The organism is Acrocarpospora macrocephala, assembly GCF_009687865.1.
GTDB lineage: Bacteria > Actinomycetota > Actinomycetes > Streptosporangiales > Streptosporangiaceae > Acrocarpospora > Acrocarpospora macrocephala.
This window is the reverse complement of sequence record NZ_BLAE01000037.1, coordinates 1-55,115: the sequence shown is the minus strand read 5'-3', so window position 1 is coordinate 55,115 and position 55,115 is coordinate 1. Positions and strand designations below refer to the sequence as shown.

Here is a 55,115-nt window from a genome sequence, read left to right as displayed (position 1 = left end):
GGCGAGGCTGCGCGGGTCGTCGAGTTCGTCTTCGGTGAGCTTGTATTCGTGCTGCCAGCCGACCACGCGGGAGGGGTTGCGGTCGATGATGCCGTCCCGCACTGCTTGCTCCATGATGCGGACCAGGATCGCCAGGCTGTTCTTCACCGTCGAGCGGCTGCACCCATCGGAGATCCAGCCGTAGACGGCCCGGTCGGTGGCGCGGGCGACACCGTCAGCCGCGCGTCGGGCTCGCCGAGCACCTGCGCGTTCGTCCAGCCGGTGGCCGGTGGGAAGGGGATCGTCTGATCGGGCGCTGGCCCCGCATGAGGTCGGCGGCGACGATCGGGCCGTCCTGCGAGGCCTCCCAGGAAGCATCGGTCGCGACGGTGTGGTCCAGCCGTCGATCTCGAGCTGCGCGAGCAGCTCCAGCGAGTCGCCGTAGCAGCGGTCGCGTTGCTGGCTTCCGGTCGCTTGCACGTGCAAGCTAGACTTCCCGCCTAGCTGCAAGGTTGGTCTTGAGGAGTGGGTCCGGTGATCGGGCAGGTCGGCAAGCGGGTGACGGCTGCGGATGTAGCCAGGTCGCTGGGCATTTCACGGGCCACGGTCGGCTTCGTGCTCAACAACACGCCGGGCCAGACGATCTCCGAGCGGACCCGGCAGCGGGTGCTCGCCGAGGCCGAGCGCTTGGGCTATCGCCCGCACCGGGCCGCACAGGATCTGCGCCGGGGCAGCAGCAAGGTGATCCTGATGGTGATCCCGGACTGGCGGATGGAGTACCGGCTGCGCTGGCACCTGGAGGAGGCTGCGCTGGCGGTGGACGAGGCCGGCTACTCCCTGGCCATCTACGCGCGCCAGATCGCGGGCCGCGCGCGCCCGCTGTGGGAGCTGCTCGCTCCCGACGTCGTTCTTGGCCTGTGGCCGTTCGACGACGAAGAGGTGGCGTCGATGCGCGCCTGCGGGGTCACTAGGATCCATCCTGACCCGGAGCATCCCGGATCGCTGGATGATGCCTCCATCATCACCGCCGGGCCGGCGCTCCAGGTTGACCACCTGCACGGGCTCGGTCATCGCCGGCTCGCCTTCGCAGCGAGCGCGGATCCGCGCACGTCCCCGCTGCAGGAGGCGCGAGTGCGGGCGGCAGAGCGGGCCGCCGCCCAGCTCGGCCTGGACCCGCTCGACGTGCGGACGGTCGACTATCTCGGAGACTCCGCCACCGATGCGGTCCGGCGCTGGCATGCGGCGGACGTGACCGGCGTGGTGGCCTACAACGACGAGGTCGCGGCGACGGTGGTGGGCGCCGCGATCCGTGCGGGCCTCGCCGTGCCCGGCGACCTGGCGGTGATCGGGCACGATGACACTCCGCTGGCGGCCATGTTCCTTCCCTCGATCTCCAGCGTGGATTTCGACGCCGTCAGCGTCGGCCGCCATTTCGCCGCGCTGGCCCTGCACACGATCGACGGGCGTCCCCTTCCCTCCGAGGACTTCGAGGGCAACGCGCGGGTGGTCGCCCGCGAGTCCACCGTCGGCGGCCGGTAGTCACCGTCGCGAAAACACGGCTGTTGGCAGAGCCGCCGGACGCTGGTAGCGTGCTCGAACTAGCACGTGAAAGCTTGGTGTTGCGCTTCACCTGTCGCGCGGGCACCGGAACCGCTCAGGCTCGAGCCGATAGAGGGCTGGGCAGGCGAGGAGATGTGTGATGACAACTGATGACGAGCGTCCGGCGTTGCGCCTTCCGGCTCGAGTCATCCCGGTGCCCGCCTCGCCGAGCGAGGAAGCCCGGGCCGTCTTGGCGCGTGGCATAACCGGACCGGTCGTTGAATATCCGCCGCTGGATGACATCGACGGCTGGCGAAAGATGATCGTCGCGCAGGACAAGTACGTCATGGACATGTTCGGAGAGGCATTGACCGGATTCTCCGAGAGGACGGAGGAGATCCCCCTGGGTGGCTTCTCCGTCTACGTGGTCACTCCCGACGGAGTCGCGCCGGAGGATCGGCGGGTGTACTTCGACATTCATGGTGGCGCCTGGACCCAAGGCGGCGGGCTCATGTGTCGTGCCACCGCCACCATCACCGCGACAACCGTGGGCGCGCGGGTGTGGGCGGTCGACTACCGGATGCCGCCCGACCACCGGTTCCCGGTGGCCCTGGACGACTGCCTGACCGCCTACCGGGCCCTGCTGCGGGAACGCCGCCCGGAGGAGATCATCGTCGGCGGAGTGTCGGCGGGCGGCAACCTGGCTGTGGCGCTCATGCTCCGGCTCCCTGACGAGGGCCTGCCGCTGCCGGCCGCGGTCGTGCTGAACACGCCGGCCACCGACCTGACCGGCGCCGGGGACACCTGGCAGACCAACGATGGCCTCGACATCATGCTGACCGGTGACCTGACCCCGGCCATCCGGTTCTACGCCGACGGTCACGATCTGCGCGACCCCTACCTGTCCCCGCTGTTCGGCGACTTCAGCAGGGGTTTCCCGCCGGCTCTCCTGCTCAGCGGCACCCGGGACCGGCTGCTGTCGGACACCGTACGCATGCATCGGGCGCTGCGCGCCGCCGGCGTACCGGCGGATCTGCACGTCTGGGAGGCCGCCGGCCACGGCATGTTCCTCGGCCAGGCCCCCGAGGACCGCGAACAAGCCGGTGAGACCCGCCGCTTCACGAACGAACAGTGGCACCGCGCGGCACAGGTGGGAGAAGGCCGATGAAGGCCGTCATGGTCACCGGGCCCGGCAAGGTCGAGGTCCTGGAGGTTCCCGATCCGGTGGACGTGCTCGTGAAGATGAAGACGTGCGGGGTGTGCGGCGCCGATCCGCGTGCCGTGCATGAGGGCGGCATCATCCCCGGAGCGAGCCGGGATCTTCGAGGTCACCCAGGGACCTGGTCGACAACTGGGAGAGAAACGCGCTCATCGTGAGCGATCAGGTGTCCTTCACCGAGGTCGAGCGCGCTCTCGCGCTGGCCGGCGACACGGGCGCGACCGACAGGGTCGTCATCTTCTGATTTGTTGGAGTGCATAGATATGGAAGGCCTCAAGGGCAAGGTCGTCGTCTTCGCCGGAGCCGGGGGAATCGCCACCGCGACCGCGCAGTTCCTGGGCGCAGGCGGCGCGAAGCTGATCGTCGGCGACATCAGCGAAGCTGCGGCCGGACGAACGATCCAGGCCGCCGTGGACGCGGGCGGCGAGGGCATCGCCCTGGCCGTCGACATCTCGAATGAAGACCGGGTCAAGAGTCAGATCGACCTCGCGGTCAAGGAGTACGGCAAGATCGACGGCCTGTTCAACGTAGCAGCCAACATTCACCCCGACGAGGTCGCCCGGGACACGAATGTCGTCGACATCGACCTGGCCGCCTGGCAGCGCACGATGGATGTCAACCTGACCGGCTACCTGCTGGCCCTCAAGCACGCGATCCCCCACATGGTCGAGGCGGGTGGTGGGTCCGTGGTCAACGCGATCTCCAACGCCGCCTACGCCGGCATGGAGGACAAGGTCGCGTACTCGGTGACGAAGGCCGGGATCGGTGCGCTCACCCGGCATGTCGCCCGCAAGTACGGCAAGTCCGGGGTACGCGCCAACTCCGTCTCGCCGGGCCTGGTCCTCACCGAGCAGACCAAGCTGAACCTGCCCGAGGAATACCGGGACATGATCCTCGCCACCACACCCGCACCCCGCCACGGGAAGGCGGCCGACATCGGCGCGATGGTCGCGTTCCTGCTCTCAGATCTGTCCGAATGGGTGACCGGCCAGTCGATCTGCGTCGACGGCGGCACCACCATGCGGCCCTAAGGAAACATGTCATGCAGAGACTTGAAGGCAAGACCGCCCTCGTCACGGGCGCGTCGGCAGGAATCGGCCTGGCCGTCGCGCAGCGCTTCGCTTCCGAGGGCGCCTATGTCTATCTGACCGGCCGCCGTAAGCCTCAGCTTGACGACGCGGTCGCAACGATCGGCCCGAACGCGACCGGCGTCCAGGCCGACGCCGGTGACCTGGCCGACCTCGACCGGCTCTACGCCCAGATCGTCGGCGACGGCCGCCGACTGGACGCCCTGGTGGCCAACGCCGGCGGCGGCGAACTCGCCACGCTGGAGTTGACCACCGAAGAGCACTTCGACCAGTCGATCATCACCAACATCCGCAGCACGGTGTTCACCGTGCAGAAGGCGCTGCCGCTGCTCAATGAGGGCGCGTCGGTGATCCTGTTCAGCTCGATCGCCGCGGACAGCGGCAGCGAGGCGTTCGGCATGTACGCCGCCACGAAGGCCGCGGTCCGCTCGTTCGCCCGTACCTGGGCGAACGAGCTGAAGGGCCGGGGCATCCGGGTGAATTCGATCTCTCCCGGCGCCGTCAAGACCCCGGGCCTGGCCGCGAATGCCCCCGACCCGGCCCAGCCCGACGTGTTGTTCGACATGATCGCCAGTGGCGTCCCGCTCGGCCGGGTGGCCGAGCCCGACGAGGTCGCCGGTGTGGCGCTCTTCCTGGCCGGCGACGACAGCAGCTACATCACCGGCTCGAACCTCTACGTCGACGGCGGCCAGAAGCAGATCTGAAGAGGAGGTGAGGCATGGACGGGGCGCTGGCCATGGTCATCCAGGAAGCCGGACTCGCCCGGCAGCGCGGCCGGTTAGGCGAGGGCGAACAGGCGGTCCGTGTTCACGGTGGTCTCCGGACGTTTCTCAGGTGGTGGCCTGGTCGAGGAGTTCGAGTAGGTGGTGGTACGCCTTGCCGGTGGCGCGGGTCAGGCCAAGCTCGCAGGTGCGGTTGACCGAGGCGTGGGCGGCGAAGTCTCCGGCCACCACGAAGGCGGCTTCGGCGCGGGTGGCCGAGGCGGTCAGCTCTGGGTGGAGCAGGCCGCGATCGCCGGCGAAGGCGCAGCACTGCCATCGGTCGGGAACGACCACCTGCTCGGCGATCGCCTCGGCGATCCGGGTGATGGCGGCGTTCAGGCCGAGGCGGGTAGAGGAACAGGTGGGGTGCAGGGCCAGGGACGGCAGGCGGTGCTTCACCGGTAGCCGGGGCAGGATGTGCTCGACGGTGTAGACGACCGCGTCGACTACCTGGAGGGTGGGGGCGAGGTGGCCGTAGCCTTCGGTGCAGGAGGCGGCATCGGTAACGACCGGGATGCGTCCACCGTCGGTGGCCTGCGTGAGCGTGTTGCGGACGCGGCCCGCCATGGTCTCGTGGCCATCGGTGTAGCCCTTGGAGGACCAGGGGGTGCCGCAGCACAGGCTCGCGATCCCCTCGGGGATGTGCAGGCGCAGGCCCGCGCGGTCGGCCAGGCGCTGGAAGGCGGTCATCACGCCGGGCCCGCCGTCGGCGGGGGCGAACAGGGTGTTCAGGCAGGACGGCACGTAGACGGCATTCGGGGAGGCGACTGGTGCGGGGCGGCGGCGCGTTCCACCCCGCGGCAGGTCGCGGGTCCACTGGGGGACGGCTTCGGGGGTGGTGAGGGCGCGGGCGGCGCGGCTGGCGGCTTCGGGGATCTTGGGCGGGGTGGCGGCGGCGGTGTCGAGGGCCAGGTTCATCGCCCGGGTGACGCCGTCCCAGTGTTTGGCGGCGCTGTTCCAACCCGCCTGGGCTGCGCGACCGTGGCGTTCGGCCCGGAGGCGTTTGGTGAGGTCGCCGGTGTTGATCAGGACGGGGCAGGCGGTGGCGCACATGCCGTCCACGGCGCAGGTGTCCACGGCGTCGTAGCCGTATTCCGCTTCGAGTTGGCGGGCGAGGGCGTGCTCGCCCGCGGCTTGGGCGGCGGCCAGCTCGCGGCGCAGGACGATGCGCTGGCGCGGGGTGGTGGTCAGGTCGCGGCTGGGGCAGACAGGCTCGCAGTAGCCGCATTCCACGCAGCGGTCCACTTCCGGCTCGACGGTGACGACCTGTTTGAGGTCGCGCAAGTGGGCGTCGTCGTGGTCGGTGAGGACGACGCCGGGGTTCAGGGCGCCCGCCGGGTCGCACAGGCGTTTGACCTCGCGCATCACGTCATAGAGCTCGTTGCCGTACTGGCGGCGGACGAACGGGGCCATGACGCGGCCGGTGCCGTGCTCGGCTTTCAGCGTGCCGCCGCGGCGAAGGATGGCCTCGACCATGTCCTCGGTGAAGTCGGCGTAGCGCTGCAGGTCGGTGCCGAAGCGCTCGTTGAGCATGAAGTGCAGGTTGCCGTCCTTGGCGTGGCCGAAGATGACGCTGCGCTCGTAGCGGTGCTTGGCGAACAGGCCGGTCAGGTCGTCGCACAGGTCGGCCAGGGTGGGCACGGGAACGGCGACGTCCTCCAGCAGGGCGGTGGTGCCGCTGGGCCGGGCTCCGGCGACGGCGGCGTACAGGCCCTTGCGGATGTGCCACAGCGCTGCCCGGCCGCCGGTCTCCCGGCTCAGCCGTGCCGGAGCGGACAGGCGCAGGTCGGCGAACGCCTGCTCGGCGGCGCACTCGCGCTCGGCCAGCAGTTCGGCGTCGGATTCCTGCCATTCGACCAGGAGCGCGGCGTGGTCGGTGACGGTGAGCGTGCGCAGGACGTCGTCGGCCCTGGGGTCGGTCTGGGCGACGCGCAGGGATTCGGCGTCCAGCAGTTCGACGGCGGCCGGCTCGGCGGCGACGAGGCCGGGCATGGCGGCCATCGCCTCCCGCAAGGTCGGGAAGACGAGCAGGCAGGTGGCGGCCAAGGGGTGCGCGGGGACCGTGCGGAAGACCGCTTCGGCGACGAAGCCGAGCGTGCCTTCGCTGCCGATGATCAGGTGGGCGAGGATCTGCGCGGGCAAGGAGTGTTCGAGGAAGCTGTTGAGGCCGTAGCCCATGGTGTTCTTCAGCGAGAACTGGGCGTGGATGCGGCGCACCGAGTCGGAGTTGCCGCGCACACGTTCGCGCAGGCGGGTCAGACCTTGCGCGAGGTCGGGTTCGAGGGCGTGCAGGCGGTCGTCGGCGTCGGGGGCGCCGGTGTCGAGGACGGTGCCGCTGGGCAGCACGATCGTCATCGACTCCAGGGTCCGGTACGTGTTGGCGTGGGTGCCGCAGGTCATGCCGCTGGAGTTGTTGGCCACGACCCCGCCGATCGTGCACGCCGATTCGCTGGCCGGATCGGGTCCGAGCTTGCGGCCGTAGGGGGCGAGGCGGGCGTTGACCTGCCGTAGCACGGCTCCCGGCTGGACGCGTACCCGCTCGCCGTCGTCCAGCACCTCGATCGAGCGGAAGTGGCGGCGCGTGTCCACCAGCAGGTGCTCGCTCACCCCCTGCCCGCTCAGGCTGGTGCCACCCGAACGGAACGTGAGCGGAAGGCCGGTCCGCAGCAGCGCGGCGACCTGCTCCGCGCTCTCGGGCACCAGGACGGCCTGTGGGGTGAGCAGGTAGTGCGAGGCGTCGTGGGCCATGCCGAGCCGATCGCTCAGCCTCGTCCTGGCGATCCCCGGGACAGCGGCTTCCACCGCGGAGAGGATGGCGGGATCCGCCGTATCGATCACGTTAGTACTTTCTCTTATCGGCGCGGGTCGATGTGGATCTTCGGGCCCGGCCCGGCGTCGGGTGGGCGGTGTCCGGCCAGGACGTCGGCGGTCTGGGCGAGGCCGACGGTGGCGGCCACGAGCGAGCAGGCGTCGACCGAGGCGTCGGCGTAGGCGGCGATGGCTCCGGCCAGGCCGGCCGAGCCTCCGAGGATACCGACCGCGGTGACGTCCTTGAGCGCCAGATCGCGGGTGTCGAGGGTGGACGGGGTGCCGGCCAGGCCGATGTAGATGACGCGCCGGGCGGGTTCGACGAGCTCCAGCGCGAGGGCGGGCAGCTCGGGCGCGTTGGAGGCATCGATGACGGCGTCCCAGGCAAGCGCGGGCAGCGACGTCCGAGTCCAGGCATCGGTGAAGCCGAGGTCTCTGGCCAGACGCAGGCCGTCGTCGTCGCGGCCCATCAGGTGGACCTCGGCTCCGCCGGTTCTGGCGAACAGCGCTGTGAGCAGGCCGATCGTGCCGGTGCCCAGGACCAGCAGCCGCTCGCCCTGCTCCAGGCCCGTGGCCCGGGCGGCCCGCAGGGCGTTGCCCCCGGGCTCCAGCAGTGCGCCGAGCGTGGGGTCCACTGTGTCGGGTAGCGCGTGCAGGGCGGTGGCCGGTACGGCGAGTTGTTCGGCGAGTGCGCCGGGGCGGCCGCTGCTGATGCCGATCTCCGCCAGCTCAGCGCACACGTGGTGGCGGCCGGCCCGGCAGCGGTCGCAGTGGCCGCAGCCGAGCATGGTGTCGCCGGTGACCCGCCGACCGAGCCATGAGGCGTTCACACCCTCGCCTACGGCGCTGACGACCCCGCACCACTCGTGGCCGGGGCGCAGCGGGTACCAGGAGCGGCCGGTGCGCAGGTAGCTCATCTCGCCGGTGAACAACTCGACGTCGGTGCCGCACACGCCGACCCGCTCGACGTCCACGACCACCTCGCCGGGTGCGGCGATGGGCGGCTCGATCTCTTGGACCTCGGCTTTGCCGGGGCCGGTCAGGACCAGTGCGCGCACTACCGGGGTCCGACGACGTTCTGGCGCTGGCTGCCCAGGCCGTCGATGCCGAGCTCCATGACGTCGGCGGGCTGGAGCCAGATCTGCGGGGTGTGGCCCATGCCGACGCCGGGCGGGGTGCCGGTGTTGATCAGGTCGCCGGGCTCCAGCACCATGAACTGGCTCAGGTGGTGCACGATGACGTAGGGGTCGAAGATCATCGTCTTGGTGCTGCCGGTCTGGCGGCGAGTGCCGTTGACGTCCAGCCACATGTCCAGGTCGGTGACGTCGGCGATCTCGTCCGGGGTGACCAGCCATGGTCCGGCGGGGTTGAAGGTCTCGGCGGACTTGCCCTTGCTCCACTGGCCGCCGCGCTCCATCTGGAAGGCGCGCTCGCTGACGTCGTTGACCACGCAGTAGCCGGCGATGGCGTCCTTCGCTTCCTCGACCGAGTCCAGGTAGGAGGTGCGCCTGCCGATGACGATGCCCAGCTCCACCTCCCAGTCGGTCTCGGCGGAGCCGCGCGGGATGCGCACGTCGTCGTACGGACCGACGAGGGTGTTGGGGGACTTGGTGAACAGGATCGGCTCCGCCGGGACGGTCTGGCCGGTCTCGGCGGCGTGGTCGCTGTAGTTCAACCCGATGCACAGGATCTGATGCGGCCGGGCGATCGGGGCGCCGACGCGCTCGCCGGCGAACTCCCGTACGTCACCCCGGCTGACGCGGTCGGCGAGCAGGGCGACGCCGCCGGAGCCGAAGAAGCGCTCGTCGAAGTCGGGGGTGACGTCGGAGACGTCGATGTAGTGGGTGTCGTCCACGCGGACGACGGGTTTCTCGGCGCCGGGCGCGCCGATGCGCATGAGGTACACGGGGTTTCTCCGAATCTCAGTCGGGCGGGGCCCAGTAGGGCGTGGGCAGGCCGCGCACGCCCACCCGGGCGGTGAACAACCGGCCGGAGTTAGGGTGTGCGGCCAGGTCTTGTTCGGTCAGGTCCTGGGTGGAGGTGGTGATGACGAGGAGGTCGAGGTCAGGGCCGGCGAAGGCGGCGCTGGAGGTGTGCGGGGCACCGGTCTCGACGGTGGCCAGCAGTTCGCCGGTGGGGGTACGGCACTCGACGCGGCCGCATCCCCAGTTGGCGATCCACAGGTTGCCGTCGACGTCGGCGCACATCCCGTCGGGCTTGCCATCGGTGATCGTGAACGCCTTTCGCCGGGGTCCCGCCTTCCCGCTGTCCGGGTCGTAGTCGCGGACCCAGATCGTGCCGGGGATGGTGTCCACGCTGTAGAGGAGGTCACCGGCCGGGCTCCAGGCCAGGCCGTTGGACAACACCAGGTCTGTGTCGAGATAGGTCATGCCGGCCTCGTCCAGGCGGGCCAGCACCTCCCGCCCCCGGCGGCCGTCCTGCGCCAGGCTGCCGATCAGGAACCGCCCGGCCGGGTCCACTGCGCCGTCGTTCAGTCTGCTGCGCACACCCGGCTCGAACACCCGGGCCAACTCGGTGCGGCTCCCATCAGTGCCGAGGCGGATGAGGGTGGCCTGCTCGGCGACGATCAATTCGCCATCCGCCGAGACGGCGACCGCGCCCACGGTGGCGTCGAAGGCATGCCGTCCGGTGGCGGTGACCATGCCGTCGTCGAGCAGACCCTCGTGCACGGCCCCTGCGACGATGTCCACCCACAGCAGGCGCCCGCGGATGGCATCCCATATCGGGCCCTCGCCCAGGGCGTACACGTCGGCCGAGGCCGGGATCGCGGTGAACTTCACGTGGGTTCCGCTCCGGAGACGATGGCGCGGATGGCGGGCAGGTCGTCGATGAGCGTCTGCAACGGGGTCCGGTAGGCCAGGCCGCTGACGCTGATCGCGCCGCTGGGCATGGTGGGCGAGGTCAGGTAAGCCGGGACCGCCACGCAGTTGACGCCCGGCTCGTTCTCCTGGTCGTCGGTGGCGTAGCCCTGCTCGCGGATGCGTACCAGCTCGGCGTGCAACTCCTCGACCGTGCTGATGGAGCGCTCGGTGCGCCGTTCCAGCGTCCGGCCGCCCGCCCAGGCGCGGACCGCGTCCTCGTCGGGCAGGGAGTGGGCCAGCAGGAGCTTGCCAACGGCGGTGCAGTGCGCTGGATTGCGGCCCCCGACGACCGAGGTCAGCCGCACCGCTCCCGCGGATGGGTCGAGCTTGGAGCGGTAGACCACCGAAGTGCCGTCCAGCACCGCGTAGTGCACGGTCTCGCCGTGGCGATCACACAGTGCCGTCAGCACCGGCGTGACCCGCACGTGGTCGGGCCGCGCCTCGTGGTGGGCGAAGGCCATCCGCAGGAACTCATCCCCCAGCACGTAACGGCCGTGGCCGTTCTGCGCGGCGAAACCGGCGCGACGCAGCGCGGCCAGCGCGCGATGCACCGTCGGTTTCGGGCTGTCCACCGCGCGGGCCATCTCCTCCAGCCCGATCCCGTCGGGATGGCGCGCCAGCTCGGCCAGCACCGCCAGCACGCGGTCGGACCCGACGAGCTTGGAGCCTTCAGCTGCGGCATCGGCTTCGGTTACCCATGGGGACATATTCCGAACGTTAGACCACCGTTCCAAAAAACGGAAGTTCGTCGGAATGGGGGTCCCTGCGAAGTGAAGTATGGGCTATTCTCCCCTTAAGTTCCATTAATTGTAGCTAAGTTCCAACTATTGGAAAAGGTGGTGGTCTCATGGTGAGGAGCCGTAGCGCTCAGTGGTACGCCGGTAGCGACCGCAACGCCTACATCCACCGGGCCTGGATGCGGCGCGGGCTGCCGCCTGATGCCTTCGACGGCCGTCCGCACATCGCGATCGCCAACACCGCGTCCGACCTCACCCCCTGCAACATGCATCTGGACGAGGTCGCCGAGCACGTCAAGCGCGGGGTGTGGGAGGCGGGCGGCGTGCCGCTGAACCTGCCGGTCGTCTCACTTGGCGAGACCCAGGTCCGGCCCACCGCGATGCTCTGGCGGAACATGGCCGCGATGGCCATCGAGGAGATGCTGCGCGCCAACCCGATCGACGGCGTGGTGCTGCTCGGCGGCTGCGACAAGACCATCCCCGCCCTGCTCATGGCCGCCGCCTCGGTGGATCTGCCCGCGGTCGTCGTGCCCGGTGGGCCAATGCTCACCGGGACCTTCCGCGGCGCCGCACTCGGCTGTGGCACCGACGTGTGGAAGCTCAGCGAGGAAGTCCGCGCCGGCACGCTCAGCGGAGCGGAGTTCCTGCGCTCGGAATCGTCCATGATCCGCGGCAAGGGCCACTGCAACACGATGGGCACCGCCTCCACCATGGGCCTGCTGGCCGAGGTGCTCGGCATGACCCTGCCGGGCCTGGCCGGCACGCCCGCCCCCGACAGCCGCCTGCTGGCAGGCGCCCACGAGACCGGCAGGCTCATCGTCGAGATGTTCGCCGCCGAACGCCGCCCCAGCACCGTCCTGACCCGCGGCTCCTTCTTGAACGCCATCGTCGCCCTGGCCGCGCTCGGCGGCTCCACCAACGCCGTCCTGCACCTGCTCGCCCTCACCGGCCGCCTCGGCATCGAGCTGACCCAGGACGACTTCGACCGCACCGGCTCCGGCGTCCCGCTCCTGGTGGACCTGCAGCCCGCCGGCCGCTTTCTGATGGACGACCTCTACCGGGCCGGAGGCCTGCACGCCGTCCTCCGCGAGGTCCGCGACCTGCTCGACCCCGAAGCGATCACCGTCACCGGCCGCCCGCTCGTCGACCACCTCCACGACGCGAAGGTCCACGACCGGGAGGTCATCCGTCCCCGGGACGAGCCTCTGCGGGAGGATGCCGGGATCGCCGTGCTGTACGGCAACCTCGCCCCCGACGGCGCCGTCATCAAACCCGCCGCCGCCTCACCCCACCTGCTCAAGCATCGCGGCCCTGCCGTCGTCTTCGACTCTGTCGAGGACCTACACGCCCGCCTCGACGATCTCGACGTCACTCCTGACTCGGTCCTGATCCTGCGCGGCTGCGGCCCCAAGGGCTATCCCGGTATGCCCGAGGTCTCCAACATGCCCCTGCCCTCCAAGCTCCTCGCCCAAGGGGTACGCGACATGGTCCGCATCTGTGACGGCCGCATGAGCGGCACCGCGTACGGCACCGTCGTCCTGCACGTCGCCCCCGAAGCCGCCGCCGGAGGCCCCCTCGCCCTCGTCCGCACCGGCGACACAGTCATCCTCGACGTCCCCAACCGCCGCCTCGACATCGACATTCCGGCCGAGGCACTCGCCGCCCGTCGGCCGTCCCCGGAGCTGACCCAGGCGTTCGCCCGCCCGGCCCGAGGCTGGCAGCGCCTCTACGTCCAGACCGTGCAGCAGGCCAACACCGGCGCCGACCTCGACTTTCTCATCGGCTCCAGCGGCGACCACGTACCGCGCGAATCCCACTGAATGGACCTGCCATGACCTCCTCCCGCACCGCCCTCATCACCGGCGGCGCCAGCGGCCTGGGCAAGGCCGCCGCCATCCGCCTGGAAGCCGATGGCGTCAAGGTGATCACCCTCGACGTCGCCGACGGCGCCGACCTGGTCGTGGACGTCACCGACGCCGCGGCCGTGCAGGCCGCCGCCGAACAGGTGGGTCCGGTGGACATCCTGGTCAACTCCGCCGGGATCGTCGGCCCGAACGTTCCGCTCTGGGAGATCCCGCTCGACAGCTGGCAGCGCACCTTCGACGTCAACGTCAACGGCACCTTCCACACTTGCCGGGCCTTCGTGCCCGGCATGCGTGAGCACGGCTGGGGCCGCATCGTCAACCTGGCCAGCATGGCGGGAAAAGACGGCAACCCGAACATGGCGCCGTACTCCGCCTCCAAGGCCGCCGTCATCGAGCTCACCAAATCACTTGGGATCGATGGAGAGGTGCACTACTTCTCCGACTCCCCGAATCCGTTCGCCGCGTTCGCGCGATCGAACACGTCTTGAAGGTTGGCGTCCGGCGACACCTTGTGAGAGGCGCCGCCGGACCGCGCGATTCGCTCAGTTAACCTCGATGAGCAGTTCGACCGGTTCGCATCCCTTGGACGTCACCGTGACGCGGACGCCCCCTGGCCCGGTCGGGCGGACGATCGCGAGTGCCCGGCCGTCGAACGTCCGGTGGGTACTCGCGCCGAATCCCTCCTCGGTCGCCGGGTTTGCGCTGCCCAGGCCCATGAGGATGCCGGGCCCATCGACCTCGACCGTCACATCCCGGTCCGCAGCGAACGAATTGCCCGCACCGTCGACGAGCACGATGTCGACGAAGGCGGCGTCGGAGAGGTCTGCCCGCACGGCAGGGCGATCCGCGATGGCGCTGAGCCTGACCGGACCGGCGGCCGAGGTCAGGCTGAACCGGCCCGAGTCGCGTCCGTCGCGGTAGGCGACCGCCTCCACCGTGCCGGGTTCGTAGATCGTGTCGAACTCGCAGCGGAAGCGGTGGTCAGGGCCCGCCAGCTGACGGCCGGCCGAACGTCCGTTGACGAACAGCTCGACTTCGTCGGCGTCGCTGTACACCTCCACGGTGATCGGCTTGCCTTCGAATCCGTCCCAGCTCCAGCTGGAGACGCTGTCGCTCCACGTCCACGGTCCGAGCTCCACGGTCTGGCCGTGGTGCTCCGGCCGCTGGACGGAGATGTACGGCTCGCTCCGGAGGCCGAAGACGATCTGACGATAGTAGGAGACGGGGCGGCGGTGCCCGGTGATGTCGATGTCGCCACACCACGCTGTGAGCCAGGGGTAGTCGCCGCTGAAGGCCGCGCCCGGCTGTTCGCCGTCCGGGTAGCGGGCGCGCCCGATGCCCACTTCGCCGAGGTAGTCCCAGCCGGTCCAGGTGAAGTCGCCGATCACGTGGTCGTTGCGCAGGACGAGCTGCCAGTTGCGGTCGATCCGCGTGGGGAACGTCTCGGTGCCTAGGATGATCCGGTTCGGGAAGAGGTCGCGGTCGGTTTCGTAACGGCTCTCGAGGTAGTTCATGCCCGCGATGTCCAGCACACCGAACGACTCCGCCGTCTTCTGCGTCACGGGTTCCGACGAACCGATCATGTTCATGAAGTCGCCCACGTCGGCCATCAGAGTGTTGATTCCAGGAGCGTCCGTCGAGTCTGACTCCGCCTGCGGCGCGTCCGAGTGCTGCTGCATCATCGCCATGACATCGGGCATGACGGCGAGCATCCCGTTGACCGCGTTGGTCACGTAGCGCGTGTCGTCGAGCGATCGGACCTTCTCGGCGAGCTTTCGTCCCCACACGCCGCCGATCGGAGTGCCGGTCTCGGGAATCTCGTTGCCGATCGAATACATGATCACGCTGGGATGGTTGAAGTCTTTGGCCACCATGGCCTCGAGATCCCGCTCCCACCACTCGGGGAAGTCGAAGGCGTAGCCGAAGTTGGTCTTGTCCTGGGTCCACACGTCGAACGCCTCGTCCAGCACCAGCACGCCGAGGCGGTCGCACGCGTCCAGCATGGCGGGACTGATCGGCTGGTGCGCCGACCTGATGGCGTTGAAGCCGGCCTTCTTGAGGATGCGGACGCGGCGCTCCTCCGCCGCGGAGACGGTGGCCGCACCCAAGATCCCGTTGTCGTGGTGGACGCAGGCCCCGCGCAGCTTGACCGTCTCGCCATTGATGCGGAGCCCGGCCTTCGGGTCGAGCTGGAGACGCCTGATGCCGAAGGTGGTGGTGCGGGTCTCGAGCTGCTGCTCGTCCTGATCCCGCAGCTCGGTGCGGCAGGTGTAGAGCTGAGGGGTGTCGACGTTCCACAACGCCGGCGAAGGGACGTACAGCCGGTGACGGGTGACCGCAGACTCCCCGGCGAGCACCGTGACGCGAGCGGACCCCGAGGCCACGACCTGGCCGGCTGGGTCCGCGATCTCGGAACGGACGTCGACGGTGCGCAGCGCCGCCGAGTCGTTCACGACGGTGATCTCAACCTCCGCTATCGCCCGCGCCGACTCGATGTCGGGCGTCCGGATCCGGATCCCGTCGATCCCGAAGTGAACCGGCTCCAGCACGTGCATCCAGACGTCCCGGTAGATGCCCGCGCCGGTGTACCAGCGGCCGTCGCCATGGTTGCGGGCGTCCACGTGGATCTCGTTCTCGCGACCAGGCTTGACGAAATCTGTCGCGTCGATCAGGAAGCGCGAGTAGCCGTACGGGCGCTGGCCCGCATAGTCGCCGTTGACGTGGATCATGGCGTCGCGGTAGATGCCCTCGAACTCGAAGACGACGCGCTTGCCCGCGACGCCCTCCGGCACATCGAACGTCTTGCGGTACTCGTACGCGCCGCCGGGGAAGTAGGCGGTGCCGGCGCCGAGGTGGAGCTGCGGGTCGCGACCGCGGCCGATCATGGCGTCGTGGGGGAGGGCCACGTCCTGATAGGGAATGGTGACCCGGCCCAGTTCGGCGAACGCATTGAACTTCTCGCGGAACTGCCATCCGCAGTTGAAGGGGCTACGGCTCATAGGTGTTTCTCCGAGGGATAGGTGGTCTGTGCAAGGGGTGGCTGGTCGAGCAGCGAGCGGATCCGGTCGAGGACCCCGAAGACGGCGATCGCGGCCGACATGGGATGCGTCTCCTGCTCCAGATCACCTCGCAAGATGGACGCGTTCACCGCGCGGATCATGGGGACGAATCCATGTCCCTCTTGCCCCATGTCCACGGTGTGCGGGGACAGCAAGGTCTCCGGCGCTGTCATCCGTCTCACCTCGAAGCGGGAAGCTCCCCAGAACGGCCAGGGCACGTGGATCCACCCTTCGGTGCCATGGAGCGAAGCAGTGGGCTCGATGAACTCCACCATGGAGGCCGCCAGTTGCGCGTAGCGACCGTCGTCGTATGTGAAGGTGACGTGCTCGCTGAGGTCGATCCCGTCCGGGCGCACTGTCCCGCCCGCGACGATCCTGTCCGGTGGGCCGAGAAGCTCGTATGCCAAGGTAACCGGATAGATCCCTTGGTCCAGCAGAGCGCTGCCGCGGAGCTCCGCGGACCAACGGCTCCCGCTGCCAGGGGGAAAGGGAAAGCCGAAGGAAGCGCGTACGCTGCGCAGCGTGCCGATGGTCCCGTCGCGGATCTCATCTAGCAGGCGGCGGTAGACGGGGGTGAACTTCATCCACATCGCTTCCATCGCGAAACGCCCTGCCGCCCGGGCCGCGCTCGCGATGTCGCGGGCCTCGGCCTCATTCACACCGAGGGGTTTTTCGACAAGGACGTTCTTTCCCGCCTCCAAGGCGCGAAGCGCTATGTCGCGGTGGGTGGCGTGCGGGGTCGCGACGTAGACCGCGTCAACCGTGCCATCGGCCAGGAGTTCGTCCACGGTGCCATAGGCACGTTCGAAGCCGAACTCGTCCGCGAACGCACGGGCGCGGTCGATCGATCGCGAAGCGACAGCCCGCCGGCGCGTCGTCGGCAGCGCCGCGAAGTCTGGGGCGAGGTAGCGGGACACCTCCCCGGTGCCGACGAAGCCCCACGCGACGGCTGGATTCGCCTCGTCCACGGGGTTGCTCGCCTTGGAGTCTGCGTCAGCCACGGAGCACCGGCAGGATGATCCGGCTCGGATGCTGCGGTCCCGTCAGAACGGCATTGTGCGCGACCACGGCATCGTCGATGCTCTCTCGGCTGATGAGACCACCCGTGTTGGTGTTGCGGTCGAAGCGGGGGAAGTTGCTGCTCGAAATGTCGACGCGAATGCGGTGGCCCACGCGGAAGACGTCGGCCGTCGCCGCCATGTCGATACTGATCTCGTAGACCTCTCCGGGCTGCGTCAGCTCCGGCGTGCGCGGTGAAGTGCGATAGCGCATGCGGAGGATGCCGTCGCAGAGCCCAAGAGCCTTCCCGTCAGGGTGGACGTCGATCAACTTGGCGGTGAAGTCGGTGTCCAGGGCATCGGACTGAACGAAGAGCGTCGCCGAGATGTGGCCGATGACTTCGGTGTCGTGATCGAGAGGAGCGGTCTGGAACGAGAGGACGTCGGGCCGTGAGTCGAGAGGGCGCTGGTCGGCCGGCCCGCTGAAGCCCCAGAGCGTGGGGATCTGCGCTCCGCCGGTCGTCGGCACCGGGTCGGCGGGGTCGTAGGAGTACTCGTAGCGGTGCTCGGACTCCGCCGGAAGCGTACTCAGCTTTCCGTGACGAGCCCCGGGCTCAGTCCCTGAGGCGAGGTAGTACGGGACAGGCTGGGCTTCGGGGATCGGCCAGTCGTCGAAGTCACGCCATTCGTCGACGCCCATGACGAAGAGCTTGACCCTGCTCGGGCTTGGCAGCGGTGACGAGGGCGTGTCAGGCCCTAGCCACCGCTGGAAATGCCGGATGTGCTCTCCGGTGAGATCGGCGGCGCCGGCGCTGGCGAACAGGCCGAAGTCATGGTCGCGGAAATGGCCGGACAAGGCGGGGTCGTGATCCCACGGGCCGACGATCAGCCGCGATCCCGCCACCGCCTCGGCGGATCCAGCGGACTTCTGGAAGTTCTCAAAATCACGCAGTTGCTGCCCGATGAAGGGGTCGAACCATCCCGCGACGGCGAGCACGGGGACCGTCACCCTGGACAGGGCGGGAGAGAAATCCTGCGCATCCCAGTACACGTCATAGTCCGGATGCTCAAGGACCTCGTCGAGCCACCCCCGTCCGGCGAACAGGGGATGATCCGCGAGCGGGGTGCCGTCATTGAGCGCAAGCTGATCCGTGAGCCCGGCGATCAGGGCGGAGATACGCTCCATGTCACCGTTGCCGCGGGTTATCTCGCGCACCTCGTCGTTGAGGTACATGAGGGCGTGCCAGCTGGTGACCGCGCTCAAGGACAGCGCCCCGCCCGGATGGTACGAGAGGGCCTTGTACGATTCCATGGCCGTCTGCATCGGCGCGATGGCCTTGAGCGAGGGATGGCCCGCGATCGCCGCCGCCCACTGGGTTATCCCCAGGTAGGAAGGTCCGTACATGGCCACGCGGCCGTCCGACCAGGGCTGAGCGACGATCCACTCGATGGTGTCGTAGCCGTCCTGAGACTCGTGCACTTTGGGGCGGAAGGTCCCTTCGGAGCCGAAAGTCCCGCGAGCCTCCACCCAGATAACCGCGAAACCGGCGTCCACGAACGACGTGGCGTTGGGGAACCCGGCCCCGTTCCCCGCCATCCCCACGAACGCCGAGCTCACTCCGTACGGTGTTCTCACCAGCAGCGTCGAAGCCGTCCCTTCCGTGGGCCGGTACATCACCGCGTTGAGCCGGGTCCCGTCACGCATCGGGACCTCGACGCCCCGCTCGTACGCGAACGTCGGGTTCGCCGCCGACGGCTGAGTCATAGCAGTCCTCCTCCGCCCCAGAGCAGGGGCCAGACGTGAATCGATCGGTTCGGAGCAGCTTTCAGGTGGTCGAATCGCCGGGCTGGGACTCCACGCGACGTCTGAGGAACTGCTGGATCTCATGCGAGTGGCGCTCGATCCTGAAGAAGTAGACGATCACACCGGTGATGATGATCATCAGCAACGGAAGGTAGAGGAACGACGCTAAGATCGCCTGGACCGCCCCTTCGCTCTGGTGTTCCGCAGTGGCGTTGTAACCGCCGAACGCGAGCACCCAGCCCACGATGGCCGTTCCGAATCCGCTGCCGATCTTCTGTCCCAGGACGACGGAACTGTAGATCAGGCCGTCGGTGCGGACTCCGTTGCGCCACTCGCCGTAGTCCACGACATCGGCGACGATGGCCAGCAGGCCGGCGGTCAGCGGCACCATTCCGAGGCCGCGGAAAACGAGCCCGATGAGGACGACGGCGAAGTTCTCCGGGGCGAACAGTGGGATCACGGATCCGATCAGCATGACCCCGATGCCGGCGAGGAACATGGTGCGCTTGGTGTAGCGCCCCATCAGGGCCGGCATGAACGGCATGCCGATCAGAGCCGGGAGGATCCCGGCGATGCTGACGATCCCGAACAGCGAGACGTCGCCGAGCACATCCGTCACGTAGTACACGCCAGAGGCCGACGACAGGCCGTTCATCAGGTTGAAGGCGGTGAACAGGCCCGCGGCAAGAAAGAAGTAGTGGTTGCGCATCAGCGTCTTGAGCATGAGTCCCAGAGGCTGCTTCGCGCTGTCGCCGACGTCTTGCGCCGGCGTCACCCGTTCCTTGGTCCCGGTGAAGACCACGATCAGCGTGAACGTGCCGATGATGCCATAGATCAGGGTGGTCGAGGTCCAGGCGAACTGGTCGTTGCCGAGCGCTTCGACGATCGGGAGCGTGATGGAGTTCACGATGAGGGTGGTCAGAAGCGCGCTGAAGAACCTGAAGGTCGTCAGGGTCACCCGGGTCTTGGGGCTCGGCGTCATCACCGAGAGCATCGCGCTGTACGCCACGTTCGACGCAGTGAAGAAGACCGCCATGACCAGCGTGTACGTAATCAGGACCCAGACGATCTTCCCGGTCTCGCCCAATCCGGCCGGCACGGAAAAGAGCAGCACGAAGCTCACCGTCAAGGGAACGGCGGTCCACAGCACCCAGGGACGTGCCTTCCCCCATCGGGTCGATGTCTTGTCGATGAGCACGCCGATGGTGACGTCGGTGAACCCGTTGAGCAACTGCCCGATCAGCAGAATGGTGCCGGCGATCGCCGCGCCGATCCCGGCGACGTTCGTCAGGTAGAAGAGCACGAAGCTCGTCGCAGGGGCGTAGACCAGATTGGAACCGATGTCACCGAACGCGTACGCGATCTTCTCTGGGATCTTGATGATGGGGAAGTCGGGAGCTTGTTCGCCGTGCGAGTCCTCCGCTTGAGGGCTGCCTGTCAGGGTTTGCCGAGACGGGTCCGAGTCCATGTCATGGTCACTCATCGTCAACGAGACCTCCGTTGTTTCGCGCCAGTAACGCGCGACACCGGAACGTACGCCACTCAAGTGTCGCGCGTCAACAGAGAGTTCACGCCCGATTTGCCGTCACCAAGGTCTCTCTCATGCACAGAGAGTGACCAAGGCTCGTCACCCGATCCTTCCCGGCCGGCTGCCGCTGCTGAGACTGTGGCAAACTCCCCCTATGGCCCAGGACCCACCGAGACTCAGCGTGACGAGTCAAGATGTCGCGGATCATGCCGGGGTCTCGCGGTCCACCGTGAGCAGCATCCTGAACGGTAAGGACGCTCGCTTTCCCCAAGAGACCCGCGACCGGGTGTTCGCCGCGGCGGCCGAGCTCGGATACCGCCCATCTCACGCGGGCAGGGCGCTGGCGATGGGCAAGAGCGACATCGTCCTCCTCCTGGTCCCCAACGCCACCTTCGGGGCTCAACTGCAGGACGGCATCGACAGCCTGGCCGGCGTCGCGGCGACGCACGGGCTCACGTTGCTGGTGCGTTTCGCCGATCCCGACGCCGATGAGACGCTCCGCGCCATCCTCAACCTCCGGCCCGCCGTGGTGGTTGATCTCGGCGTGCTGGATCAAGCGGGACGTGACCTCGTACAAGCCGCGGGCGTGCGCCCCGTGCCCCAGGCCATCAAGGAGGAACCAGACGAGGTCGACCTCCTGATCGGCCGCATTCAGGTCACCGAGGCGTTCGCGCATGGGCGCCGCCGACTGATCTATGCCTCGCTCGCGGACTGGCGCCTGGATCCCGTCGGCCCCATCCGGCTGCGGGGGGCCGAAGCGGAGGCGGCCTCACGTGGCGCGGACCTCACGCACATCCACGTCCCCTTGACGGCGGACGGCGCGACGCAAGCGCTCGCCGAGGCGAACGCCGGCTCAACCGAGCCCTTGGCCGTGTGCTGCTACAACGACGACGTCGCGATCGCGGTCCTCGCCGCCGCGCGCAAGCTGGGTCTCGCCGTCCCCGACGAGATCTCTGTCATCGGCGTCGACCATACCGCGATCGGCCAACTGGTCACCCCCCGGCTGACGAGCATCGCGGTCGACTTCGCCGGCCTCATGGAGGCCCTGCTGCGCGAACTCGACACCAACGGACACGGCCTGCCCCCTTCTCCTGACTGGAGTTCCTTCGTGCGATTGGCCCCCGGCGACACCACTTGATGGATGTTTGATCATAGGTATCCTGCGTGGTCGAGCCTCAGGCGTCTCGCCGCGTTGGGCTCGCTCTACGCTTGACCGGCGCCGGCAACATCACCCAAGCCATCCGCACCTTACTCAACACTTGCTCACGAGAGCGGCCAGTGAGCAGCTTTGCGTAGACGCCCGCGAGATCGGCGATCACAGATCTTGTCGCCATCCCGCCGCCGTCCTCGGTGCGCTTCGTCCGCTTCGCGCAGAGACGGCTCACAGTCCACGCCTTGTCCGAATGCCGTGTGCTGTACCTCAGCTGGGACAGAAGGACGGCGGAAGCGTTATCGAAGTTGTCACCACCGATGTATTCGCCAACGTCCGCCGCCTCGTAGTCATCATCCGGGTCGTCAACCCTGCTTAAGCCTTCAAGCACGACGACTTCGCTTTCGGCGCTGGGCTCATCAGCGCGAGCACTCGGGTTGTGGCCCACCAAAATGGAAGTCGTCCCCGGTGTTGGACTCAGGTGCTCGCAACGCTTGTCTCCCAGTTGTCGCGACCGACCGTGGCCATCTCGCCCTTCGGCTGTGCTTGCTTAAATCTGAGGTTCCCTCCGCAGCACGGACACCTTCGGTGAGGTCACTCGGTGGCGTCTGAAGGCCGGTAGAGACCTTCGAACGTGGCGGGACTATGCATTCCGATACTGGAATCGGTGTCGGTACGGATTATACCAGCATTCGATCCATTCAAAAATGGCGTTCGCGAGTTCTTCCCGGGTTTTCCAGGCCCGGGTGTCGAGAAGTTCGAGCTGCATCGTCCCCCAGAACGATTCCATCATCGCATTGTCAAAACAATCGCCGACCGTTCCCATCGATCCGAGCAGACCAACCTCCCGTAACCGCTTCCCGAACGCCCACGACGTGTACTGCTTGGGTTGCAGGATTGACCAGCGACTAAATTACTTTGGGAGGACGTTCTCTCGGGCGAAGTAGGCAGCCGCCCGATTGGGAATGTCGTTCTCCATCTCTAGCTGTTTGTTACGCCGTCGAAGTTCGGTCAGTTCCTTCTTCTCGGCGCTGGTCAGCCTGCCTCATCCAGTGAAGCTATTTCATCCTTGGGTGACTCGGTGGTTTTGAAGGATGGCGATGGCCATGACCAGGTGGCCAGCTTTTGCTGGGGCTGCACCACGCCTGGCAACGCCGATCACCCCGCCAAAGAACGCCGCCAGGGCGAGTATCGGCGACGGCACCCGCCACCAGCCCGACCGGGCCTGGGTGGACGTCAGGAACGCCGTCGGCACGACGCTGGCGCCGAGCAGGATCAGGGCAGGCACGAGGTTGGGGTCTGGGTGCAAAGCCCGGGTCCGCAGCACCAGCATGTGCAGCCCGACGCCGACGGCCGGCACCAGCAGCCACGACCATCTCCGCGTTCGTGTCATGCGCCCGGCTGGGGCGCGTACCTAGGCTCCGGCCAGGGGCGATGTCCCGCCCCTGGCCGCCCCAGCCCGCGACGAGGATCTCTCGGGTCTGCCGCCCGCCTGGATCGGGGTCGGCACCAACAGTGTGTTCCACGACAAGGTGGTCGCCTGCGCGGACCGGCCACGGCGGGCGTCGCGTCCACCCTGCACGTGGTGCCGGGTGCCTACCGCGGCTTCGACGTCGTGGAAAGGAACGCCCGGTCTCGCGTTCTTGCCGCCAGGCGCACCTGAATGCGCTTGACGCGGCGCTGAACGACGACAGACCACGGACGTAACCTCGGGCCGGTCGAGATCACACCCCGAGTCGCTGACTGCCGATGACCGAGAGTAGTTGCAGTCGTTTGGTCCTGGCTGCCGGGTGTGGCGGTGAACACCAGCAGGGCCTGTGACGGGTCCGGGTCGATCAGCATTTGGCAGTGCAGGGTGAGCGCGCCGACCTCGGGGTGGATCAGCCGTTTGTGGTCGGTGTAGGTGAGTCCGATCTCGTGGTCGGCCCACAGTTCGGCGAACTCGGTGCTTTCTGCGAGGAGTCGTTCGGCGAGTGCGGCGGCGACCATCTGTTCCGACGGCTGCGGTCCCCGACCGTGTTCCAGACGGCTGTAGTAGTCCGTCGACATACGGCACAGCACCGTGACCTCCTCGCGCCGCAGACCGGGTGTGCGACGGCGCTGGCCGCGGGGCAGGCCGACGTCGTCAGGTTGGAGTGCCTCCCGCCGTATGCGGAGGAACTCCGCCATCCCTGTCCGGTCCATGCGTTCTACTGTGCCGCTCGTCGCGGGTGTTATCCACGACCCGCCGATCCCAGGCTGAGAGGTCTGGCGGACCAGCATGGGATCGGCAAGCCGTGGATAAGCGGCACTGCCAGCCGGGGCGGCGCACGGGTGCACTGAAATCCAGACGCCCGGAAACGCATCGGGCGTGTCATGCCATACGACAGTTCAACCTGAGGAAGGCTCATGACCACGACCAGCCAGAAGATCGCCGTCGTCACCGGAGGCAGCCGCGGCCTCGGCCGCACTACGGCATTCCGCCTCGCGAACTCCGGGGTCGGTGTCGTGCTGACCTGCCGGTCCGCACGTCCGGCGGATGTGCAGGTCGGCAACGACGACACCCCCGCTGGTTGGCACCTGGCGGATCCAATCCAGTCGGTCGAGATCATCGCTGTCGCACATCTGTGCCAGTTCGGCGGTACCGTCGCACAGGTGGCGGCGAGGTGGGTGGTGAACACCGGCACCGGCATTGCTAAGGGCTGAGCTGGTATGCGGTGTGGCGTGCGGCCGCGAGTTCAGCAGGTCGATGACCGCCCCTCCCGACCTTCGAGTACGGCACGTGGGCCGAGCAGACCATTGTGCTCGCACGCAACGTCATATGGAAGGCACCGGCGATCCTGCGCAGGTCGCCGAGCTCGTACGCGCGGTAGAAGATGGCGGGAGTGTCGTTACGTTCGCCGCAGCGACCGGCCAGGCCCCTGCCGGAGGTGACGAGCGCGCGGTTCGCACTCGAGATGAGGAGCCTGGATTCGCCCGTCTTCCTAGGATGTGATGTCGGAAGGACCGTAATACGCCTTCATCTCGGTGATCAGTCCTTCGTCGTCGAACTGCATGACGTCCAGGGAGCGGATCTGAATAGGCTTGCCATCCAGGACCATCCGCACGGTGAAGGCCATGGCCGCCCCTGAGCCGTGCGAGGCGCGGATCGGCGTGTCAAGCGTGAACGTCGCCCCGTCCGGGAGCCCGCCCACGAGTCGAGTGAGTCCTGGGCGGGCGTCATGGACTCCGGAACCCACTGGGTCCTCCACGGTGCCTCCCTCGGCGAACAGGGCGATGATCCTCGCGACGTCGCGGTTGTTGAGCGCGTCCAGGTAGGCCTGCATCGCTGTACGCATTGTCGTTTCGGACGGCATTTCGCCGCCTCCTTCTCAATGTCCGGTGTCGCGCCATCGCGACACGACTCTCGATCTGAGAGTTTCACTCTCGTTTTGATAGTACCCGGAAAGTCGGAGTGTAACTAGCATTTCGTGGGTAGGGGATACATCACCCGTGCGGGTTTTGGGGGTGTAGGCCTCGCCCAAGCGCTGGCGTGGGATGCCTCGGGTGCGGTTCCACGCTGAGGCGCCGACATGGGTGGTGCCGCGCCGGAAAACAAGATCAATTCCGCGACGTATCGCGGTTCAGCACCGCGTCCAGCGCGTTGAGTTGCTCCTGCCGGTAGGAGCGCGAGACCTTGGCCCTCTTCTCGATCACGTCGAAGCCGTGGTAGGCACCGGGCACCAAATGAAGGGTCATCGCGACACCGGCCTGCCGTAGCCGGTCCGCGTAGGCGACGACCTCGTCGTGGAACAGGTCGTTTGTGCCGACGCCGATCCAGGCAGGGGGCAGCGCCGAGAGATCCTCATATCTGGCCGGGGCTGCCAGCGGCGGGACGTCGCCCCGAGCCGTCGAGCCGAGGTACGCGCGCCAGCTGAGGCGGTTATTGTCCTGGCTCCAGATGCGCAATCGGCGCGGGTCGATGTCGGTGCGCGTCGTGGTCCGGTCGTCCAGCATCGGGTAGGACAGCACTTGCAGCACCGGGTGGACCTCGTCACGTTCCTTGGCCAGCAGCGCCAGCGCGGCGGCCAGTCCACCGCCAGCGCTATCTCCGCCGATCGCGATGTGATCGGGGTCGATCGCCGGCTGCCGGGCCAGCCAGCGAAGCGCGGCGTAGCAGTCCTCTAGCGGAGTTGGGAAGGGATGCTCGGGTGCCAACCGATACTCCACCGCCACCGCGACGACGCCCAGCCGTTCGGACACCTCACGGCACATCTGATCCGCCATGGCCGCAGTGCCGACGATGAGACCGCCGCGGTGAATCCACAGCAACGCGGGGCTGAGCGGTCGGGGCGACTCCGGCCGGAAGACACGAACCGAGACCTCCTCGTTGACCCACTCGATGGTCCCCCCAGAGGGAGGTCGACGGGCGCTGCAGGCGCTCAACTGCCGGATCGGTCCGAGGCTGCGCGGACCGACGGTCGAGCGGGGCAGGAAGCGTGCGAACCGCAGGTCGGGGTGGAAGATAGATCTTGACATGGCCATACCACTCTCGTTTCGGGTTTGCGTCGGCCAGCGGACCGGCGTCGGGAGACCTCAACTTAGTGAGAGTCTTACTCTCACTTTTAACGGTACCCGGAAAGTCGGAGTGGTGCTAGCATTTTATGGATGGGGGGTACATCATCCGTGCGGGCACCGCGCAAGGACCTGCTGCGAAACCGGCAGAAGCTCCTCGCCGCGGCGCAGGCGGCATTCATCGAGCACGGACCCGACATCAACCTGGAAGAGGTCACCCGCCGGGCCGGTATGGCGGCCAGCAGCCTCTATCGACACTTCCCCACGAAGGATGACCTGATCGAGGGCGTCCTCGACGACATGATCCGCGATGTGCAGCACAACGCCGACCAGGCAACGCAGATCGACGACCCCCACGAGGCGTTCCGGGTTGTCTTCACACAAACCTGTGCGATGCAGGAAGACGAGGTGGCCACATTCGCGAAACTGGCGAGCGTGAGCCGCCGCACCAACGAGCACGCCCACCGCCTGATCACCAATGTCGTCGGCCCTGCGACGAACCGCCTACGGGCGGCAGGTGGACTACGCGAGGACATCACCGTCGACGACGTAGCCATGTTCGTCCGCATGGCCGACGTGACCGAAACCGTCGAGCAACGGCGGAAAGCGCTCGACGTCATCCTTGCCGGAATATCGGCCACATCAGCTCGGTAGCGGCGGCTCCCGCCCCCTCTGCACGTAGCGCTACGCTAGGCCTTCGATGGACGCGCAAGGTCGCGCAGCCAGGCGTGCAGGAGTGCGGTCTCTGCGGTCCCGAGCGGCGATCCTTCGGAGTCAAGCGCCGCGTCGAGCGCGATGGCCGTGCTCGACACGGTCGGCGCCGATTCGGGAGTATCGGCCTGCGGCCAGGTGATAGACGCGAGGATCGCGTCACGGGTGCGTCGCGACAGCTCCCAGTCGACCGACTCATTCGAATTCGCGATGAGGGCGAGCACGACGCCGCTGCTCGCGGCGAGGATCTGTCGGGCCGCCTCGGCCGGGGGGATCGTGAGTTGCCCGTGGAGCGCGGCGGGCTCGAGGGTGGAGAGGATCATCGCCTCGACCTCGGAGACCACCCGGCACGGGGTCTCGCGACCGACCGGCGTGTAGATGTACCCGTAGAACCGGGGGTGCTCCACCCCGAACTGCACATGGATGTCCCACGCCTCACGGATGGCATCCACCGGGTCGGATGGGGCGTCTGCGCCCGCTGCGGGCCGCGCGGCGAGGAAACGACGGAAGCCGTGGCTCACGACGTCGTCAAGCAGGCCCTGCTTGCTGCCGAAGTGATGGTACAGGGCGGGGGCCTGGACGCCGGCAAGCTCGCAGACCGCCCGCGTCGACACATCGCCGTCGCCGGCCTCCTCCAACAGCCGGGCACCGGCGAGCAGGAGCCGATCGCGGACGGGAGCTGAGGGCGCGATAGTCGACATGCCGCTATCTTATCTCGTATAGCATCCCTATGGGCGTAACAACTCGCACTGGCAGTGAAAACGCTGCGCCTTCCGCCATGTCCCTGATGGAAGCGCTTCAAGCTACCCGAAGAGCGGCCCCTCTGCATGAGGGGCCGCTGTTCGGGCGCTAGTTGGCGACGGCCGGTAGTGTCAGAACGAGCTCTTGGTTCGCTCGGGTACCTCGGCGCTGGGAACGAATGTGAGCGCCGCTACCGCGTCGACTGGCTCGGGCGCGGCGGAGTCTTCGCGGCCCTCGAACGTCGCGTCGAGGAGATTGCGGAGCGACTCGTTCAATTCCATCGGCAGGAACGAGATCATGCAGACCTCCTCAAGCGAGGTGGCTTCCGCGACCCGAACGAGTTCCTCCTTCAGGTCCTCGCGGGTATAGCTGACGATGTAGTTGTAATCTTGGTCGAGGGTGAGCAGCTTGTGCTTGCGCATGCCCTCGGGCACCGCGCTGTCCTTGAAGTTCCAGAGGAACTTGGCTGGGCCACCGATGACCGGACCGCCGAGGATGAGCTGCTTGGCCATGAGCGCGTCGAGGATTCGATTCGCCTGAGCGGTCTGCTCGGAACTGATGAACACCTGGTAGTACTGCATGTGTTTCTCCTTCTGGCCCGACTGCGTCGGGCTCCGTCGCCGACGTCGGTTGACGTGGCGAGTATGTGGGCACAGCGAGTGGTTCTCCGCTATGGCGCGAGGGCGGCGATGCGGCTCTCGTCTGCAAGTTCGAAGGCGTTGCGCAGTTCCGCAACACCGCCGGACGAGTTCCCCTCGATACGCGTCTTCATGGTGCTGGCGCCGTCCTCGGCAACTTCGGAGGCGATCACGGTCATGGTGTGCTCATATCCGTTCGCAGCTCCGTCGAGCCAGTCGAGGATCCGTGCCGGCCTTCGCGGGGCTTGTCTTCGTCGATCACGATGGCGTCGTCTTTGAAGAAGTCGGCGACGGCTTGGTGATCCCGCTCACTCGGGCGAAGCAGTCGCGAATGGTGGGGGTGAGGAGTTCGACGGTTATCGAGGGAGCATGCACTCGTCGAATATAGCATAGCTATAGGCACGATTGGTATCGATGCTATATTAGGCCTTCGGTGGGCGTGCAAGGTCACGCAGCCAGGTGTACAGGAGTGCAGTCTCGGCGGTCCCGAGCGGCGCTTTCGGAGTCGAGTGCCGCGTCGAGCGCACCCTACGCACTCGACCCTCGCCGTCGGTGGGCCTGGTCGGCCGGGAGGGGTGGGGGTGAACAGGGAGAACGGCAATGAGCCGGTGCATGCTGTTTCGTCAGCTCAGCGGCGCATCCGGGAGTCGGCCCCGCGTGAGACGTCCTTGCGGGCGCGGATGTCCGCGAGTATTCCCTGGAGCTTGTCCACGACCGCGTCGTAGCCCGCGGAGCCCAGCGCGAGCTGTCGTGGTGGCTTCTCCTGGTCGTCCAAGACGTACGCCCACACCAGTTCGGGCAGCGCGGCGATCGCGGTCCGGGCGCGCTGATCGAGGCCGAACCCGAGCGAGTAGTGCGCCCGGCGGCTGCGGGCGTTGAAGGTGGTGATGAACTGCGGCAGTTCGATCGTGGCTCCGGTTCCATCACAGGTGATGAGGATCTGCCTGCGGTACTTCGGCGGAATCTGCGCGATCGCGGCGGCCAGCACCTCGACGTGGTCGGCGACGGTATTGGAGCCGGCGTTCCCGGGGTGCGGTTTGACGGCCAGGCACTCGCCGGTGTTGCCACTCCACGCGATCAACGGATACAACCGAAGCTGCCCTTGGACGTGTCGGGCCTAATTCCGCGACCAAAGATCGCTAGCCTGACTCCGCAAGACCTCCGCAGGTGAAGCCCGTCTCGCGGTCGGGAGCCCACATTTGGACCTCGGTCAGGATCGTGCTCTCGGAGAACTTACGGAACGTCTGTCCCTTGTCGCAGTCATAGATGGCGTACCCACCCTCATGCTCGCCGAGCACCATCATCCAGCGGCTGTCGTAGAGGGGCTTGCCGCTGCTGTCCTGGAGCTTGGCCCACTGTGTCTGGAAGCCGACGGCGTCCAACAGCGCGGTGGACTCTCCCTTCTCCAGCACCGCGATCGCACCGTAGATCATCTGGATCATGAGGATGTAGCCGAGCCCGATGCCGGTGAGCGCGCCGACCAGGACCTTCAGCCCCGCCCGGCCGATCGATCGGCGTCGAAGCAGCCGGAACGGCACGACATAAGCCAGCATGCCGAGCCCGGCTGCGACGAGCACATCGCTGGCCTCGACTGTCACTCTTGCGGTGGGATCGGCGGCGTCCAGAGCGGTCACGAAGTACATCCAACCCAGATAGGACGCACCCGCCCATGCCGCCGCGACCGCGGCGACGATCCACGGCCGCTCTCTGATCCGTTGCGCTGCCCGGCCCACCCAGCCGCGCGTGATCAGGTTCAGCAGCCAGCCCATGCTGATGAGTATCCCGACGACGATCGCGCCGAGGATCAGCAGCGGCAGAATCGTACCCAGCAGGCGGCCAAGCAACACTGACTGGTCGATTCCCGCCTGCTCGGGGGTGATGCCGAAGACCGCGTACATCCCCTGGTAGCCCATGTAGAGCAGCGCGTACAACGTCACGCCGAGTGGGACGAGGATCGACCCCACCTTTTCGAGCAGGTCGAGCACGCCCGACTTATCGTCGTCCTCCTGATGCGGCCTCTGTTCCTGGGGTTGCGCTGCTGCGGGCGCCGGTGGTTCGGAGATCTCTCGACTCGGAGAGTCTGGCGCATAGGACTGAAAAGTCATGAACGGGAGCATAGGTGATCGTTAGATTGCGGCTATACGGAACTTGCATCTATTCAGCGCAGCATGGCTCAGCCCGCGACGCTTGGTGCGCAAAGTAGTTCGGCGTGATGCCCAGACCGTGCCGTTGCTTGCGTCAGTTCCCGTCGAGAGCGCGGGTCGCGTCCAGGATGCGGTGTAAAAGGGAACGAGCGTGGGTTGCCGTGTTGAACCGACCAAAGTTCGCACGACAGAAGGACCTACGCTCGTGGCACGCACATTACCGCCCGTTCAAGCCATCCGCGCCGAGACCGACGCCCTGTTCACCCAAGGCCGTGACCTGGTCGAGGTCATCGAGGACGTGGCCCGGTTCGGCGCCCGTCTGATCATCCAGACCGCTGTGGAGGCCGAGGTGGACGCTTTCCTCGGCCGCGCCCGCTACCAGCGCACCGCCACCGCCACCGCAGCTGGGACGTTTGCCCGGCCGACGAGGAGGAGCGTCCGCGTTGCATCCGGTCGGCGCTGTAGTGAGCCTGCGCCGTGCTGGGTGTGCTGTGATTGGTCCGTGCAGAACGAGCGACTGGTGGCGGGTTACCTGGATGCCCTGGCGGCGGCCGATGCGGATCGCGCGCTCTCGTTGTTCGCGCCCGGAGGGATTGTGCATTCCCCCCTGTACGGGACGCTTCCGGCGCAGGAGTTCTACCCGGCGCTGTTCGCGGACACGTCGGAGTCGCGCCTGACTTTACGCGCGACCATGACGGGCAAACGGGATGGTCGGACGGTCGTGAGCTTCTGGTTCGACTTCGACTGGACGCTCGCCAGCGGGGAGCCCGCTCCCTTCACCGTGGTCGACGTCGCAGAACTGGACGACGAGGGCAGGATCACCCGACTGCATATCGTCTACGACACGGCACCGATCCGCGGCGCGTTCGAGCGTCAGCGGAGCTGACGAGCAGGTGCCTGTGGCGCCCGCTCATTCCAGGTGCGGCCCGACTTCCAGCAGTTCAGCCAGGCGACGCTGGCACCGGCGAGGGCGGCGGCTCCGACCGCGACCCATAGGCCGATGCGGGCTTTGGTGGCGGCCTGTTAGTTGCCGCTTGCGGAGGCGATCGCCCACACGATCGCGGAGACGATGAGCATGAGCACGGCGATCACGAGCACGAACATGCACAGCGCACCAACGATTGCGCGCAGGTCGCTCGTGCCGCCGACGCTGCCGAAGTCGGGGAACACGTCCATCACGCCTCACCTTCCGTGCAGGCGGCGGGGGTCGCGTCGCCGCCGTGCTCGGTGAGCCAGGCGTCCGCATCAACCGCACCGTGACCCTGCCCGCCGGGCCTGACTTCGAGGTGGCGATGCGGTCCGGTGGACTTGCCGGAGGAGCCGACGTCGCCGATGTGCTGCCCGGCGGTGACGTCATGCCCTCGGCGACGTGGATACCCGTCTCCCACATATGCGCGTAGTAAGACGCGACCCGCTCACCCTGGACGGTGGGACTCGGCCCCGTCGCCGGGTGCTGTGGGCGTTCCATGTGCGCTCACCGGAGCCCGTGCAGGAGTCCGGTGGGAGCGTCCGGAGCGCCGCCCTTCATGCGTACCTGCGAAAAGGAGAGCGCGGAGTCGGGGAACGCGACCCACCTGACATCGCCGCCGGAATCCTCTCCGGTCCGCTCCGCCACGCGGCTCATGGTTTGAGCTCTGCGGCGTGAACCTGAACCGTGTTTCACGGGAGGATGCGCCTCAGATGCGGTCCGCAATGGCCGCCGTTTCGATGTGACTGTGCGCGTGCGGCCGAGTGAAGTCGATGGTGTCGCGTAGACGCGGAGCCCAGGCCAGCGCCACGATCGCTGAGGCTCCGAGTACCGCGAGAGCGGCGATCGTCGCGGTGACGAGGCCGGTCAGGTTGCCGATCCAGCCCACCAGCGCGACAACTGCGGCGGCGACAGAGTAAGTGATTGCGGCATAGAGCGAGGCCAGCGCCCCCTGGCGGGCCGCGGCGGCACCGCGGGTGAGGGCGACGAGAGCAGCCCGGTAGGCAATGCCGATGCCCGCTCCTAGAAGCGCGAAGCCGACAACCGCAGGCAAGGCGGCGCGAAGCCAGGCTCCGGTCAGGATGCCGGTGATGCCGCCGGTCATGGCGAGCATGCCGCTGGCCCAGGCGGCAATGCGGGCGATGACGCGGCTACTCAACTGAGCAATGGCGCTGGCACAGAGCAGGACGAGCGGGCCGATGGCTTGTACGAGAGGCTGGTGCAGTTCCGCGAACACGGTAGCGCCGAAGACAACAGCCACGCTGACGCTGGTCCATGCGATGGCGCCCGTGACGAACATCCGCATCGTGGGTCGGTCGATGCGCGCCAGGCGAGCAGTCCCGGCACCGTTATGAGCACGACCCTGTTCGTCTCGCGGCACTTCCACAGCACAACGCACGTGGCGATCAGGAGAGCGCCGACTACGGCCGCATGGCTGAGGAACACTGCCTGCGGGGCTCCCTCCGCCAGGAAGGCGACGACGAGCTGAGAACCGGCGAAGCCGAGGACGCCGCCAGCGGTGTTTCCCGTGGCGGTCACGGCGCGCCCTCGCGCCCCGATGGCCGCGACGACCAGCGCTGACGCGGCTCCGGTCCCCAGGCCGCCAGCGATACCGCCGAGGGCGCGGCCGATCAGGATGAATGCTTCCTCGGTGTGGGCCATCAGCAGGTCCGAGACGATCATCATGCTGAGACTCGTCAGCAGGAGCGGAGCCGCATGACGGGTGAATCGAGGCCGGGCAAGCGCGAAGAGCGCCACTACGAGGACGACGACATAGAGAGTGAAGGTCAGCGAGAGTACGAACGGCTCGAGCCCGAGCATGTCCCGATAGACCGGCAGCAGCGGATAGACCGCATTGGAGCCGGCCAGCAGCATGGCGAAGGATGCCGCCACGAGGGCGGCCTGCGCCGTCGTGGCGGTCTCACGTGTTGGCGCGGGCCGTGACAGGGGCATCGTCAGCGGCCGGTCCGATGCATCCATCCCCGAGTGTCCTGGGCTCGCCCGTACTGCAGGTCAACGAGCGCACGCCGCAGCGTCGCCGTCACCGGGCCGGCCTGCCCATCCGCTGCGCTGTTGACCTCCCCGCCGCTCCACACCAGTCGGCCGATCGGGGTGATGACCGCCGCGGTGCCGCAGGCGAACACCTCGGTGATCCGCCCTGCGGCGACACCCTCAGTCCACTCCTCGATGGCGATAGGTCGCTCGGTGACGTTGTAGCCGAGATCGGCAGCCACGTCCCGCAGCGACTTCTTGATGATGCCATCGAGAATGGAGTCGGAGGCGGGGGTGACGAGTTGCCCGTCGTCGTAGACGAAGTACAGGTTCATGCCGCCGAGTTCTTCGACCATGCGGTGTTCCGTCGCGTCGAGGAAGACGACCTGCTCGCAACCGTGCTGGGCGGCCTCGGCGAGGGGCAGGAGGCTGGCGGCGTAGTTGCCGCCGCACTTGGCCGCTCCGGTTCCGCCAGCGGAGGCACGGGTGTAGTTCTCGGCCAGCCAGAGCGACACCGGCTTGACGCCCGCGTCGAAGTAGCCACCCACGGGCGAAGCGATGACCGCATAGGTGGCCTTCCTCGCCGACCGCACGCCCAGGAACGACTCGGAGCCGAACATGAACGGCCGCAGGTAGAGCGCCTTTTCACCGCCACCGGGAACCCACGCCCCATCAACGGAGAGCAGCGCGTCGATCGACTCGATGAACCAGTCGATGGGCAGTTCCGGCAGCATCATGCGTGCAGCGGAGCGCTGGAAGCGGGCCGCGTTCTGCTCGGGACGGAACACCCACACCGAACCGTTCTCGTGGCGGTATGCCTTCAGCCCCTCGAAAATCTCCTGGGCGTAGTGCAGAGCAGCCGTCGCCGGGTCCAAGGCCAGCGGGCCGTAGGGCACGATCCGCTCGTCGTGCCAGCCAGCTTCGGGAGTCCACTCGGCCAGGAACATGTGATCGGTGAAGTGCTGTCCGAAGCCGGGCGCGTTCAGGATCGCATCGCGGTCAGCCTCGCTCACCGGGTCTGTGCGGCGCTCGATGCGCGGCTGGAACGGCTTCGCGGTGGTCACGGCGGGCATCGGCCTCGCCTCCTATCTGAGTTGTCTGGCGAGGCATTGGCGCGCCAGTCGCCCCCGACAGCAGGGTCGAGCAAGCAGACGGTGGCGCGGGCGTGACCGCCGGGATCGAAGAACAATGTGTAACAATGTACCGCAGGCAGGAGCGGGCCTGCGACACTAGGAGGCGTGAAGTGCTCCCGGATGCTCCGCACCGCACAGCAGCTCGCCGCCACGGGGTCACTTTGACGTTCGTATTGTCCGGTTCTGTTAGGGCGCTGACCGCAGGCGGCGTGCCTGGCCGGTCGGGGCGGGGTCGCGCGATGCCGTCCACGCTCAATCCCGCGGAGGAGAATGAATGTCGCCCAGACGCCGTGACGCACCCCCCGGACCGACCGAGGCCGCCCGTTTGGCCGATGATCTGCGCGGCCGAATCCTGAGCGGCGAGCTGGCAGCGGGCACTCCGTTGCGTGAGGAGGCCCTGGCCTCGACCGCAGGCCTGTCGCGCCATACGGTGCGCACCGCCCTTGCGCGCCTGGCCACGGAGCGGCTGGTCATTCAGGAGGCCTACCGCGGCATACGGGTGACCTCGTTCACCGCCGAGGACGTGCGTGCGCTGCAAGAGCTGCGCTGTGCGCTGGAGGCCGAAGCCGTGCGGCTGACCCGCGAACGCTACGGCCAGTCCTGGCCAGAGGAGGTCACCGCACCGTTCCAGAAGGCGATGCTGGAGCTGGAGCGCGTCGCCAGCACACACCCCGATGACTGGCGTCTCGTGGCCACGGCGCACGCCGCGGTCCACCGAGCCCTCGTGGCAACTGCGGGCAGTCCGCGCATCGAGGAGGCTTACGCTCGTCTGGATTCGGAGATGTTGTTGCTGTTGGTCAATCTGCGCCCCACCTACTCGGCCGAGGAGGTCGCCAACGATCACCGCGCCTTCCTGAATGAGGTGCAGGTCGACGGGGAGAGTGCCGTTCGCCGTCATCTCGACCACGGCACTCAGCAGATCTGGCCCCGATCGGCGCGCGGGATCGACGCAGATCACTGAGCCGCCTCGGCGGACTTGGGCCTCGGCGTCGCAGCGACGCCCGCGCACGAACCTCGAACGCTTGCGCGGGCCTGGGTGCTCCGCAACGCAGGCGGGTTGTCCGTGCCTGCTCCGAGCAGCCGTCCACTTCCGAGCAGCGTCATGTAGACGCAGGCAAGCGCGGTCAGCACGACCGCGACGACGACCAGTGCCGTGCCTGCCCAGCCGAACGCGAACGCCAGCCCACCCAGCCAGCCAAATGCGCTGGAACCGGCGTAGTAGAACAGCGAGTACAGGGACGTGGCCTGGGCGGTGCCGGTCGTCGCGGTCGGGCCGACCCAGCCCGAGGCGATCGAATGGGCTGAGAAGTACGCGGTGGTGAAGATCAGCAACCCGAGGAGCACGGTGGGAAGCCAGTCGAGAATCGTCAGCGCCGCGCCCGCGGCCATCGTGGCCGAAGACCACAGCAGCACCGGCCGCCGCCCGAATCTCGCCGCCAGCCGGCCCGCGATCCTGGCCGACACGGCGCCGGAGAGCCCGGCCAGGAAGATCACGGCGGTCACTGCGGGCGGGAGCGTGAACGGCGGCTGTTCGAGCCGATAGCCCAGGTAGTTGTAGATCGCCACGTGGGCGCCCATCAGCAAGAACGCCTGGGCGTAGAGGATCAGCATTGCCGGGTTCTTCAGGTTGACGACCACCCCAACCCACATCGAGCCGCGCTCGGACTTCGCGGGTCGGCGGAAGCGCCGTGCGGTGGGAAGAAGAAGAACAGCGAGCAGCGCTCCGGCCATCGAAAGCACGCCGACCGCCAGCGCGCCAGCGCGCCAACCGAGTAGATCGGCGATCGGCGCGGCGATCAGCCGCCCGGTGAGGCCGCCGATCACCGTGCCGGAGATGTATGTTCCTGCAGCCACCATCGCGTCGCGCCGATCGACCTCCTCGGCCAGGTAGGTCAGCGCCAGCGCCGGGGTTCCGCCCAAAGCCACGCCTTGGAGGACTCGCACGATGATGAGCACCTCGAATGACGGCGCGAACGGAGCCACGAGGCCGAGAGCGACCGAGGCGACAAGGGCGAGCTTCATCACGGACGCCCGCCCGAATCGGTCAGCGACCCACGACCAGCCCAGCACCGCCACCGCGAGCCCGATCGTCGCGCCCGAGATGGTCAGCGCCGCGTCCGCGGCCGTCACATCGAGCTCGCGGCTGATCGCGGGTATCAGCGCTTGGGGGTAGTACAACTGGGCGAACGTCGTGACCCCCACCGCGCCGAGAGCGATCAGTACACGCCGGTACGACGGACTGCTCCTGGCATGACCGCTCACCGCGACGGTGCGACTCGTATCACTCACGTCAGCCACGCTAGGCAGGATGCAACATGCGCGTCCAATGCATCTATTGGGGCTGATCTATGCGTTCATGGATATTCTGAGGGCATGGATTCCACGACCCGCCGGGTGCTGCCGATGCTGCCGGTGCTCGCCGCGCTGGCCGAGACCGGCCAGACGATCGCGGCCGCCGACATCCTCCAGATGCCGCAGCCGACCGTGAGCCGGGCTCTGACTCGGCTCGGCAAGGAACTCGGCGTGCCCGTGGTGGAACGCCACGGCCGCACCTTGCGTCTCACACCGGCCGGCGAGGCGCTGGTCCCTCACGCCGCGGCGGTCATCGCCTCGGCCAGCGCCGGCGTCGAGGCCGTCCGCTCTCAGGTGGCCGGTGCCCGTGGCACCATCACCCTGGCATTCCAAAGCACCCTGGGCGAGCGAGTCGTCCCCGCCCTGGTGAAGACCTTCCTCCAAGAGCATCCGGGCGTCACCTTCGAGCTGATCCAAACCTCGCGTCCACGCTGCCTGGCGGCCTTGGACGACGGAACCGCCGAGGTCGCCTTCGTCTCGCCGCTCGCGGAGCGCTCTGGGCTCACCACGCTGCGCCTCCACACCGAACCCCTGGTGCTCGTCGTGCCGCAGGGCCACCGCCTCGCCACCCGGCCGAAGGTCGCCTTCGAGGAAGCCGCCTCCGAGACCTTCATCTGCATGAAGCGCGGATACGGCATGCGCACCTATTTGGATGACCTCGCCACCGTCGCCGGCTTCACCCTGATGATCGGGTTCGAGGGCGACGACCTCGCCACCCTGCGCGGACTGGTCTCCGCCGGCCTGGGCGTGAGCGTGGCGCCACGCGACCCTCACGGCGCGCCCGGATGCGCCGAGGTTCCGATCGCCGACCCCGAAGCAGTCAGGCACATCGGAGCCTGCTGGCTCGACCGGCCGCCATCAGCTCTTGTGGCATCCTTCCAATCGCTGCTGCGCCGCCGTGGCCGGCGGCTCACCGAAATCGGCCTGCGCCCCCATCACGGCTGACCAGCCCGGCTCCTCCGGTAAGAGCCCCGCAAGGGTCTCCCCTTGACCGTTCAGCGAGCGACCTGGGAGGCGAGGAAGCCGAGCACAGCGGGGGTCACGTGCGAGGAGAACTCCTCGAAGAACCCGTGGCGTCCCCGCGGGCAGACCTGTAGCCGTGCGTCAGGAATCCGCTCGGCCAGCAAGGCGGCGTTGTCCACGGGAGTCATCCGATCGTCCTGACCATGAAGGATCAGCGTCGGCGCGGCGATCGAGGGCAGAACGTCCCAGGCGTCGTGCTGATCGCTCGCCCGCAGATGGGCTGCTGCCTCCTGCCGACTCATGCTCGGATCGCCCAGCAGGGCGCTCTCCTGCGGAGGACGCGGCCAGTCCGCGGTATAGAACAAGTCGTGCAGAAGCTGCAACCGCTCGGCCGACGACGCCCGGGCGAGAGCTCGGCGGATGTCCTGGCTGCGCTCGATGGCATGGATGCCTCCGGGAGAGGTGCATGCCAGCACCAACGCTGTCACCCGATCAGGATGGTTCGCCGCGAACATCTGGGCCACGCGCCCGCCCATCGAGGCGCCGTACACCACCGCGGCGTCCACTCCCAGCCGGTCGAGCACCGCAGCAGCATCCACGGCAAAGCTCGTGGTCGTCCACGGGCCGACCTCACCGCGGCTCCGCCCCGTGCCCCGGTAGTCCATCGTGACCGTCCGGAAGCTACATTCGAACGCTTCTCGCAGCCCATCCCACCACCGGTGGGAGTTCGCTTGCCCCTGGAGCAGCAGCAGGGCCGGCGCCTCCGCATCCCCGGCGATCTGCGCTGTCAGCGGGAACCCGTCCTGTGCCGGGCAGACGAACTCCTCGATCAATAGCGGAGCCCCAGAGACGCGCATGAATCAGCCATGAGTCGACGTCGGCTGTCGACGCTGGCCTGCATTCGATGCCGCATAGACCCCGACGTTACTCGTCGGTGGATGATCGCCGGTCAGAAGGGGTGCTCCGGCCCGGGGAAGACCCCAGCCTCGACTTCCGCCGCGAAGGTTCGCGCGGCCGCCGTGAGCGCGCCGTGCAGGTCGGCGTACCGCTTGACGAATCGCAGTCGCCTTCGAGCTTCACGGCGTGGGCGCCGGCCTCCTTTCTGGAACGCACCCTCGAGCGCGCCGAACCACTCCGCGAAGCAGGCGCGGAGGTCGCGGCCTCCGTCGATGACGTCTTCCGGCACACGTCGACTGTGATGATGATGAGGGCGTAGTCACGCCACTGTCGAGGCGCCAACCCTCCGCCGAGTGACGGTGAGAACCGCCAGGCCAGCGGCAAGCACGACGAGTCCTGACGCGGCTACGAGGCTCAACTGCTCGTGCAGCAGCCCGATACCCAGCAGCGTCGCGCACAAGGGCTCTGCCAACGTCAGGGTCGTCACCGTCGTCGCGGGCAGACGTGCCAGCCCCCACCCGAACAGCAGATACCCGAGGGCCGTGGCGATGACCCCCAGCCACAGCACCAGGGCAAGCCCACGAGGCGTCCACAACCACTCGGCGCCGACGATGAACGGCAGGGGCACGCTCGCCGCCGCAGCAGCGACTCCGAACATTGCGCCCATCGCGTGCTGTGAGGGCCAGCCGCGCTCCATCAGCTCCTTGGCCGACAGCGCGTAGACGGCATAGCATCCGCCGGCCGCAACCGACCACAGCACGTCGGGTCCGCCTAGTGATGCACCCGAGTCGAGCACCCCGGACACCATCGTCACCCCGGCGATGCACAGGGCTGTCGCTACGAACCAGCGCGACGCCGGTGCGCGACGTCGCAGCAGACTGTCGATCAGCCCGGTCAGTACCGGTGCCGATCCCAGCGCGACGACTGTACCGACCGCGACGCCGTTGGTCCCGGTTCCCACGAAGAACAACGGCTGATATGCCAGCACCCCGCCGGCACCCATGCAGGCCACGATCCAGGTCCGTAGGCGCGAAAGCGGCGTGCTCCGAGCCTGCCGTTCCTCCTGCGGAACGCGCGCACCGCGAGTGAGCGCCAGAGCCAGCTAGCCGCCGCCGAGAAGCACCCGGGCGAGCCCGACCGACACCGGCGAGGCATCCACGCTGGCAAGCTCCTGCGCGGTCCCGAGCGTGCCGAAGCAGACACAGGCCGCCAGGACTGCAAGTTTCGCGCGCATAGGCTAGATTGTTACACAATGTTCTCATGGCTCGTGGCCGCATGCGCATTCTCCGCACCGGACCCGTCGCAAGGAGATTCCTCTCGATGTCGTCCGACATCTCTGATCCAGACGACCTCTCCGCCGCACGCGCCGATGAACGCCGCCGCGTGCGGAAGCGGACGTTGATCGTCGTGGTGGCCAGCCAGGTGCTCGGCGTTCGCGCCCCCGACTTCCTGCGCTACGCGCCCTCCAACCTCCTGCTCACCGCGATCCGCTCCCGCGGTGGTCCGGCTACCTGACCGGCCAGTTGATTCGCCGAGGAGTCCACAAGAGCGTCCAGGTCCTGGAGAAGGACATCCGCGCCTGGATGGATGAGTGGAACGACAACCCCAAGCCCTTTGTGTGGACCAAAACCGCCGAAGAGATCCTCGAATACCTCGCTAAATATTGTCGACGAATTTCAGGCGCGGAACACGAGTGAGCGTCCCGCGGAGTGGTGGGGCGGGGTCCCTGGTGATCGTCAGTTGCCGGGTTTGAGTTCGGCGGTGACGGCGGGGGCAGCCTCGTGGACGAGGGCCGTTTGGAAGATGCCGAAGTTTCCAGTCATCCAGAGCGGCGTCAGCTTAACTCTGGCGATCCGCCAACCGCTCGAGGTTCGCTCGAAGCGGTTCGTGTAGTACCCGTAGACGGTTTGGTTGCTATCGCCAGTGCTGTTCGGCTTGTGATGACTGGCGCGAACGTATGCGACACATGTGGCGTGATCATCGTCGTCGAACGTGATCACGTGATTTGTGATCATGTGCTGCGTGGCCTTGAAAGACTCCATCCTCGGTGCGGTGCCCTTGACCCAGTCATCGGCCTTGATGCGAACGACGGGTTGACCGAAGCCCTCACTGAAGTCGACCTCGACTTCGTCGGTGAAGCAGCTACGGAAGAGCTCCCAATCATGAGAGTCGGTTCCCGTGGCGTATCGAAGCTGGACATCGCTGATGTCAGTGCGATCCAACAAGCGCCGCACGCGAGTCTCATCTGTTGGCGATATTTGTGACTGTGTCATATGAAGCACTATAGGAGGCATTCATGTGACACTGTCAAGTAGACTTGCTGCCGTGGTGACGCGAACTGAAGCTGCTGCAGCAACACGGAGCGCCCTCGTCCGCGCCGCGTCCGAACTGCTCGACGAGGGAGGGCCTGACGCGGTGACCCTCCGCGCCGTGGGGGCCCGCGCCGGAGTCTCGCGCGGTGCACCCTACGGGCACTTCGAGCACAAGGCGCATCTGCTCACCCAACTCGCCATCAACGCCTGGAACTCGCTGGCAGACAAAGTGGGACAGCTGCGGACAGACCCGGATGCAACCCCAGGCGCACGGCTCGAGGGAGCCGTGTTGACGCTCATCGAGGTCGGGCGTCGGCAACCGTACCTGTACGCGCTGATGTTCAGCACCCCGGCGGACGACCCGGAGGCCGCCGAGGCCGCGAGCCGCTTGGAGGGTGAGTTCCTCGCCATCGTCGCCGACCTGGTCGGCGAAGCCGACGCTCACCGCTACGGCGCTCTGCTCATGACGAGCGCGCACGGGATCGCAGGACTGGAGCTCAGCGGTCACCTGGCGAAAGAGAAGTGGAAGGTCGACGGTGAGCAACTCGTGCGCATGCTGATCGACGCGATCCGGTCCGGTGCCAAGAACGCTGACGCCGGTGGTAACTGTTAGGTTGCGCGCGAGATGGTGGCTAGCATCGTTCGGGATATGAGCGCAGCAATAGTTGTGAAGGACCTCGCGGCCGGGCACGGGGAGCGGGTCCTGTTCTCGGGGCTCGACCTCGTGGTCGCCCCTGGGGACGTCATCGGGCTCGTCGGGGTCAACGGCGCGGGCAAGTCGACGCTGCTGCGCCTGCTTGCCGGCCTCGACACGCCGGAGCAGGGCGGCATCAGCCTCAACCCGGCCACGGCGGTCGTCGGCCACCTGCCCCAGGAGCCGGAGCGCAGGCCGGGCGAGACCGTCCGCCTGTTCCTGGCCCGCCGTACCGGCGTCGCCCAGGCACAGCGGGACCTCGACGCCGCCACGCAGGCACTGGTGGAGGGTCTGCCGGGCGCCGAGGACGCGTACAGCACGGGGCTGGAGCGCTGGCTCTCGCTGGGTGGCGCGGACCTCGACGAGCGCGCCACCGAGGTGGCCGCCGACCTGGGCCTCACGGTCGGCCTCGACCAGCCGATGACTTCGCTGTCCGGCGGCCAGGCGGCCCGCGCGGGGCTTGCCTCGTTGCTTTTGAGCCGCTACGACCTCTTTCTGCTCGACGAGCCGACCAACGACCTCGATCTCGATGGGCTCGACCGGCTGGAGAAGTTCGTGACCGGCCTGCGCTCGGGCACGGTGCTGGTCAGCCACGACCGCGAGTTCCTCGCCAGGACCGTCACCAGCGTGCTCGAGCTCGACCTGGCCCAGCATCGGGTTCGGCTGTACGGCGGCGGCTACCAGGCCTACCTGGACGAGCGCGAGGTCGCGCGGACGCACGCCAGGCAGCAATACGAACAGTACGCCGAGACCCGCACCCAGCTTGAGGCCCGCGCCCGCACCCAGCGCGCATGGATGGATAAGGGCGTCAAGAACGCGCGCCGCAAGATGAGCGACAACGACAAGATCGGGCGGAACGCCCGGGTCGAGACGACCGAGAAGCAGGCCGCCAAGGCCCGCCAGACGGAAAGGCTGATCGAACGACTCGATGTGGTGGAGGAGCCGCGCAAGGAGTGGGAGCTGCGGATGGAGATCGCCGCCGCGCCCCGCGCCGGAGCGGTCGTCGCAACCCTGCGCGGGGCGGTGGCCCGCCGCGGCTCCTTCAGGCTCGGTCCTGTCGATCTGGAGATCGGCTGGGCCGAGCGGGTGGCCATCACCGGGGCCAACGGCGCAGGTAAGACCACATTGCTGGCCGCGTTGCTCGGCCGGCTTCCGCTTGAGGAGGGGCATGCCTCACTCGGCCCCGGCGTGGTGGTCGGAGAGGTGGACCAGGCACGAGGATTCTTCCTGGGAGGCGAGCCGCTGCTGGATGCCTTCGGGGCGCTGGTCTCGCCGATGCCGCCCGCCGAGGTGCGCACGCTGCTGGCCAAGTTCGGGCTGAAGGCCGCCCATGTGATGCGCCCCGCGGCAACCCTGTCGCCTGGCGAGCGGACCCGGGCAGCCCTGGCGTTGCTGCAGGCCAGGGGTGTCAACCTGCTCGTGCTCGACGAGCCGACCAATCATCTCGACCTGCCCGCGATTGAGCAGCTGGAGTCGGCGCTCGCGCACTATCCAGGCACGCTGCTGCTGGTCACGCACGATCGGCGCATGCTCGATGCGGTGCAGGTGGGCCGTCGCCTGCGGGTCAGTGCGGGGCTGATCACCGAGATCTGAGTACGGCCAGAGCCGTCACCCGCGTGCCGCCTTTCGCCTTCGCGATGACTTCGTCGGCCCTCAGCCACGGCTGCCGGCGAGGGAACATTCCCTCGCCGGGAACAGTGAAGGCCGGGCCTATGGCGTTGACCAGCTGGGATCTGCGGCCACAAGGGTTCGTCGGGTCATCGTCAGTCGTTCACGGCCAGCATCACGTCCGACGCCTTGACCACGGCGGTCACTTCGGAGCCGACCGAAAGACCCAACTCCTCGGCCGCTTCCACGGTGATCGACGCCACCAGGCGGACGCCGTCCGCGTCGAGTTCGATGTTGGCGGTGGCCTCGCCCGTGGTGATGGCCGTGACGCGGGCGGGGATCTTGTTGCGTGCGCTCAGCTTCATGACTGGTCTCCCGTGGTTGATCATCTTCTCCTTCCCCGTCGCCATGGTCATGACTCCCCGTCGTCTTCGAACCCGGGGGCTACAGGCCGGTCATCACCAGGCTCATGTAGTACCAGTAGCCGGAGCCGAAGATGTGCATCGGGATGTAGGCGATCTGTCCGGTGGCGAGCGTGGCGCAGGTGGAGCCCCTCGCGGTGACCGAGCCGAGCACGTCGCCTTGGCCGACGGCGGGCGGGGTGACCTCGCGCAGGCTGAACAGCGCTGACCCGGTGGTGCCGATGGTGGTGGTCGGGTTGGCGAAGTTGCCGGAATAGGCGCGATCACCGTTATTCATGGCGACGTATCGGTTGCCGCTGGGGTACATGTACCCGGCGAGGTTGATCCGGATCTCGTCGCCGTTGTTCTCATCCACGTCGTAGGCGTCGACGTAGTTCAGCTCCACCCGGCACGTGGCGGCCGCGCTCGTCGCGCCGGCGGGCGAGGCCGTGGACACAGCCGCCGAGACGGTCAGGCCCGCCGTGAGCGCGAGCGCGAGTATGAGCTTGTGAGATCGCATGTCGTTTCTCCCTCTGTTGACCTGCGTTTCATGCCGAAACGCCGGCATCTCAGAGTGCGGCAGGCAGCGTGGATAGATCAGTGGCCAAATGCACGCTCTAGCCACGCCTTTCTGCGCGTTCGCGCGGCCGGGGTGCGTGGAGAGCGGGAGATCCTTGGCGGACTCGACGGTCTCCAGGAGGCGTGCGGCTGCCTCAGCCCTCGGCCGTCCCCGCAGTGTTCTCGGCGATATCCGCGACCATCCTGCGCTGTACCTTCTCCGTGGCGATCGCAGACTCCGGCGTCAACTGGCCTAGGCCGTGCTGGTGGAGCGTGCGTCTAGCGTGGCCAGGGTCCGGCGATTCCGAATCGACGCTCCCGCGCAGATCAGGCCGATCAGAAACGGATAGGCGGCGCCGCGTTCGATGAGGCCGATGATGCCGATGGCGGTGTCGCCCGCAGAAAAGATCGCGATGAGGTAGAGCGTTGTCGAAAGCAGGCCGATCACGCCGACCGTGACCAGCGCTCTCCCGATTCTCGGGGAAAAGCCGATGCGCCGACGCATGCTCCCGAGCACGATGGCCAGCACGTTGGCGCCGATGAAGCCTGCGAAGGCTCCCAAGCTGTGGAATTCGCCGGTGCCATTCTCGAGCGCCTCGCCGGAGCCGTGAAACACGGCGAGCAGGACCCCGCCGGCGGCCAGCAGTGTCGCGGGCACAAGCGCTGCCCAGCGGTGCCAACCCGACAAACCGCGCAGCATTGCAGTACCGGCGAGGATTGTGATCCCGAACAGGAAGAAGCCGGTGTTCATCACCCATGCGAGGGGTGAATACATGTACTGCCCGAACAGTGTCGAGGGCTCGGGGACTCCGAGGTTGCTGATGAAGTGGTACGTGTAGCTGTAGGGCGGATCTGTCCACGCTGCGGCGGCGATGAACTCGGCGAGGAAGAAGATCACCGGCCCGGCGATGAGCAACGCTCCCGCAGTTCGGCGCTGCGAAGGCCAACGCGCGTCGGGGGCGAGCCTCTCAATCTTTGCGTCGTTCACGGGTTCCTTTCGATCGAGGCTGGAGCGCGAGCTGATGTTCTCGGTCATGGGCGCGGTCCTTTCAGTTGCTAGTGCCGGGGGCCGGTGGAGGTTCGCGCGGGTTCGGTCCTGCCGTCTGCGTCAGGAGCTCGGTGACCATCAGTCCCACGAAGACGAGGAGAACGCCCCCTCATCGGAGCATCTGGGACCTCGGACGCCGAGTTCACTTCACTCACACACTTAATATAGTGAGACTACTTTTACTGTCAATGTGATTGGAGTCCGGCGCTAGTAGGATCGAGCCATGGTGGATGGAACGGCCGTGGGACGGCGCGAGCGCAAGAAGGCGGCAACGCGGGCGGCGATTCTGGACGCGGCAACGGCGCTCTTCCTCGAACGCGGCTTCGACGCAGTCACTGTTCGTGATATCGCGGACCAGGCGGACGTATCATCCAAGACGGTCTTCACGCACTTCCCCCAGAAGGAGGCGCTTGTCTTCAGCGACGAGGGCGAGAGGCATGAACGCCTCGCGGTCGCGGTAAGCGGCCGGGCGCCGGGGACCACGATCTCCGACGCGCTGAAGGCGCACTACCTCTCCGAGATCGCCGCGATGAAGTCCGAGCCCCAACGCCAGATCCTCACCCTCATGGAAGAGACACCGGCCCTCGTCGACTACGCGGAGAAGATGTGGTTCCGCCACGAGGACGCCCTGGCCGCCGCGATCACCGAGGAGTTCGGGCTCACCGAGCCGAGCGACGAGATCCGCTTCTACGTCCGGTTCGCCCTGCACATCCAGCTCATCGCCATCCGCGAGGCCGATCCAGAACCGACCATCGACGCAGGGTTCCGACTACTCGATGAGGGCTGGACGCGCTATCGCGAGGCCGGAGCAGCTACAACTCAAAGAGGCGGATGAGGGTAGCTGTCTCGGTGGCCGCTTGTCGGGGCGCAACACCATTCCCGAGCGCGGTGAGCTGTCGGGGGTCCGGCAAGCCCCGCGACGGCTGTCGGCCGGTTAAAACGCGGCTGTCGCCGGGTGATCGGGCGAGCACGGAGACCGGGTCGCACGTGGCTGTCGGCGGGCGGCTCAGGTCAGGACGGTGACCGGGTCGCGCGTGGCTGTCGGTGGGCGGTTCAGGTCAGGACGGTGACCGGGTCGCCGAGTCGGAGTTCGCCGCGGCCTCGGGGGACCAGGCGGATGCCGAACCAGGTCTTGCCGTCCCAGCGGCGGTGGCGGGCGAGGGTGCGCAGGGGCTCCTTGCCCTTCTGCAAGGTGACCGGGTCGTAGGTGGTGGTGGCACAGCGGTCGCAGCGTTCCGAGACGCGGAAGGCGAGCGGGCCGATGCGGATCTCGCGCCAGTCGTCCTCGGCGTACGGCGGAGCGCCGTCGATCACGAGGTTGGGGCGGAAGCGGGCCATGTCCAGCGGGCCGGGCGGGTCCTCCTGGCGTTCCAGGGCGCCTTCGATGATCCAGTCGTCCAGCCGCCGCAGCGAGGAGCGGGAGGTGAGCAGGATGGGGGCGTCTCCGGCGAAGGTGACGACCTCGCCGGGCAGGCCGCCGTGGGACGCCGGGACGGCGCAGCGGTTGGGGTCGTCGAGCCAGACCAGGCGGGCCGGTTTGCCGAGCAGCCGGGTGAACCAGGCGTGCGCGTCGGGGTCCGCGAGCACGGCGGTGTCCAGTTCGACGAAGCCCACGGGAGCGCTCTCTCCGGTGGCCGGGGGGATCTTCAGCTGGGGTAGTCCCGGCGCGTCGAGCAGCAGCCCGTCCTCGTCCGTGGCGCTGGCGACGACGGAGAGCAGCCGGGGATTCTCCCCGACCCAATGCAATTCCCCGTGCTCGTCCACGACGGCCCAGCGGCGGTCCCCGGCCAGCCCCCACGGCTCCACGACCGCCGAATCCACCACCCACCCTGAAACCGACTTAACCGGATATTTCCGGATCTCAGCTAGCTCCATCCCAGCACCATACGTCTGAGAGAGCGCTTTCACGAGTGGTGGGCGTCTACCCGGGCTCACCGTCCGGAAGCCGCCTGTCTAGATGTCGCCCGTCTCGAACGGGATGAGCTCCGGTCTTTCCGCGGTGACGTTGTCGCCGGAGGAGGTTCCGCGCAGGCGCCGCCCGAGCCACGGCCTGAAATGTTCACGGAGCCGATGCGCGTCCGCCAGCGTTTGGCCGCGGGGTGGACCTGCTCCCGGGGGCGGCCACACCTTGCGCCGGTCGTCCTCGGGCGGGACCCCCAGCACCTTCGCGGCGACCATCCGGTGGCCTTCCTACGTCTGTCGACGTCAAACGTGCGGCGTCAGCAGCGAGCGCAGCAGGCCGGGCCATCCGGGACCGTCGTAAACCCGTTCGGGTATCAGATAGCGGTAAGAACCGACGGCGCGGATCTCGTCGTCACGCACGGGCAGCACGACGAACTCCAGCGAGAACGGTCGCGCCTTGCGGCCCAGCTCGTTCTCGACCTCGGCCACCACCTGGCCGGTCGGCACCTTCTCACGCATATGCCGGCCAGCCGCCATGCCGGCGCTCTTGCGGGCATTGCCCCAACGACGGGCCTGCTCTCAACGTCCGGCCACAGCCTGCCGCAGCGCGGGGAAACCATGGAGGCCGGAGAAGTCGGGCGGTGAGAATGACCACACCACCGGCGGGTTCTCACGATCCAACGGCAAGGTCATCGTGGGGGCGGTGACAAGTGACCGCCACCAGTCCAACCATCCCTCGGCCAGCTCCGCGGCGTCCGACGGGTCCGTACGCCGGTCAGGCAGCGTCTCGATATCCAGCGGCCCGGGTACGACGCCCTCCACTTCCACCTGGATGCGTTCGGCGGCGCGGAACCACAGCGCTATGTCGTGAGGATGCGACCAATGGTCAATGCTGATGCGCCACGGCATCCAACCAGCTAGCTGCATCGCCCGCTCCGGTCTGCCTACCCCTGGGACCGCCGCTTCTCCCCGCGGCCACAGGTTCGCATGCGATCTCGCCGCCGTCGATAGCGCCGCACCCTTCTGCCGTGAATCATCACACTTTCGTCGATCCATGGCAAAAGGTATGGGCAAGTCGAAGATCTCGCCTTATATTACGGCGAAGAGAAGCATTAATTCCGTCATGTTACAGCGAACGAGATCCGACATCCGCCGTTCGATCGGCATATCGACGGTGCCGTAGCCCCCCACGCCGCGCTGAACGCGGCGCCCTCACCGAGATGGGACTGGTCATGCGGAAATTACCCCTGTTATCCGTCTTACTGCTCACCGCACTCTCCTGGCTCGTCGTACCCGCTCAAGCGCGTGCGGCGGTGCCGCCGCAGGAGCCGGGCATCACCCTGCGCACCTACGACGTCCAAGTCGAGCTGTCCAAGCTCTGCACGCTCAAGCCCGGTCAGACACCCAACGTGGACAAGCTGATGCCCACGATCAACTGGGCCTCCGACGCCGACTTCGGCCTGGTCGACATGTTCGTCACCGAGGCCATCGGCAACATCTCCATCGCCGCCGCGGGCACGTACGAGTTCCGGCTCACCAGCGACGACGGCTCCCGGCTGCGCATCGACGACACCGTCGTGATCACCAACGACGGGCGGCACGGGCCGATCGCCGTGGACGGCACGATCACCCTGACCACCGGCTACCACGCGCTGCGCGTCGACCACTTCGAGCACCTGTACGGCCAGCAGCTCAAGCTGGAGTGGAAACCACCCGGATCCTCGGCGTTCACCCTCGTGCCGAACTCGGTGCTGAGCACGGACGCGGGCGTGGTGCGGGTCACCGCCCCCGGGCGCAAGGAGTGCGAGAGCGGCGCCGACTCTCCGGGCGACGGGCTGCCACTGGAGTCCGTACACCCTGACTTCACGCTCACCGACCTGCGACCGGCCGGTTTCCAGCCGCAGGTGACCGCGATGGACTGGCTGCCCGACGGCCGGCTGGCGATCGCCACGTGGGGCGGCTCGGAAACCAGGCTCGGCGAGGTCTACCTGCTCGGCAACGTCACAGGCCAGACCTCACCCGCGCAGGTCACCACCAAGAAGATCGCCAGCGGGCTGCAGGAGCCCATGGGCATCAAGTACGTGGACGGCAAGCTCTACGTGTCGGAGAAGTCCCGGCTGGTGGAGCTGAACGACACCAACGGCGACGAGGTCGCAGACAACCTCAGGACCGTGGCGACCTGGCCGTTCGGCGGCAATTTCCACGAGTTCGCGTTCGGGCTGCTCTACCGTGACGGCCACTTCTACCTCAACCTCTCCGTCGCCATCAACTACGGCGGCGCCACCACCGACCCGCAGCCGGCGCCGGACCGGGGCACGGCCATCAAGGTCAACAAGGCCACCGGCGAGGTCGAGTACATCGCCGGCGGTCTGCGCACACCCAACGGGCTCGGCTGGGGTCCGAACGACGACCTGTTCGTATTGGACAACCAGGGCGGCTGGCTGCCCGCCTCGAAACTGGTGCACATCACGAAGGACCGGTTCTTCAACCACTACACCAACCCTGACGGCCGGTTCGACAACAACCTGGTGAGCGCGCCCGTACTCTGGCTGCCGCACAACGAGATCGCCAATTCCCCCAGCACGCCCCTGCTCATGAAGCAGGGCAGGTTCGCGGGGCAGCTGCTGTTCGGCGACGTCACCTACGGCGGGATCCAGCGCGGCTACCTCGAGAAGGTCAACGGCGAGTACCAGGGCGCGGTCTTCCGCTTCACCCAGGGCCTCGAGGCAGGGGTCAACCGGATCAGCCTGGGGCCCGACGGCGCCATCTACGCCGGAGGTCTCGGCGCCGGCGGAAACTGGGGCCAGCCGGGCAAGCTCACCTACGGACTGCAGAAGCTGACCCCCAGCGGCGACAAGGCTTTCGACATCCTGAAGATGCGCGCGATCGAGGGCGGCTTCGAGCTGGAGTACACCCAGCCGCTGTCGGCCGCGACCGCCACGTCGCTCGCGGCCAAGTACCAGATCACCCAGTGGCGGTACGCCGCGGCCTCCACCTACGGCGGCCCCAAGGTGGACGAGGAGCCGCTGACCGTCACCTCCGCCGACCTGTCCGCTGACAGGAAGAAGGTCACGCTGAAGATCGCGGGCCTCAAGGCCGACCGCGTGGTGCACCTGCGCTCGCCGCGTCCGTTCAGCTCGGCGTCGGGGCAGCCGCTGTGGAGCACCGAGGCCTGGTACACGCTCAACACCTTGGTCAACGGCCCGGAGACCGACACCGTCTACGAGGCGGAGAGCGCCTCGCACAGCGGCGGCGCGAAGCTGAACACCGACCACCAGAGCTACACGGGCGCCGGTTTCGTCGACGGCTACGGGAACCTGGGAGCGGCCACGCAGTTCGCCGTGCACGCCCCCAGGGACGGCACGTACCACGTCGGCCTGCGCTACTCCAACGGCCCGAACCCCGCACCCGGCAACAAGTCCGTCAGCGTGTACGTCAACGGGACCAAGATCAGGCAGGTGCCCCTGCCCAGCACGGTGACGTGGGAGCAGTGGGCCACCCGGGTCGAACCGCTCACGCTGCACGAGGGCACCAACCTCATCACCTACAAGGTCGACAGCGGCGACACGGGCCACGTCAACCTCGACTCCCTCACCGTGGCCGCGCAGCGCGTGTTCGAGGCGGAGAACGCCACCCTGGCCGGTGGCGCGAAGGCGAACAGCGACCACCCGGGCTTCACCTACAAGGGCTTCGTCGACGGCTACTGGAACGCGGGCGCCAGCACGACGTTCAGCGTGTGGTCGGACACGACCGGCCCGCACAACGTCGGGCTCCGCTACGCGGCCGACACCACCCGGTCGGTGAGCGTGTACGTCAACGGCGAGAAGGTCCGGCAGGTGCGGCTGGCCAGTAGTGGCGGCTGGAACGCCTGGGCCGTCCAGACCGAGCCGCTCAACCTGACGCGGGGCACGAACGAGATCACGTACAAGTACGACAGCGGCGACACCGGCAACGTCAACCTGGACCACATCACCGTGTCGCCGGCGCAGCGCATCACACTGTTCGACGGGTCCAGCCTGGCGGCCTGGGAGAAACGGGCTGGCGGGTCGGCGACCTGGCCGATCGCGAACGGCTCCGTGGAGTCCTATGGCGGCGACATCCGTACCCGGCAGACGTTCGGCGACTTCAAGCTCCACGTCGAGTGGTACGAGCCGGACTACCCGCCGAACGTGACCGGGCAGCAGCGCGGCAACAGCGGCGTCTACCTCCAGGAACGCTACGAGATTCAGGTCCTCGAGTCGTCCGGTGACCCCGCACCGCTCGTCAACGGGGCGGGCTCGATCTACAACAAGCGCGCGGCCGACAGCAATGTGGCCACCGCTTCAGGAACGTGGCAGACCTACGAGATCACCTTCCGCGCGGCCCGCTACACCAGCGCGGGAGTGAAGACCGACAACGCGCGGGTCACGGTCGTCTGGAACGGCGTGGTGGTGCACAACGACGTGGCCATCGACGGCGGCACCGGCGACAACATCCCCGAGAGCGCGGCGTCGGGCGGGATCCGCCTGCAGGACCATGGCGACGCTGGCGAGAATCCCCGCTTCCGCAACGTGTGGATCGAACCCGTCTCCTAGAGCGACCTCATCCGGCCGGCAGGCCGTCCCGCCCTCCGCGGGACGGCCTGCCGGCCGAGTCATGTGCGCGACCGGATCCACCCGATGACGCAAACGCTCCACGCAGGGCTGGACGGTAACGATCGCCAAGTAGTTAATTCCCTACTATTCAGCTGTTCGTTAGTGCCACTATCCAACTGCTGGCCGACAGGCCGGGGGAGTCGCGCCGCCTCCATGCCGGCAGGCACGATGTATGCGGTGACCAGCATCGACAGGAACCAGATCCAGGGCTGACCGCCGCCACCGACCTGCCGCCGGCCGCGGGTGGATGTCGCGAAAACTCAAGAGAGGGCTCCTTCGACCAACCCTTGACTGGCAACATGCTCGGGTATAAAAACAAACGGAACAACATCGAAACGGCGGTGAATCAACAGCAATGTACGCCGAGGAACGGCAGCAGGAGATTCTGCGTGAAGCCCGGTCCGCGGGGCGGGTCAACGTGGTGAGCCTGGCGGAACAGTTCGGCGTCACGACGGAGACGATCCGCAGGGACCTGACGGTTCTCGAGCGCGCGGGCGTGCTGCGGCGCGTGCACGGCGGGGCGATCCCGGTCGAGCGGCTTGGCTTCGAGCCCGCTCTCGCGGCGAGGGACGAGGTCATGACGGCGGAGAAGGAGCGCATCGCCAAGGCGGCGCTGGCTGAGTTGCCGCAGGACGGAGCCATCATCATCGATGCGGGCACGACGACGGGCCGCCTTGTTCAGGCCATACCCGCCGACCGCGAGCTCACCGTCATCGTCAACTCGCCGCCCCTGGCCACGGCGCTGGCCGCCCGGGCCAATGTGACGGTGTTCATGCTGGGAGGCCGGGTCCGGGGGCGTACGCTCGCGACGGTCGAGGACTGGGCACTCCAGCAGCTCTCCCAACTGCATATCGACGTGGCCTTCATGGCGACCAACGGCTGTTCTGTAGCCAAGGGACTGACCACGCCCGACCCGGCCGAGGCGGCGATCAAGAGAGCTATGATCGCCTGCTCGCAGCGGGCCGTGCTGCTGGCGGACCACACCAAGTTCTCCGACAACTACCTGACGCGCTTCGCGGCGTTGTCCGAGATCGATGTGATCATCACTGACACGCGGCTGGATCTCCAACTCGCCGGGGATGTGGCGGCAGCCGGACCAGAGGTTGTGCGCGTATGATCCTCACGCTGACGCTGAACCCAAGCCTGGACCGTACCATCGAGGTCGGCTCGCTGACCCGCGGGGCCGTCATCCGGGCGGCGGCCGCTCACCTCGACCCCGGAGGCAAGGGGGTCAACGTGTCACGCGCGCTGCTGGCCAACCAGGTGCGGTCGCGCGCCGTCATCCCGTTCGGCGGGGCCGAAGGGCAGCAGCTCGTGGCCCTGCTCGCCGCCGCGGGCATCGACATGATCTCCGTTCCGGTGGCAGGGGCGACCCGTTCCAACGTCACGCTGGCGGAACCCGACGGAACCGTCACCAAGATCAATGAGCCTGGCACGCCGCTGACGGCGGCCGAGCTCGACACGCTGGCGGGCGCGGTCCTCGACGCCGCCGGATCGGCCGACTGGGTCGTCGCCTCGGGCAGCCTGCCGCCCGGCGTGCCGACCGAGGTGTACGCCGTTCTGTGCGAGAGGTTCGTCAGCGCCGGCATCCAGGTCGCGGTCGACACGAGCGGACCTGCCCTGGTCGCCGCGCTGCCTGCCGGCCCCACGCTGATCAAGCCCAACCGCGAGGAACTCGCGGAGGCGACCGGAACCCCGATCACCTGCCTCGGCGACGTCATCGACGCCGCGGGCAAGCTCCGGGCGATGGGCGCACGCTCGGTGCTGACCAGCCTCGGCGCCGATGGAGCGCTGCTCATCGAGGGCGACCAGGTCTGGTACGGCAGTTGCCCCGTCGAGGAGCCGCGCAGCAGCGTGGGCGCGGGCGACTCCATGCTCGCGGGATTCCTGGCGGCGGGCGCACGCGGCGAATCGGCGCTGGCCGAGGGCCTCGCGTGGGCGAGCGCCGCCGTGGGACTGCCGGGCAGCCGCATGCCGAGCCCGGCCGACATCGATCGCACAGCTGTCCGGATCTGCACCGCTGATCCGGCCATGCCGCTCATGCCCGGGGGATGAGCGGCGTAATTCCCCCCACCAGGCGGCCCCTGCACGGGCCGTCCACCCCGAAGGAGTACATCAGTTGGCCACACCATATACCCCCACGGTTCAGGGAACCGGCATCCGGGCCACCATCCAGCGTTTCGGCGGCCATCTGGCCGGGATGATCATGCCGAACATCGGCGCGTTCATCGCCTGGGGCCTGATCACCGCCCTGTTCATCCCCACCGGCTGGCTGCCGAACGAGACGCTGGCCGCGCTGGTCGGCCCCATGATCAGCTCTCTGCTGCCCATCCTGATCGGCTACACCGGCGGCCGGATGGTGCACGGCCAGCGCGGCGCCGTGGTCGGCGCGGTCGCCACCATGGGGGTGATCGTCGGCAGCGAAGTCCCGATGTTCCTGGGCGCCATGATCATGGGCCCGCTGGCGGCCTACATCATCAAGAAGGTGGACGAGTTCACCCAGGCGCGCACCCGCGCGGGCTTTGAGATGCTGGTGGACAACTTCTCCGCCGGCATCATCGGCGGCGCGGCGGCGGTGGCCGGAGTGTTCGGCATCGGGCCCGTGGTCGAATGGCTGACCGAGCGGGCCAGCGAGATCGTCGACTTCCTGGTCGGGCAGCAGCTGCTGCCGCTGGCCTCGATCCTGATCGAGCCGGCCAAGGTGCTGTTCCTCAACAACGCGATCAACCACGGCGTGCTCGGCCCGCTCGGCGTGGCGCAGGCGGCCGAGACCGGCAAGTCGATCCTGTTCATGCTGGAGACCAACCCCGGCCCCGGTCTGGGCCTGCTGATCGCCTACATGCTGTTCGGGCCGCGGTCGCTGCGGCCCTCCACCCCGCCGGCGATGATCATCCACTTCCTGGGCGGCATCCACGAGATCTACTTCCCGTATGTGCTGATGAAGCCGCGCCTGATCCTGGCCGTGATCGCCGGCGGCGCCTCGGGGATTCTGACCTTCCTGGTGACCGGGGCCGGGCTGGTGGCCACCCCGTCGCCGGGCAGCATCTTCGCCTATCTGGCGGTGACCCCGAAGGGCGGCTGGTTCGGCGTCATCCTCGGGATCATCGTCGCGACCGGGGTGTCGTTCATCGTGGCGTCGGCGCTGCTGGGCTTCGGCCGGGGCAGCAACGACGAAGAGACACCCAGTACCGAACCCGCAGCACAGGAGGCGTAAAGGCGATGGCCAGCATCGACGGCAAGGACGTCCGCAAGCTCGTCGTGGCCTGCGACGCGGGGATGGGCAGCAGCGTCATGCTGGCCAGCCAGCTCCGCAAGCAGCTGAAGGGCACTCAGGTGGAGGTGGTGCACACCCCGGTCAACTCGATCCCGAAGGACGCCGATGTGATCGTCAGCCATGTCGGGCTGGCGGACCGGGCGAGGGTGAGCGCTCCGGGTGTGGTGCTGGTGTCGTTCCAGATCTTCATCGGCGA

At 67.7% G+C, this 55,115-nt stretch carries 59 protein-coding genes and 3 pseudogenes; 23 read left to right on the top strand and 39 right to left on the bottom strand.

What is annotated here, in order from left to right; translation table 11 throughout:
• The first annotated feature begins 513 nt into the window (after positions 1-513).
• The 5 genes from Amac_RS30780 (at position 514) to Amac_RS30760 (ending at position 4,529) form a co-directional block, all read left to right on the top strand.
• Positions 514-1,518 carry a LacI family DNA-binding transcriptional regulator gene (locus tag Amac_RS30780; RefSeq protein WP_218041396.1) on the top strand — a complete coding sequence of 335 codons (1,005 nt, stop codon included), beginning with the start codon at positions 514-516 and terminating at the stop codon, positions 1,516-1,518.
• Between the two features lie 160 nt (positions 1,519-1,678).
• Positions 1,679-2,686, top strand: coding sequence for an alpha/beta hydrolase (locus Amac_RS30775; protein ID WP_155357922.1), 1,008 nt, complete (start codon positions 1,679-1,681; stop codon positions 2,684-2,686).
• Positions 2,683-2,895: a hypothetical protein gene (locus Amac_RS30770; protein ID WP_155357921.1), complete on the top strand. Its 213-nt coding sequence runs from the start codon at positions 2,683-2,685 to the stop codon at positions 2,893-2,895. Before Amac_RS30775 ends, Amac_RS30770 begins: the two co-directional genes overlap by 4 nt.
• Positions 2,896-3,000: 105 nt before the next feature.
• Complete coding sequence (locus Amac_RS30765) at positions 3,001-3,768, top strand: SDR family NAD(P)-dependent oxidoreductase (RefSeq protein ID WP_155357920.1); 768 nt, start codon at positions 3,001-3,003, stop codon at positions 3,766-3,768.
• 11 nt (positions 3,769-3,779) lie between these two features.
• Entirely contained in the window at positions 3,780-4,529 is a 750-nt protein-coding gene (locus Amac_RS30760; protein ID WP_155357919.1) for an SDR family NAD(P)-dependent oxidoreductase, read from the top strand.
• Positions 4,530-4,655: 126 nt separating this feature from the next.
• Here the strand turns inward: Amac_RS30760 and Amac_RS30755 are convergent, their stop codons facing one another.
• From Amac_RS30755 to Amac_RS30735, 5 genes are read right to left on the bottom strand one after another with little or no spacing between them, the layout of a single operon-like run.
• A complete protein-coding gene (locus tag Amac_RS30755; RefSeq protein WP_246268812.1) occupies positions 4,656-7,424 on the bottom strand; it encodes an FAD-binding and (Fe-S)-binding domain-containing protein in 2,769 nt (922 codons plus the stop codon).
• Between the two features lie 14 nt (positions 7,425-7,438).
• Positions 7,439-8,452, bottom strand: a complete 1,014-nt coding sequence (locus Amac_RS30750; protein ID WP_155357917.1) for a zinc-dependent alcohol dehydrogenase — start codon at positions 8,450-8,452, stop codon at positions 7,439-7,441.
• Positions 8,452-9,291 carry a fumarylacetoacetate hydrolase family protein gene (locus tag Amac_RS30745; protein WP_307729774.1) on the bottom strand — a complete coding sequence of 280 codons (840 nt, stop codon included), beginning with the start codon at positions 9,289-9,291 and terminating at the stop codon, positions 8,452-8,454. Before Amac_RS30745 ends, Amac_RS30750 begins: the two co-directional genes overlap by 1 nt.
• Before the next feature lie 25 nt (positions 9,292-9,316).
• Positions 9,317-10,195 carry an SMP-30/gluconolactonase/LRE family protein gene (locus tag Amac_RS30740; protein ID WP_155357915.1) on the bottom strand — a complete coding sequence of 293 codons (879 nt, stop codon included), beginning with the start codon at positions 10,193-10,195 and terminating at the stop codon, positions 9,317-9,319.
• Positions 10,192-10,983: an IclR family transcriptional regulator gene (locus tag Amac_RS30735; protein WP_155357914.1), complete on the bottom strand. Its 792-nt coding sequence runs from the start codon at positions 10,981-10,983 to the stop codon at positions 10,192-10,194. The genes Amac_RS30740 and Amac_RS30735 overlap by 4 nt, the downstream gene beginning before the upstream one ends.
• 140 nt (positions 10,984-11,123) lie before the next feature.
• On the opposite strand from Amac_RS30735, the gene Amac_RS30730 reads away from it, so the two are divergent.
• Together Amac_RS30730 and Amac_RS30725 are read left to right on the top strand one after the other, a co-directional pair.
• Positions 11,124-12,833 (top strand): IlvD/Edd family dehydratase, encoded by a 1,710-nt coding sequence (locus tag Amac_RS30730; protein ID WP_218041395.1) that lies wholly within the window; start codon positions 11,124-11,126, stop codon positions 12,831-12,833.
• A gap of 11 nt (positions 12,834-12,844) precedes the next feature.
• Positions 12,845-13,366 carry an SDR family NAD(P)-dependent oxidoreductase gene (locus Amac_RS30725; protein ID WP_155357913.1) on the top strand — a complete coding sequence of 174 codons (522 nt, stop codon included), beginning with the start codon at positions 12,845-12,847 and terminating at the stop codon, positions 13,364-13,366.
• Positions 13,367-13,420: 54 nt separating this feature from the next.
• Here the strand turns inward: Amac_RS30725 and Amac_RS30720 are convergent, their stop codons facing one another.
• The 4 genes from Amac_RS30720 to Amac_RS30705 form a co-directional block, all read right to left on the bottom strand.
• A complete protein-coding gene (locus Amac_RS30720) occupies positions 13,421-15,877 on the bottom strand; it encodes a glycoside hydrolase family 2 TIM barrel-domain containing protein (protein WP_155357912.1) in 2,457 nt (818 codons plus the stop codon).
• Complete coding sequence (locus Amac_RS30715) at positions 15,874-16,938, bottom strand: Gfo/Idh/MocA family protein (RefSeq protein WP_170322751.1); 1,065 nt, start codon at positions 16,936-16,938, stop codon at positions 15,874-15,876. The genes Amac_RS30720 and Amac_RS30715 overlap by 4 nt, the downstream gene beginning before the upstream one ends.
• On the bottom strand, positions 16,931-18,700 hold the full coding sequence (locus tag Amac_RS30710; RefSeq protein WP_155357910.1) for a CocE/NonD family hydrolase: 1,770 nt from the start codon (positions 18,698-18,700) through the stop codon (positions 16,931-16,933). The genes Amac_RS30715 and Amac_RS30710 overlap by 8 nt, the downstream gene beginning before the upstream one ends.
• A 61-nt stretch (positions 18,701-18,761) precedes the next feature.
• Positions 18,762-20,222, bottom strand: coding sequence for an MFS transporter (locus Amac_RS30705; RefSeq protein ID WP_155357909.1), 1,461 nt, complete (start codon positions 20,220-20,222; stop codon positions 18,762-18,764).
• A gap of 226 nt (positions 20,223-20,448) precedes the next feature.
• Between Amac_RS30705 and Amac_RS30700 the strand changes: the two genes are divergently transcribed.
• Positions 20,449-21,405 (top strand): LacI family DNA-binding transcriptional regulator, encoded by a 957-nt coding sequence (locus Amac_RS30700; protein ID WP_170322750.1) that lies wholly within the window; start codon positions 20,449-20,451, stop codon positions 21,403-21,405.
• 37 nt (positions 21,406-21,442) lie between these two features.
• Here the strand turns inward: Amac_RS30700 and Amac_RS30695 are convergent, their stop codons facing one another.
• From Amac_RS30695 to Amac_RS30680, 4 genes and pseudogenes are all read right to left on the bottom strand, one after another.
• Positions 21,443-21,808, bottom strand: a complete 366-nt coding sequence (locus tag Amac_RS30695; protein WP_155357907.1) for a hypothetical protein — start codon at positions 21,806-21,808, stop codon at positions 21,443-21,445.
• Positions 21,809-22,087: 279 nt separating this feature from the next.
• Positions 22,088-22,300: pseudogene (locus Amac_RS30690) on the bottom strand (integrase core domain-containing protein); the annotation flags it as partial.
• Between the two features lie 180 nt (positions 22,301-22,480).
• Complete coding sequence (locus Amac_RS30685; RefSeq protein WP_155357905.1) at positions 22,481-22,810, bottom strand: hypothetical protein; 330 nt, start codon at positions 22,808-22,810, stop codon at positions 22,481-22,483.
• Positions 22,811-23,013: 203 nt separating this feature from the next.
• Positions 23,014-23,601 carry an MmyB family transcriptional regulator gene (locus Amac_RS30680; RefSeq protein WP_218041394.1) on the bottom strand — a complete coding sequence of 196 codons (588 nt, stop codon included), beginning with the start codon at positions 23,599-23,601 and terminating at the stop codon, positions 23,014-23,016.
• Between the two features lie 204 nt (positions 23,602-23,805).
• On the opposite strand from Amac_RS30680, the gene Amac_RS30675 reads away from it, so the two are divergent.
• Positions 23,806-24,102, top strand: a complete 297-nt coding sequence (locus Amac_RS30675; protein WP_155357904.1) for an SDR family NAD(P)-dependent oxidoreductase — start codon at positions 23,806-23,808, stop codon at positions 24,100-24,102.
• A 278-nt stretch (positions 24,103-24,380) separates the two neighbouring features.
• Here the strand turns inward: Amac_RS30675 and Amac_RS30670 are convergent, their stop codons facing one another.
• Both Amac_RS30670 and Amac_RS30665 read right to left on the bottom strand, forming a co-directional pair.
• Positions 24,381-24,752, bottom strand: a complete 372-nt coding sequence (locus Amac_RS30670; RefSeq protein WP_155357903.1) for a nuclear transport factor 2 family protein — start codon at positions 24,750-24,752, stop codon at positions 24,381-24,383.
• 244 nt (positions 24,753-24,996) lie between these two features.
• Positions 24,997-25,914, bottom strand: coding sequence for an alpha/beta hydrolase (locus Amac_RS30665; protein ID WP_155357902.1), 918 nt, complete (start codon positions 25,912-25,914; stop codon positions 24,997-24,999).
• Positions 25,915-26,061: 147 nt separating this feature from the next.
• Between Amac_RS30665 and Amac_RS30660 the strand changes: the two genes are divergently transcribed.
• On the top strand, positions 26,062-26,604 hold the full coding sequence (locus Amac_RS30660; RefSeq protein WP_170322749.1) for a TetR/AcrR family transcriptional regulator: 543 nt from the start codon (positions 26,062-26,064) through the stop codon (positions 26,602-26,604).
• Positions 26,605-26,639: 35 nt separating this feature from the next.
• On the opposite strand, the gene Amac_RS30655 is transcribed toward Amac_RS30660, so the two are convergent.
• The 5 genes from Amac_RS30655 to Amac_RS30635 all read right to left on the bottom strand — a co-directional run bounded on the left by Amac_RS30655 (position 26,640) and on the right by Amac_RS30635 (position 30,157).
• Positions 26,640-27,362, bottom strand: a complete 723-nt coding sequence (locus Amac_RS30655; RefSeq protein ID WP_155357900.1) for a TetR/AcrR family transcriptional regulator — start codon at positions 27,360-27,362, stop codon at positions 26,640-26,642.
• Between the two features lie 171 nt (positions 27,363-27,533).
• A complete protein-coding gene (locus tag Amac_RS30650) occupies positions 27,534-27,983 on the bottom strand; it encodes a hypothetical protein (protein ID WP_155357899.1) in 450 nt (149 codons plus the stop codon).
• Positions 27,984-28,072: 89 nt separating this feature from the next.
• Positions 28,073-28,219, bottom strand: coding sequence for a hypothetical protein (locus tag Amac_RS30645; RefSeq protein WP_155357898.1), 147 nt, complete (start codon positions 28,217-28,219; stop codon positions 28,073-28,075).
• A 449-nt stretch (positions 28,220-28,668) separates the two neighbouring features.
• Entirely contained in the window at positions 28,669-29,121 is a 453-nt protein-coding gene (locus Amac_RS30640; RefSeq protein ID WP_155357897.1) for a hypothetical protein, read from the bottom strand.
• A gap of 58 nt (positions 29,122-29,179) precedes the next feature.
• Entirely contained in the window at positions 29,180-30,157 is a 978-nt protein-coding gene (locus tag Amac_RS30635; protein WP_155357896.1) for a hypothetical protein, read from the bottom strand.
• A gap of 232 nt (positions 30,158-30,389) precedes the next feature.
• On the opposite strand from Amac_RS30635, the pseudogene Amac_RS58410 reads away from it, so the two are divergent.
• A pseudogene (locus Amac_RS58410) lies at positions 30,390-30,620 on the top strand (IS256 family transposase); the annotation flags it as partial.
• A gap of 48 nt (positions 30,621-30,668) precedes the next feature.
• Positions 30,669-31,070, top strand: coding sequence for a nuclear transport factor 2 family protein (locus tag Amac_RS58405; protein WP_444978803.1), 402 nt, complete (start codon positions 30,669-30,671; stop codon positions 31,068-31,070).
• Here Amac_RS58405 and Amac_RS56510 read toward each other — a convergent pair.
• The 6 genes and pseudogenes from Amac_RS56510 to Amac_RS30600 form a co-directional block, all read right to left on the bottom strand.
• Positions 31,058-31,360: pseudogene (locus Amac_RS56510) on the bottom strand (DUF6112 family protein). The gene Amac_RS58405 and the pseudogene Amac_RS56510 overlap by 13 nt on opposite strands.
• Positions 31,360-31,572, bottom strand: coding sequence for a peptidoglycan DD-metalloendopeptidase family protein (locus Amac_RS58100; protein WP_373869908.1), 213 nt, complete (start codon positions 31,570-31,572; stop codon positions 31,360-31,362). The pseudogene Amac_RS56510 and the gene Amac_RS58100 overlap by 1 nt, the downstream one beginning before the upstream one ends.
• 86 nt (positions 31,573-31,658) lie before the next feature.
• Positions 31,659-31,808 carry a hypothetical protein gene (locus Amac_RS30615; RefSeq protein ID WP_155357895.1) on the bottom strand — a complete coding sequence of 50 codons (150 nt, stop codon included), beginning with the start codon at positions 31,806-31,808 and terminating at the stop codon, positions 31,659-31,661.
• A 52-nt stretch (positions 31,809-31,860) separates the two neighbouring features.
• Positions 31,861-32,310, bottom strand: coding sequence for a hypothetical protein (locus Amac_RS30610; protein ID WP_155357894.1), 450 nt, complete (start codon positions 32,308-32,310; stop codon positions 31,861-31,863).
• Positions 32,307-33,131: a hypothetical protein gene (locus tag Amac_RS30605; RefSeq protein WP_155357893.1), complete on the bottom strand. Its 825-nt coding sequence runs from the start codon at positions 33,129-33,131 to the stop codon at positions 32,307-32,309. Before Amac_RS30605 ends, Amac_RS30610 begins: the two co-directional genes overlap by 4 nt.
• Positions 33,107-34,216 (bottom strand): branched-chain amino acid aminotransferase, encoded by a 1,110-nt coding sequence (locus Amac_RS30600; RefSeq protein ID WP_155357892.1) that lies wholly within the window; start codon positions 34,214-34,216, stop codon positions 33,107-33,109. Before Amac_RS30600 ends, Amac_RS30605 begins: the two co-directional genes overlap by 25 nt.
• Before the next feature lie 385 nt (positions 34,217-34,601).
• Here Amac_RS30600 and Amac_RS30595 point away from each other — a divergent pair, with 385 nt between their 5' ends.
• Positions 34,602-35,237, top strand: a complete 636-nt coding sequence (locus tag Amac_RS30595) for a GntR family transcriptional regulator (protein ID WP_218041391.1) — start codon at positions 34,602-34,604, stop codon at positions 35,235-35,237.
• Here the strand turns inward: Amac_RS30595 and Amac_RS30590 are convergent.
• Complete coding sequence (locus tag Amac_RS30590; protein WP_155357890.1) at positions 35,231-36,565, bottom strand: MFS transporter; 1,335 nt, start codon at positions 36,563-36,565, stop codon at positions 35,231-35,233. The genes Amac_RS30595 and Amac_RS30590 overlap by 7 nt on opposite strands.
• Before the next feature lie 84 nt (positions 36,566-36,649).
• On the opposite strand from Amac_RS30590, the gene Amac_RS30585 reads away from it, so the two are divergent.
• Complete coding sequence (locus Amac_RS30585) at positions 36,650-37,573, top strand: LysR family transcriptional regulator (protein ID WP_155357889.1); 924 nt, start codon at positions 36,650-36,652, stop codon at positions 37,571-37,573.
• A gap of 50 nt (positions 37,574-37,623) precedes the next feature.
• Here Amac_RS30585 and Amac_RS30580 read toward each other — a convergent pair whose 3' ends face one another.
• The 4 genes from Amac_RS30580 to Amac_RS57455 all read right to left on the bottom strand — a co-directional run bounded on the left by Amac_RS30580 (position 37,624) and on the right by Amac_RS57455 (position 39,722).
• Positions 37,624-38,448 (bottom strand): alpha/beta fold hydrolase, encoded by an 825-nt coding sequence (locus tag Amac_RS30580; protein WP_155357888.1) that lies wholly within the window; start codon positions 38,446-38,448, stop codon positions 37,624-37,626.
• 92 nt (positions 38,449-38,540) lie between these two features.
• A complete protein-coding gene (locus Amac_RS55395; protein ID WP_218041390.1) occupies positions 38,541-38,777 on the bottom strand; it encodes a hypothetical protein in 237 nt (78 codons plus the stop codon).
• A 30-nt stretch (positions 38,778-38,807) separates the two neighbouring features.
• Positions 38,808-39,491, bottom strand: a complete 684-nt coding sequence (locus tag Amac_RS30570; protein ID WP_218041389.1) for a DMT family transporter — start codon at positions 39,489-39,491, stop codon at positions 38,808-38,810.
• 99 nt (positions 39,492-39,590) lie between these two features.
• On the bottom strand, positions 39,591-39,722 hold the full coding sequence (locus Amac_RS57455; RefSeq protein ID WP_281356359.1) for a hypothetical protein: 132 nt from the start codon (positions 39,720-39,722) through the stop codon (positions 39,591-39,593).
• A gap of 86 nt (positions 39,723-39,808) precedes the next feature.
• On the opposite strand from Amac_RS57455, the gene Amac_RS30565 reads away from it, so the two are divergent.
• Positions 39,809-40,003, top strand: coding sequence for a hypothetical protein (locus Amac_RS30565; RefSeq protein WP_155357887.1), 195 nt, complete (start codon positions 39,809-39,811; stop codon positions 40,001-40,003).
• Positions 40,004-40,224: 221 nt separating this feature from the next.
• Here Amac_RS30565 and Amac_RS30560 read toward each other — a convergent pair whose 3' ends face one another.
• On the bottom strand, positions 40,225-40,722 hold the full coding sequence (locus Amac_RS30560; RefSeq protein ID WP_246268811.1) for a nuclear transport factor 2 family protein: 498 nt from the start codon (positions 40,720-40,722) through the stop codon (positions 40,225-40,227).
• Positions 40,723-40,813: 91 nt separating this feature from the next.
• On the opposite strand from Amac_RS30560, the gene Amac_RS30555 reads away from it, so the two are divergent.
• Together Amac_RS30555 and Amac_RS30550 are read left to right on the top strand one after the other, a co-directional pair.
• Positions 40,814-41,413 (top strand): TetR/AcrR family transcriptional regulator, encoded by a 600-nt coding sequence (locus Amac_RS30555; RefSeq protein WP_246268809.1) that lies wholly within the window; start codon positions 40,814-40,816, stop codon positions 41,411-41,413.
• A 36-nt stretch (positions 41,414-41,449) separates the two neighbouring features.
• Positions 41,450-43,087: an ABC-F family ATP-binding cassette domain-containing protein gene (locus tag Amac_RS30550; RefSeq protein ID WP_155357885.1), complete on the top strand. Its 1,638-nt coding sequence runs from the start codon at positions 41,450-41,452 to the stop codon at positions 43,085-43,087.
• A 170-nt stretch (positions 43,088-43,257) separates the two neighbouring features.
• Here Amac_RS30550 and Amac_RS30545 read toward each other — a convergent pair whose 3' ends face one another.
• The 3 genes from Amac_RS30545 to Amac_RS30535 form a co-directional block, all read right to left on the bottom strand.
• Positions 43,258-43,467, bottom strand: coding sequence for a TOBE domain-containing protein (locus tag Amac_RS30545; RefSeq protein ID WP_155357884.1), 210 nt, complete (start codon positions 43,465-43,467; stop codon positions 43,258-43,260).
• A 79-nt stretch (positions 43,468-43,546) separates the two neighbouring features.
• Positions 43,547-44,023, bottom strand: coding sequence for a hypothetical protein (locus Amac_RS30540; protein ID WP_155357883.1), 477 nt, complete (start codon positions 44,021-44,023; stop codon positions 43,547-43,549).
• A gap of 291 nt (positions 44,024-44,314) precedes the next feature.
• Positions 44,315-45,097 carry a DUF998 domain-containing protein gene (locus Amac_RS30535; RefSeq protein ID WP_155357882.1) on the bottom strand — a complete coding sequence of 261 codons (783 nt, stop codon included), beginning with the start codon at positions 45,095-45,097 and terminating at the stop codon, positions 44,315-44,317.
• A gap of 235 nt (positions 45,098-45,332) precedes the next feature.
• On the opposite strand from Amac_RS30535, the gene Amac_RS30530 reads away from it, so the two are divergent.
• Positions 45,333-45,944 carry a TetR/AcrR family transcriptional regulator gene (locus Amac_RS30530; protein WP_155357881.1) on the top strand — a complete coding sequence of 204 codons (612 nt, stop codon included), beginning with the start codon at positions 45,333-45,335 and terminating at the stop codon, positions 45,942-45,944.
• A gap of 218 nt (positions 45,945-46,162) precedes the next feature.
• Here Amac_RS30530 and Amac_RS30525 read toward each other — a convergent pair whose 3' ends face one another.
• From Amac_RS30525 to Amac_RS30510, 4 genes are all read right to left on the bottom strand, one after another.
• A complete protein-coding gene (locus Amac_RS30525; protein ID WP_155357880.1) occupies positions 46,163-46,984 on the bottom strand; it encodes an MOSC domain-containing protein in 822 nt (273 codons plus the stop codon).
• A gap of 78 nt (positions 46,985-47,062) precedes the next feature.
• Positions 47,063-47,287 (bottom strand): hypothetical protein, encoded by a 225-nt coding sequence (locus tag Amac_RS30520; protein ID WP_155357879.1) that lies wholly within the window; start codon positions 47,285-47,287, stop codon positions 47,063-47,065.
• A gap of 27 nt (positions 47,288-47,314) precedes the next feature.
• Positions 47,315-47,530: a hypothetical protein gene (locus Amac_RS30515; RefSeq protein ID WP_155357878.1), complete on the bottom strand. Its 216-nt coding sequence runs from the start codon at positions 47,528-47,530 to the stop codon at positions 47,315-47,317.
• Between the two features lie 60 nt (positions 47,531-47,590).
• Entirely contained in the window at positions 47,591-47,938 is a 348-nt protein-coding gene (locus tag Amac_RS30510) for a hypothetical protein (RefSeq protein ID WP_155357877.1), read from the bottom strand.
• A 305-nt stretch (positions 47,939-48,243) separates the two neighbouring features.
• Between Amac_RS30510 and Amac_RS30505 the strand changes: the two genes are divergently transcribed.
• The 5 genes from Amac_RS30505 to Amac_RS30485 all read left to right on the top strand — a co-directional run.
• Positions 48,244-51,585, top strand: coding sequence for a 3-keto-alpha-glucoside-1,2-lyase-like domain-containing protein (locus tag Amac_RS30505; RefSeq protein WP_218041388.1), 3,342 nt, complete (start codon positions 48,244-48,246; stop codon positions 51,583-51,585).
• 415 nt (positions 51,586-52,000) lie between these two features.
• Complete coding sequence (locus Amac_RS30500) at positions 52,001-52,762, top strand: DeoR/GlpR family DNA-binding transcription regulator (RefSeq protein ID WP_155357875.1); 762 nt, start codon at positions 52,001-52,003, stop codon at positions 52,760-52,762.
• Positions 52,759-53,700, top strand: coding sequence for a 1-phosphofructokinase (gene pfkB / locus Amac_RS30495; protein WP_155357874.1), 942 nt, complete (start codon positions 52,759-52,761; stop codon positions 53,698-53,700). Before Amac_RS30500 ends, pfkB begins: the two co-directional genes overlap by 4 nt.
• 64 nt (positions 53,701-53,764) lie before the next feature.
• Entirely contained in the window at positions 53,765-54,859 is a 1,095-nt protein-coding gene (gene mtlA, locus Amac_RS30490) for a mannitol-specific PTS transporter subunit IIC (RefSeq protein ID WP_155355719.1), read from the top strand.
• 5 nt (positions 54,860-54,864) lie between these two features.
• Positions 54,865-55,115 (top strand): PTS lactose transporter subunit IIB (locus Amac_RS30485; protein WP_155357873.1); only part of this gene is annotated, 251 nt, incomplete at its 3' end.

Bases quoted from the DNA above. Each gene is read 5' to 3' on its own strand.
- Amac_RS30775 (WP_155357922.1), top strand. From the start codon at position 1,679: ATGACAACTGATGACGAGCGTCCGGCGTTGCGCCTTCCGGCTCGAGTC.
- Amac_RS30770 (WP_155357921.1), top strand. From the start codon at position 2,683: ATGAAGGCCGTCATGGTCACCGGGCCCGGCAAGGTCGAGGTCCTGGAG.
- Amac_RS30765 (WP_155357920.1), top strand. From the start codon at position 3,001: ATGGAAGGCCTCAAGGGCAAGGTCGTCGTCTTCGCCGGAGCCGGGGGA.
- Amac_RS30760 (WP_155357919.1), top strand. From the start codon at position 3,780: ATGCAGAGACTTGAAGGCAAGACCGCCCTCGTCACGGGCGCGTCGGCA.
- Amac_RS30745 (WP_307729774.1), bottom strand. From the start codon at position 9,291: ATGCGCATCGGCGCGCCCGGCGCCGAGAAACCCGTCGTCCGCGTGGAC.
- Amac_RS30735 (WP_155357914.1), bottom strand. From the start codon at position 10,983: ATGTCCCCATGGGTAACCGAAGCCGATGCCGCAGCTGAAGGCTCCAAG.
- Amac_RS30730 (WP_218041395.1), top strand. From the start codon at position 11,124: ATGGTGAGGAGCCGTAGCGCTCAGTGGTACGCCGGTAGCGACCGCAAC.
- Amac_RS30725 (WP_155357913.1), top strand. From the start codon at position 12,845: ATGACCTCCTCCCGCACCGCCCTCATCACCGGCGGCGCCAGCGGCCTG.
- Amac_RS30720 (WP_155357912.1), bottom strand. From the start codon at position 15,877: ATGAGCCGTAGCCCCTTCAACTGCGGATGGCAGTTCCGCGAGAAGTTC.
- Amac_RS30710 (WP_155357910.1), bottom strand. From the start codon at position 18,700: ATGACTCAGCCGTCGGCGGCGAACCCGACGTTCGCGTACGAGCGGGGC.
- Amac_RS30705 (WP_155357909.1), bottom strand. From the start codon at position 20,222: ATGAGTGACCATGACATGGACTCGGACCCGTCTCGGCAAACCCTGACA.
- Amac_RS30685 (WP_155357905.1), bottom strand. From the start codon at position 22,810: ATGACACGAACGCGGAGATGGTCGTGGCTGCTGGTGCCGGCCGTCGGC.
- Amac_RS30680 (WP_218041394.1), bottom strand. From the start codon at position 23,601: ATGGACCGGACAGGGATGGCGGAGTTCCTCCGCATACGGCGGGAGGCA.
- Amac_RS30675 (WP_155357904.1), top strand. From the start codon at position 23,806: ATGACCACGACCAGCCAGAAGATCGCCGTCGTCACCGGAGGCAGCCGC.
- Amac_RS30670 (WP_155357903.1), bottom strand. From the start codon at position 24,752: ATGCCGTCCGAAACGACAATGCGTACAGCGATGCAGGCCTACCTGGAC.
- Amac_RS30665 (WP_155357902.1), bottom strand. From the start codon at position 25,914: ATGTCAAGATCTATCTTCCACCCCGACCTGCGGTTCGCACGCTTCCTG.
- Amac_RS30655 (WP_155357900.1), bottom strand. From the start codon at position 27,362: ATGTCGACTATCGCGCCCTCAGCTCCCGTCCGCGATCGGCTCCTGCTC.
- Amac_RS30650 (WP_155357899.1), bottom strand. From the start codon at position 27,983: ATGCAGTACTACCAGGTGTTCATCAGTTCCGAGCAGACCGCTCAGGCG.
- Amac_RS30645 (WP_155357898.1), bottom strand. From the start codon at position 28,219: ATGACCGTGATCGCCTCCGAAGTTGCCGAGGACGGCGCCAGCACCATG.
- Amac_RS30635 (WP_155357896.1), bottom strand. From the start codon at position 30,157: ATGCTCCCGTTCATGACTTTTCAGTCCTATGCGCCAGACTCTCCGAGT.
- Amac_RS30615 (WP_155357895.1), bottom strand. From the start codon at position 31,808: ATGAGCCGCGTGGCGGAGCGGACCGGAGAGGATTCCGGCGGCGATGTC.
- Amac_RS30605 (WP_155357893.1), bottom strand. From the start codon at position 33,131: ATGGATGCATCGGACCGGCCGCTGACGATGCCCCTGTCACGGCCCGCG.
- Amac_RS30600 (WP_155357892.1), bottom strand. From the start codon at position 34,216: ATGCCCGCCGTGACCACCGCGAAGCCGTTCCAGCCGCGCATCGAGCGC.
- Amac_RS30585 (WP_155357889.1), top strand. From the start codon at position 36,650: ATGGATTCCACGACCCGCCGGGTGCTGCCGATGCTGCCGGTGCTCGCC.
- Amac_RS30580 (WP_155357888.1), bottom strand. From the start codon at position 38,448: ATGCGCGTCTCTGGGGCTCCGCTATTGATCGAGGAGTTCGTCTGCCCG.
- Amac_RS30570 (WP_218041389.1), bottom strand. From the start codon at position 39,491: ATGGGTGCCGGCGGGGTGCTGGCATATCAGCCGTTGTTCTTCGTGGGA.
- Amac_RS57455 (WP_281356359.1), bottom strand. From the start codon at position 39,722: ATGCGCGCGAAACTTGCAGTCCTGGCGGCCTGTGTCTGCTTCGGCACG.
- Amac_RS30565 (WP_155357887.1), top strand. From the start codon at position 39,809: ATGTCGTCCGACATCTCTGATCCAGACGACCTCTCCGCCGCACGCGCC.
- Amac_RS30550 (WP_155357885.1), top strand. From the start codon at position 41,450: ATGAGCGCAGCAATAGTTGTGAAGGACCTCGCGGCCGGGCACGGGGAG.
- Amac_RS30545 (WP_155357884.1), bottom strand. From the start codon at position 43,467: ATGAAGCTGAGCGCACGCAACAAGATCCCCGCCCGCGTCACGGCCATC.
- Amac_RS30540 (WP_155357883.1), bottom strand. From the start codon at position 44,023: ATGCGATCTCACAAGCTCATACTCGCGCTCGCGCTCACGGCGGGCCTG.
- Amac_RS30535 (WP_155357882.1), bottom strand. From the start codon at position 45,097: ATGACCGAGAACATCAGCTCGCGCTCCAGCCTCGATCGAAAGGAACCC.
- Amac_RS30530 (WP_155357881.1), top strand. From the start codon at position 45,333: ATGGTGGATGGAACGGCCGTGGGACGGCGCGAGCGCAAGAAGGCGGCA.
- Amac_RS30525 (WP_155357880.1), bottom strand. From the start codon at position 46,984: ATGGAGCTAGCTGAGATCCGGAAATATCCGGTTAAGTCGGTTTCAGGG.
- Amac_RS30520 (WP_155357879.1), bottom strand. From the start codon at position 47,287: ATGGTCGCCGCGAAGGTGCTGGGGGTCCCGCCCGAGGACGACCGGCGC.
- Amac_RS30515 (WP_155357878.1), bottom strand. From the start codon at position 47,530: ATGCGTGAGAAGGTGCCGACCGGCCAGGTGGTGGCCGAGGTCGAGAAC.
- Amac_RS30510 (WP_155357877.1), bottom strand. From the start codon at position 47,938: ATGCAGCTAGCTGGTTGGATGCCGTGGCGCATCAGCATTGACCATTGG.
- Amac_RS30505 (WP_218041388.1), top strand. From the start codon at position 48,244: ATGCGGAAATTACCCCTGTTATCCGTCTTACTGCTCACCGCACTCTCC.
- Amac_RS30500 (WP_155357875.1), top strand. From the start codon at position 52,001: ATGTACGCCGAGGAACGGCAGCAGGAGATTCTGCGTGAAGCCCGGTCC.
- pfkB (WP_155357874.1), top strand. From the start codon at position 52,759: ATGATCCTCACGCTGACGCTGAACCCAAGCCTGGACCGTACCATCGAG.